Here is a 57,248-nt window from a genome sequence, read left to right as displayed (position 1 = left end):
GTGAAGTGGAGGCGCGGAGGTTATGCAGGGGGATGCGCGTGGTGCTCTCGACGGACGGGTGCGACGACGTGGGTCGTCCTCGGAGGCGGGGCTTCGGGAGCGCCGCGCGGCCCGTCCGGGGGCGTGTGATGGGGGTGCCGCAATTCCTGAACTCGGCCCTCAACCTGCGATGTTGTGGGCTTGGTGGGGGTCTGCGGCCGCGCTGACTCTGGCATATGTGACTCTCCACCGTCAAGATCTTCACACAATGAAGATGCTGTGATACTTCCTCAGGTATGGATGATCTGACAGTTGCTGTTCCGGATCCCGGTGGGGACGGGGCGTCGCCTCCGACCGGCTCGTCCGGCGTCCGCGCGGGCGGCTCTCCGGCCGGCGCGCCCGCCCGGGCGGGTCTTCCGTTCCGGGGGCGCGCGGGACCCGATCACCGGGGTTGGTCGGACCAGCTCTGAGGAGTCGTGGCGTGGGCATGGGGTCAGCCGGATGACGACGGGCCGCACCGTGAGAACGGAGGGCGGCCGAGGTGCTTGGGCTGGGTGGTGGGCGGGAGCGGGGCACCGCGGGTCGTGGTCAGTCGAACGGGGTGACCCCCGACGCCTGGCCGCCTCCGACGCCGAGCCGCCCTCGGCGGTCGCGCCTGCCCGTAGGTCGCGCTGCGGCGCCCGGACGCCGGAGTCCGGTGGCGGGATCACCGCGGCGCGGGAAGGCTGGGCCGGGGGGACGCGTGCCCGCGCCCAGGTCCCGTGCCTGCGGCGGATCCGGCGCCCCAAGCGTGCGCCGCCATCGACGTGCAGACCCTGGAGATCCCGATGCCCGAAGTCACGAGCCCCTACGAGCCCGGCACCCCGTGCTGGGTCGACCTGTTCGCCGACGACCAGCAGGCCGCCCTGGACTTCTACCGCAGGCTGTTCGGCTGGGAGGGCGAGCCCGGCCCGGCCGAGTTCGGGGGCTACGCGATCTGCTCGCTCAACGGCAAGGCGGTCGCCGGCATCGCCCCCAAGATGCCGATGGACGACCGGCCGCCACCCCCGACCGTGTGGACCACCTACCTCGCGGTGGGGGACGCCGACGCCACCCAACGGAAGATCATCGAGGCCGGCGGCACGATGATCGCCCCGACCATGACCGTCGGTTCGGTCGGCCGGGTGGGCATCGCCGCCGACCCGGTCGGTGCGGTGTTCGGCATCTGGCAGCCGCTGGACTTCTTCGGGGCGCAGGTGGTCGGCGAGCCCGGCGCGGTGGTCTGGAACGAGTGCAACACCTCGGACGTCGAGGCGTCCGGCCGGTTCTACCGGGACGCCATCGGCCTCGACCACGGCCCGATGGCGGACATGGAGCCGTACCACGGGCTGACTGTCGACGGCCGCACGGTCGGCGGGATGCAGAAGATCGGTGAGCAGTTCCCGCCCGGGACGCCGCCGCACTGGCTGGTGTACTTCGCGGTGGCGGACGTCGACGCGACTGCCGCCACCGCCGCGCAGGCGGGGGGAGCCGTGGTCAAGGGTCCGTTCGACACCCCGGTCGGCAAGATGGCCGTGCTCCGCGACCCGCAGGGCGCGATGATGATGATCATGGCGCCGGAGCCGCTCACCGGCGGGTGAGGCGGCGGCGCGCGGCCCCGGCAGCTGGTTCCGTACCACCTGCCGGGCCCGCCCCTCGGCGCGCCGTGGCCGACGGGTGGGAACGCGCGGCGGCGACGGCGGGAACGCGCGGCGGGCTCAGAGCGCGATGAGGGCCTTCAGGGCGCGTCGCTCGTCCATCGCCGCGTACGCCTGCGGGACCTCGGCCAGGCCCACGGTCAGGTCGAACACGGGGGAGGGGTCGAGCCGCCCGGCCAGTACGTCCGCGAGCAGCTCGGGGATGTACGCGCGGGCGGGCGCGACGCCGCCGCGCAGCGAGACGTTGCGGTCGAACATCTGGGCGATGTCGACGCCGGCGCTGCCACCGTGCGGGACGCCGACGAATCCGACCGCCCCGCCGTCGCGGGCCACCGATATCGCGGTGCTCATCGACTCCTCGGTGCCGACCGCTTCCAGTACGGCCGTGGCGCCCTGGCCACCCGTCAGCTCGCGGACGGCGGCGATCGCCTCCGCTCCCCGCTCCGCGACGACGTCGCTCGCGCCGAAGAGCCGGGCGACGGCCGTCCGGTCCTGGTGCCGGCCGAGGATGATGATCCGCTCGGCGCCCAGCCGGTGCGCGGCGAGCACCCCGCACAGGCCCACGGCGCCGTCCCCGACCACCGCCACGGTCGCGCCCGGGCGGGCCCCGGCGGACAGTGCGGCGTGGTGGCCGGTGGACATCACGTCCGACAGGGCGAGCACGGCGGGCAGCAGTGCCTCGTCGATGTCGGCGGGCAGCTTGACCAGGGTGCCGTCGGCGAACGGGACCCGGACGGCCTCGCCCTGGCCGCCGTCCGAGCCGACCTCGCCCCAGAACCCGCCCTGCGGGCAGGAGGTGTGCAGCCCCTCCAGGCAGTAGGCGCAGGTGCCGTCCGACCAGACGAAGGGCGCCAGTACCCGGTCCCCCGGGCGCAGGCCGGTCACCCCGGCGCCGACCTCCTCGACGACGCCCAGGAACTCGTGCCCGATCCGCTGGCCGGCCTGCCGGGCGGCGACCCCGCGGTACGCCCACAGGTCGCTGCCGCACACGCAGGCGTGCGTCACCCGTACCACCGCGTCGCCGGCGTGTACGACGCCCGGGTCGGCGACCTCCTCGACGCGGATGTCCTTGGGGCCATGGATGACGGTGGCGCGCACGAGATCTCCTCGGTCGGGAAGCGGGGCCGGGCGGGTCGGACGGGAAGGCCGACCCCAGCACTTTGACCTGCCCGCCACCCTGCCGTCCAGCTACATGTTCTACAGAACCGGTTAAGCTGGCCTTATGCTCGAACTCCGGCGCCTGATCCTGCTGCGCGACCTCGCGGAGCACGGCACCGTCACCGCCGTGGCCGAGCTGCACCGGGTCACCGCCTCCGCCGTCTCCCAGCAGCTCAAGCAGCTGGAGGAGGAGACGGGCGTACGCCTGCTGGACCGCGATGGCCGCAGTGTGCGACTGACCGCCGCCGGGCAGGTGCTGGCCGCCGACACCGAACCCGTGCTGGCCGCCCTCGAACAGGCCCGGGCCAGGATGCGCGCGCTGGCCGGCCACACCGCGGGACCGTTCCGCCTCACCAGCTTCGCCAGTGCCCTGGCATCCCTGGCCGTGCCGCTGTGCACCGCCCTGGAGAGCGCCCACCCCGAGCTGCGGGTGCACATCACCGAGGCCGAACCGGAGACCGCCCTGCCGCTGCTGCGCCGGCGCCGCAGCGACCTCGCGCTCGTCTACCGGTACACCAACCTCCCGGCGGACGCGCCGGCCGGCATCGAGACCCGCGTGCTGCGGCACGACCCGCTGCTCGCCGTGCTGCGCGAGGACCACCCGGCCGCCTCGGCCGGGGCCGCCGAGGGCGCGGTGGCGCTGCACGAGCTGGCCCGGATGCAGTGGGTCACCGCGGTGGAGGGCAGCGCCTGCCGGGAGGCCGTGCTGCACGCCTGCCGGGCCGCCGGCTTCACCCCCCAGGTGCGGCACGCCTGCACGGACTTCGGCGCGATGCTCGCCCTGGTCGCGGCGGGCGGGCGGGCCGCCCTCGTCCCCCGGCTCGCGCTCTCGGCGCTGCCGCCCGGCCTGATCGCGCTGCCCGTCGCCGGAGGCGGGCCGGCCCGCACGATCGAGGCGGCCGTACGCCAGGGCAGCGCCGACGAACCGGCCGTGGCAGCCTGCCTCGGCGCGCTGGACGCGCTCGCGCAGGCCTGATCCGCCGGGCGGCGGCCGCGGCCACCTGCACGGCGGACCATCGAGCAGCGGGCCGCCAGTCGGCGCTGGAGCTCCTCGACCTCGCCCGACCTGCACCGGTCCCGAGATCAAGTGACTTTGCATCAGTCCTGTCTCGGTGCAGGTCGGATGACGTGCGAGGTGAACAGTGAGCTCTGAAATTGACAGGGGGCTCTGCGATATGGCCCCGGCGACTCGGCGGAATCAGCAGCTCGTTGAAAGGAATTCAGAATTGACAGGAGGCCCGACGGCATGCCCTGGTAACTCGCCGAAATTGGCTGTGAGTTGACGGACATTCAGAACTGACAGGGGTGTGACGATTGCCTACGGTCCACTCGTCAGGTCTTGATCGATCGCACCGAGGGAATTCATGGCCGCGTCCCCAGCATTGCCGCAGTCCAGGCAGCAGTTGCGGGCCGGTGCAGGATCGGGCGCGGGTCTCCGCGGAACAGGCCCGGCACGTCGCCGACTCGATCCACCAACCCACTCTTGCGCACGCTGCCGATGCTGCGTTCGTTCACGCCATGCACGTCGGCGCGGCCTGGATCATGCTCGTCGCACTCCTGGGAGCAGCTGTGCCGGTGATTGCCCTGCGTCCGGCCGGAAAGCCCACGGGGCCGGTGCGGGAGCCGGACCACGATCGAGGAGGCAGCCGCTCCGTGACCGGGGCGACCCCCCGTTCCGGGGTCGACGGCCAACCCGCTCGTGAGGGGGATCACCGGTAGCGGCTGCACCGATGGTCCCCGAGGGCGCCTTGTCGCCCGCCCCTGAGGCCCTCGGATCGATTCCTCCGCCGACAACACGTCTTGACGATGCATCGGCTCAGTGGTTCAGTGGCTCAGCCACTGAACCACTCTCATTCAACGGACTCCGAACGGAGAGCCTCGTCGATGACGCAGTCGCCAAAGAGGGCCCGGGGCACGGCATTCAGTGAGACGATGCTCGGCACCGTCCGGCTCGCCGGAGAGCCCGACGTGCGTCCCGTCCGGCTGGACCTCGCGGCCCGGGCGGACACCCCGCTGCTGCCGCACCGCACCACCCTGGCCACGGTGAACGGCCGGGTCCGGATCCGGGGCCTGGCCGACGACCCAGCGGCCGTCGGGGAGTTGGAGATCTCCCCGCTGGCCGGGAGGCGGATCCGCTACCGGCTGGAGTTCACCGCCGCCGGCCGCCGACACACTCTCGACGGCTGGAAGTCGATCTCCCCGTGGCGCCCGCTGGCCTCGATGACGATCCTGCCGTACAGCATCTTCGAGGACGGCCGCGAGGCCGGGCGCGGCATGCTGCGCTTCCCGCTCGCGACCGGCCTCCTGCCCTTCCTGGCGAGCTGGCGCTTCCCGCGGCCCGACCGGCCCGACCGGCCCGACCGGCCCGGGAGCGGCCCGTCCCGGCGCGGACCGCGGCGCGGATCCCGGCTCGACGAGCCGCACACCCCCCGCTGGGACGGCACACCCGCCCGTACCGAGGTCTGGTACACCACGCTCACCGACCCGGTCGGGGGCACGGGCGTTTGGCTGCACCACGAACTGACCGCCCCCGCCGACGGATCACCCGCCCACACCCACGGCTGGATCGCGCTCTACCCGCCCGAGGGCCCCGTCGAGCACGCCCGGTACGGCCCGCAGCCCTGGCAGCCGCCCGCCCCCGGCGGCCCCGGCCCGCACCGGCTGCGCGGCGCCGCGGGCCCCTACACCTGGGACCTGACGGAGCACCCGACCGGCCGGCCGCTGTACACCATGCCCCGGTGGGCCTGGCGGTACGGCGTCCTGCCCGCCGCCCACCTGCTCCCGTCCGCGACCTCCCGTTACACCGGCACCATCATCCACCCCGGCGGCCGGTTGCGCCTGGACGGAGCGCCCGGCGCCGGCGCCCGCATCCACGGCCACGGCCACGCGCGCCGCTGGGCCTGGCTGCACGCCGACCTCGGCCACGGGGACGTCCTGGAACTGGTCGCCGCCGTCGCCGGCCGGCGCGGCCTGGACCGGCTGCCGCCGCTGGTCTTCCTGCGGCTGCGCCGAGGCGGCCGCACCTGGCCCCGCAGCGCGCTGCGCCCGGCCCTGGGCCTGGCCGGGGCAGGGCGGTTCAGGGCGCGCATCGGCCTTCCCACCTGGACGGTGACCGGCCGCACCGGCCTGCGCCGGATCCGGGTCACCGTCCACCAGCCGGCGGGGCGCACCCTCGCGCTCGACTACACCGACCCGGACGGCAGCCGGGCCGTCTGCCGCAACAGTGAGGCCGCCGACGCCGAGATCACCCTGGAACGCTGGTGGGGCCGCTGGCGCCCCGAGGCCCGCTGGGACCTGGCCGGCACCGCGCACGCGGAGGTGGGCGGCCGATGAGCCCCGAGCCCAGCTCCTCTCCCCGTTCCGGGCCCGGCCAGGGCTCCGACCTCCCGTCCGGCCTCTCGTCCGGCCGCGACGACCCACCCAGCTCGCCCAGCAGCGCAGGCCGCAGGAGGGGCCGCAGCCGCCGCGCGCTGGTCGCCGCCCTGCTCGCCGACGACGGCCACGAGCGCTGGCCGGCCGCCACGGCCGACCGCCTGGAGGCGCTCCTCGCCGTGATGCCCGGCCCGGCCCGCACCGGGATCCACGGCGCGGCCGCCGCGCTGGACGCGTACGCCCTGCTGAGCACCGGCGCCAGACTGGACCGCCTCACCCCGGCCGATCGCGAGGCCCTCCTCGGCTCGCTGGCCGCCCGGCCCGCCCTGCTTCCACTGCTGGACGTCCTGAAGGTCCCGGTCATCCTGGCCGCGGGCACCGAACGAATGCTCCACCGCAACCCGGCCGCCGCGTCCGCGCGGCCGCCGGCACCCGAGGACCCCTGGCTGGACTGCGTGCCCTCCCACGAGTGGCCCGACCGGGCCACCGCGGACGCCGTCGTCATCGGCTCCGGCGCCGGCGGTGCGATGGCCGCCCGCACCCTGGCCCGCGCCGGGATGCGCGTCCTCGTCCTGGAGGAGGGCCGACACCACACCACCGCCGAGTTCGGCCGCCGCGCCCCGCTCGACCGCTTCGCCGACCTCTACCGGGACGGCGGCGCCACCGTCATGGCCGGCCGCCCGCCCGTCCTGCTCCCGACCGGCCGGGCGGTCGGCGGCACCACGGTCGTCAACTCCGGCACCTGCTACCGGACCCCCGGGTGCGTGCTGGAGCGCTGGCGCAGCCGCCACGGCCTCCCGCTGGCCGACGCGGCCGCCTTCGGCGAACACCTCGACGAGGTCGAACGGACCCTGCGGGTCGCCACCCAGCCCCTGGACGTCCTCGGCCGCAACGGCCTGCTCGCCCTGCGCGGTGCCGAACGCCTCGGCTGGCGCGCCGGGCCGCTGCGCCGCAACGCCCCCGGCTGCAAGGGCTCCTGCCAGTGCGTCGTGGGTTGCCCGGCCGGCGCCAAGCAGAGCGTGCAGCTGTCCGTCCTGCCCGGCGCCTGCTCCGCCGGCGCCCGGATCGTCACCGCCGCGCGGGTGCTGCGCATCCTCGCCGACCCGGACCGGCCCGGCGGCCCCCGGGCCGCCGGGGTCGCCGCCCGGCGGCCCGACGGTACGCGGTTCGAGATCCTCGCCCCGCTGGTCGTCCTCGCCGCCGGCGCCCTGCAGTCCCCGGCGCTGCTGCGCCGCTCGGGGCTCGGCGGCCACCCGATGACCGGCCGCAACCTGGCCGTCCACCCGGCGACCAGCGTCGCCGGCCGCTTCGCCGAGCCCGTCGCCGCCGGCCCCGCCGTCCTGCAGAGCGCGGGCGTCGAGGAGCTGCACGACCGGGGCATCCTGATCGAGGCGACCGCGCCGCCGCCCGGCATGGGCTCCTTCGTCCTGCCCGGCGTCGGACGGGAGCTGCGGGCCGAGCTGGAGGACGCGGACCGGCTCGCCACCTTCGGCGCGATGATCGCCGACCGGCCGGGCGGCCGGGTCCTCGGCAGGACGGGCAAGCTGCTGCGCTACGACCTGGACCGGGGTGACGGGAGGACGCTGCTGCGCGCCGTCGCGGCCATGGGGGAGCTGCTGTTCGCGGCCGGGGCGCAGGAGGTGCTCACCGGGCTGGCCCGGCACCCCCGGGTGCGCTCCACCGCCGAGCTGCACCAGGTGCTCGACCGGACCGGGGTGAGCAGCCTGCACCTGTCCGCGTTCCACCCGAGCGGCACCGTCGCGCTGGGCGCGGACCCGCAGCGGGCCCCGGCGGACGAGCAGGGGTGGCTGCGCGGTGTCCGGGGCGTCCTGGTCGCCGACGGCTCGGCGCTGCCCGGTTGCCCCGAGGTGAATCCTCAACTGACCATCATGGCCCTCGCACTCGCCGTCTCCCTGAACGCCATCGAGAAGCCTTCGCATTGCTCTTGATGACGTGTCATGTCCGCGCTTCACTTGGCGCGGCGCGTCACCCGATGGCGTGTCACTCCGTCCGACCCCTGGAGGTCCGCATGTCCGGTGCCCGTAGGCGCCCCAGAGTCTTAGCCGTCGCCACGCTCGCCCTGCTCGCCCTCACGGCCGGCCAGGGCGTCGCGGCGTCGGCCGCCCCCGGCCGCGCGGCGGACGCCGCGGCTGCCACCGCCGGGCCGTCGGACCGGTCCGCCGAGTCCGCCCGGTCCGCCCGGTCCGCCCAAATAGTCTCGGCCGAGGTCGGCCGGGTCGAGGACCAGGTCGCCCGCAGCCTGGCCGCCTCGCTCACCGACTCCGGCTGGCGCGCCCAGGTACGCGACGGCGTCGGCTCCGAATCCGTCGACCTGCACGCCCTGACCGCCCGCTCCGCCACCGCCGCCGCCCGGCAGCTGGGCGGCGAGGTCGACCAGGCCGACCGGCGGATCGCGGGTGCCAAGGGCCTCGGCACCGACCTCGGCCCGCTGCTGCGGGTCCAGCTGGCCGACCCCTCGATGCGCGGCGCGCTCGACACCGGGGCGGAGCCGCTGGTCGCCGCCGCCGTGGCCGACGACCACGCCGCCACGATCACCGCCTACGACGCGGCCGGGCGGGCGCACACCCTGGACGCCCGGCGGGTGCCCGACCGCCCGGTCTACGTGGTGGATCTCGACACCGCCAAGACCACGGCCGCCGGAATGGACGTGCTGCGCCGGGAGCTCGCCCGGAACGGCGTCAACGCCCCGACGGCCGCTGCGGGCCGGCCGGCCGCCGGTCAGCCGTCCGCCGCCGCGGCGGGGTGGTGGGCCACCAAGATCAACGCGATCGAGGTCTCGGACGACCAGGAGCCCTGGTTCAAGGGCGCCGCCGAGATGTTCACCCTCGTCACCGGCTTCGGCCAGGACGGCAAGCCCCGCGTCGACTCCGTCGACATGCCCTACCTGGACTACGACGGCACGGTGTACCACCCGAACCAGATCCTGGTGAACTGGTCCAACTACAAGTACAACCTCGCCGACGCCGTGATGATGGAGGACGACGGCAACACCAACTACCTCGCGCTGGCCCAGGCCATCGCCGCCGTCCTGCTCACCATCGCCGACCAGGGCGCGTACATCCCACTGGTCAGCGCGGTGCTGGCGGCCATGCCGGCCTCCTGGTGGACGGACGACCCGGACTACGTCGAGTCCTGGTACACCCTCGCGAAGAACAGCACGGGCCGCCTGGGCGGCGCCGCGGGCAAGGGCTGGATGACGGTCGAGCCCTACTTCGTCCAGCAGTTCTAGCACTTCCGCCAGTTCCACCAGTTCCGGCAGGTCCGATGGTCCCCGTGGTCCCGGCGGGTGGCGCAGCGCGCGCCCGCCGGGCTCCGGCCGGCCGGAGCGGTTCTTGACGGCCCGTCCGGCTCGCGCTTGACTCCGCTGACCGGCGGCGCGGCCGCCGGCGCACCACGCCCGTGGCCGTACCCGCACGACACCGCGCCGCAGCACACACAGCACAGCCGAGGAGACCCGTCCGTGTCCGTCGAGATCATCCCCCGCCAGTCCGTCGTGGACGTCCTGGAACACCGGCTGCGTGACGACATCCTGGACGGCACCCACGGGCCCGGCGCGCTGCTGCCGCCCGAGCGGGAACTCGCCGCCGGCTACGGCGTCACCCGCACCACCCTCAAACACGCGCTCTCCCGGCTCGAACAGGCCGGCTTGCTCAGCACCCGGCACGGCATCGGCACCCGCGTCCGCGACTTCCTCCGGGTCGGTGGCGCCGACCTGCTCCCCATGCTCGCCGCCCGCGACAACGGCTGGCTGACCGAGGTGTTCGAGGTACGGCGCCACATCGGCGCCCTGATCGCCCGCCGTGCCGCCGGCCGCCGCACCGCCCGCCAGGCCCGCCGCCTGACCGAACTGCTCCGGGCGGTGGCGCAGGCCCCCGACGGGGACGCCGCCCAGCTCGCCGACGTCGAGGTCCACCGGGAACTCGCCCGGGCCACCGGGAACCGGGTCTACCTGCTGTTGACCAACACCCTCTTCAACGCCTACCTCCCCGTCCGGGCCGCTCTGCGCGCCCCGTTCGAGGACCCGGCGGCCGCCGCCGAGCGCCTGGCCCCCGTCGTCCGGGCGGTGGCGGACGGCCTGCCCGAGCAGGCGGAGCGGGCCGCCGAGCGGTACCTGCGGGCCACCGAGAAGATCATGCTCGGCTCGCTCAAGGCCGACCGCGCCGGGTAGCCCGCCGGCCATCCTCCGCGCGTCGCCCGTCACACGCACGCGCCCAGGCGTGTCATATCAGTGGCGGCGGATTTCCGCCGCTGACTCCCAGGACACCCACAAGGAGCGCCGCCATGACCGAGGGCATCAAGACGATCATCTACCCCGTCAAGGACCTCGCCCGTGCCAAGACCCTGTTCAACAGCCTGGCCGGCGTCAAGCCGGTGATGGACCAGCCCTACTACGTCGGCTACGCCGTCAACGGCCAGGACATCGGCCTGGACCCCAACGGCCATGCCAAGGGCATGACCGGTCCGGTCGCCTACTGGCACGTCGACGACATCAGGGCCACCGTGAAGACACTCCAGGCCGCCGGAGCGCAGACGCTCCAGGACCCTCAGGACGTCGGCGGCGGCAAGCTCACCGCTCTGCTGAAGGACGCGGACGGCAACGTCATCGGCCTCATCCAGGCGGCCTGAGCCGGGGCGCCTGAGTCCGGGCGCCTGCCGCCGCGCGGCCCTGAGCCGCGCAGTCCTGAGCACCCGGCCCGAGCGCGTCGTAACCGCCGAGCCGCCGTGGGCGGGCCCAGCCCCGGGCCCGCCCACGGCCGCCGTGGGCCTCAGTCGCCGAGGAGCTCCAGATCGAGCCGGGCGAGGTGCTCGGGGTCGGCGAGGAGGTCGATCGCCACGATCCGGCCGTCCGTGATGGTGAAGCCGAAGACCACCCGCGGCTCCCCGCCCGGCGCCCAGACCAGCCCGGCGGCGCCGTCGATGAGGGCCGGCGGTGCGGCCCTGGCCCGCCCCATGAAGGTCCTGGCGACCGCCGCCGCGCCGCGCGACCCGCCGGCGCCCGCCAGGACGGCGGCACCGTCGGCGCGCAGCACCACCTCCGGGTCGAGCAGCGTGAGCAGGGCGTCGAAGTCCCCGCCGCGCGCGGCCGCGAGGAAGGCGGCGACGACCTCGCGCCGGCGGGCCGCATCCGCCTCGGGCGCCGTCCCGGCCCCCCTCACCCGGCGCCGCGCACGGCTGGCGAGCTGCCGGGTCGCCGCCGGAGTGTCGCGCCGGCTGTCACCGTAGTGACCCACGAGACCGGGCCGATGTGACCGAACACCGGCCGACCGCCCGCCGGGGTCACCCGGGCGGACGGCACCGAGGCCGCTCACCGCTCACGCCGCTCACCGCTCAGAACAGCGCGGGGGCGTCGTGCTCGTGCGGTCGCCGGCGGGGCCGCAGCTCCAGGCCCGCGCAGTGCGAGCGGTCGGTCGCGGTCAGGGTCCAGCCGGTGAGCAGGCGGGCGTCGAGCAGCAGTGGCCGGCCGCCCTCGGCCGGGTCGAGGAAGAGGTAGCGGCCGATCGGCGCGCGCAGGGCACCGGCCAGGGCGGCCCCGGCGGCCAGACCGATGATCTCCTGGTAGGCGGCGGGCGCGCCGTCGCGCAGGCCGAACAGCTCGACCTGGTCGGTGACCGGCCCGCCCGGGAACTGCTCGACGTCGTGGCCGTCGAGCAGTCGCAGCGCCGCGGTCCGGGCCTGCTCGATCGTCTCGCGGCGGGCGTCGGCGTCGCCGAGGCTCCACCACTGGTCGGTCTTGGTACGGGTGGTGAGGCGCTCGCGGGCGAGGCCGGACTGGGCGATCGTCAGCTCGGCCCGCCGGACGGCGGGGAGCGGTCCGCGCGCCGCCACGGTGAAGACCGGCGCGGCCTGTTCGAGCAGCCGCCGGGTGCCGCGCTGCTCGGCGGTGATGCCGACCTTGAGCAGGCCGGGCCCGAACCAGGCCAGGTACAGCAGGTACGTCTGCCCGTTGTCGAGCACGTGGTCCCGGGCCAGGGCGAGCCCCGGGTCCACGCTCTGGCACGGCCCGCACTGGACCGCGCTGGACCCGGGGTCGAGCTCCGACCGGTGCGGGCAGTGCCGGCGCCGCCGCTGCGCAGTGCTCCACATCCCGGTACAGCGGCGCGGGCCGGCCAGCAGCCAGGCGACCGGGGTGCCGGGCGTCAGCAGCCGCTCGTGCTCCCGCCGCCCGTTGGTCGCCGCCAGGTGGGGAGCGCCGTCCCGCCAGCGCAGCCCGGTCGCGATCCACCCACTCACCGGTGCCTCCACGCTCCCGCCTCCGATCCGGCCCGCCAGGCCGATCCCGGCCTCCGCCCAGCTCGCTCGCCCGCCCGGTTCGCCCTCCGCCCGGCCCGCCCTTCGGCCGCCCCTGCCGGACGCCTGCGCGTCGGCGGGCCGAGCGGCACCGGGAGGTGACAGATGCCGAGGTCCGGGGCCTGCCGGGCCGGAACTCAGGGTACCGCGCCGCTGCCGGCCCCCGGCCGTCAAGCGAGCGGACGCCCGGGCCGAGGGCCGGTAGAGTGCACCGATGTCTTCGCTACTTCGCCTGGAACAGGTCACCGCCGAGAACGTCGACGCCGCGTGCGAACTGAGGGTCCGGGCGGACCAGGAGGGGCTGGTCGCTCCGGTCGTGCGCTCGCTCGCCGAGGCGTACGCACAGCCCGAGGTCGCCTGGCCGCGGTTGGTCTTCGACGGTGAGCAGCTGGTGGGCTTCGTGATGGCCTTCCTCGACGTGCGGTTCAACCCGGAGGTGCCGGGCGACCGGCCGCGCTCCGGAATCTGGCGGCTGAACATCGCCGCCGGCCGGCAGGGGCGGGGGTACGGCCGCTTCGCCGTGCAGTCCGTGTGCGAGGAGATCCGGCGGCGTGGGCAGAGCGTCGCCACCGTGACCTGGGTGCCGGGGGAGCACGGGCCGGAGAGGTTCTACCTGGGTCTCGGCTTCCGCCGGACCGGGGAGACGAGCGGCGATCAGGTCGTCGGGGAGATGTCCCTGGCCGGGGCGAGTCCTGAGGTGTCATCGGCCGTGGCGCTCGGTGGTCTGCGGGGCGGGAGTGCAGGCGCGGTAGGGGTGGGGTGATCTCCGCCGTTCGCGCACCGGCGTCGAGCTGCTGAGGTAGCGTCAAAAGCGTTCCACCGCCCCGCGATCCGGGGCCGGAGCAGCAGGCGCGCCCCCATGTCGTCATCGCACTCACCGGGAGCCTTCCGACGTGTCCCACGTACTCGATCTCGTACGCGCGCGGACGCGCGAGGAGCCGCTCGCTCCGGCGGTGGTGACGGCGGCCGGCACTCTCGGCCGGGAGGCGCTGTACCGGCAGGCCGGGGTGCTGGCCGAGCGGCTGGCCTGGGCCGGGCTGCGGCCGGGGCAGGTGGTGCTGGTCCACCTCGGGCGTACGGTCGAACTCCCGGTCGCCGTACTGGGGGTGCTGCTGGCCGGCGGTGCGTTCTGCATCGTCGACCCGGCTGACCCGGCTGGCCCGGAGTCCCGGGTGCACCGGCTGTGCGAGGAGAGCGGTGCCCGGATCGCAGTCACGGCGGGCCTGCGGCTGACCGTGCGGCGGGAGGTGCAGGGCGGGGCCGGCGGCCGGGCGGACCTGGCGTACGTCGTCCTCACCTCCGGCTCGACCGGTGCGCCCAAGGCCGTCGCCATGCCCCACCGCGGCCTGGACAACCTGGTGTCCTGGACGCTCGCCACCACCTCGGACCAGCCGCTGCGGACCCTGCAGTACGCGCCACCGGGCTTCGGCGTGTTCGTCCAGGAGGTGTTCACCGCCTGGTGCGGCGGCGGGGCGCTGTACCTGCCCACCGACCGGGAACGCGACGATCCGGGCCGGGTCGCCGAACTGCTCGACGAGTGGCGGATCGAGCGGCTCTTCCTCCCACCGGTCGCTCTCGCGCGGCTGGCCGAGCTCACCGAGCGCACCGGCCGTCGCCCGCACGCCCTGCGGGAGGTGGCCGTGGCCGGCGAGGCGCTGCGGATCACACCCGGGCTGCGCCGCTTCTTCGCCGCCCTGCCGGGCTGCCGGCTGCACAACCACTACCTGGCCGCCGAGACGCACGTGGCCACCGCGCACACGCTGCCGGGCCCGCCGGAGCGGTGGCCGGACTCCCCGCCGATCGGCCGGCCCGTCGCGGGGACGAAGGCCCGCGTGGTGGACGGTGAACTGTGGATCGCCGGGCCGGGGTTGGCGCACGGGTACCTGAACGATCGGGCGCTGACCGGGCGCCGGTTCGTCCCGGTGGCGTGGGCGGCCGACGGGCGGGCGTACCGGACCGGCGACCTGGCCGTCGAGCGCCCGGACGGGCAGCTGGAGTACCGCGGGCGGGCGGACGACCAGGTCAAGATCGACGGGCACCGGGTGGATCCGGGCGAGATCGAGGCGGTACTGGCCGGCCACCCGGCGGTGCGGGAGTGCGCCGTCGCGGTGCGGGAGGGCGAGGGCGAGCGGTACCTGGTGGCGTACGCGGCGGTCGCGGCCCGGGGGCTCGGCGGCCCGGCGAGCGGCGCCGCCGGCTTGCGGGAGTACCTGGCCGGGCTGCTGCCCGCCCACCTGGTGCCCCGGTTGGTGCTCACCCTGCCGCAGCTGCCGCTCTCGCCGAACGGGAGGATCGACCGGGCGCGACTGCCGGATCCGCCGCCCGCCGCGGGTTGAGGCGGAGCGGGGCGCCCGACCCGGCGCCGGCCCGGGCGGGGGTGCCGGGGCGGACGCCCGGGCCGACACCGGGTCAGGCTTCCCGCCGGGTCAGGCGCCCCGCCGGTCCAGCGGCTCCCGCGACGCCTCCACGGCGGCCAGCCGGGCGGCCAGGGTCGGCCCGGCCGTCCGCATCGCCCCGCTCCGCACGATGTCCTGGTGCGTCGCCGCGATCCGGTGGATCTCGACCTCGCCCGTCAGGAAGGGCGCCCAGGCCCGCGAGGCCGGGCCGAGCGGGCTCGGCTCGGCGCCCGCGTCGAAGAACAGCACCGGCCCGTCGAAGACGTCCGGCCGGTGCGCCGCCATCGCCCGGACGTTCTCCTCGGCCACCGTCACCAGCGTCTCGATCACCTGCTCCGGCAGCGACCCGAGCGAGCTCCCGGCCGCCCGCAGCACCCGGGCGATCTCCGCCGCCGGTGGCCGGCCGGGGCCGCGCCAGGCCGGATCGGTGTCCCCGCCGAGGGCCAGGTGCAGCACGTCCGCCACACCGTTCGCCACCTCCCGCCCGGTGACCTGCCCGGGGTAGGAGTCGAACAGGGCGAGCAACGCCACCTGCTCTCCGCCCGCCCGCAGCTCGGCCGCGATCTGCTGCGCGACCGTACCCCCGAACGACCAGCCCGCGAGGACGTACGGGCCGTGCGGCTGGAGCTCGCGCAGCTGCCCGAGGTGGTGTGCCGCGAGCTCGCGTACCGACAGCGCGCCCGGGCGCCCGGTGACCAGCCGCGGGTCCTGGAGCGCGTGGACGGGGTGGCCGGCCGGCAGGTGGGCCGGCAGGGCCGAGTAGCACCAGCCCAGGCCGTTGATCGCGGGCACCAGGAAGACCGGTGTCCGGTCGCCTCCGGCGCGGTAGGCAAGGACGTCGCCGACCTCGCCGACCTCGCCGGCCTGCTCGTCACCGGGCTCAGCGCCGGTCAGACGCTGCTCCAGCCGGGCGACGGTCGGGCTGTCGAAGACGGCGCGGACGCCGGTCTCCACCCCCAGCACCTCGCGGATCCGGTTCGTCAGCCGGACGGCCAGCATGGAGTGGCCGCCCAGGTCGAAGAATCCGTCGTCCGGGCCGACCGAGGGCACGCCCAGGACCTCGGCGAACAGCTCGGCGAGGACCTCCTGCCGGGGCGTCAGCGGCCGGCCGGGGGAGGGCACCGGGGCGTGCTCGGGGGCGGGCAGCGCGGCCCGGTCGAGCTTGCCGTTGGGCGTCAGCGGCAGTGCCGGTAGCACCATCAGGGCGGAGGGCACCATGTACTCGGGCAGCCGCCGGGCAAGCCGGGCCCTGATCGCCACGGTGTCGGGAGCGGCCCCGGGCCGGGGGACGAGGTAGCCGACCAGGCGCGTCCCGCCTCCGCCCGTCCCGCCTCCGCCAGGACCGTCCCCGCCCGTCCCGCCTCCGCCAGGACCGTCCCCGCGGGCCAGCACCACGGCTCGCGCGACCTCGGGCTCCTCGCCCAGCGCCGCCTCGATCTCGCCGGGTTCGATCCGGAAGCCGCGGATCTTCACCTGGTGGTCGGTGCGTCCGAGGAAGGTGAGCTGCCCGTCCCGGGCCTGGCGCACCACGTCGCCGGTCCGGTACATCCGGCTCCCCGGCGGGCCGAACGGGTCCGCGAGGAAGCGCTCGGCCGTCAGCGCGGGCCGTCCCAGGTAGCCCCGGGCGACGCCGGTGCCGGCGATGTACAGCTCGCCCGGTGTGCCGGTCGGGACGGGCCGCAGCCGTGCGTCCAGTACGTAGACCCGGGTGCCCGCCACCGGCCGCCCGATCGGTGGCGGGCCGGGACGCCGGCCGGGGCCCGCGTCGAGCGTGGCGCAGAGCGAGTAGACCGTCGTCTCGGTCGGCCCGTACCCGTTGGTGACCTCGGCGCCGTGCTCGGCCAGCGCTTCGGCGAGCGCGGCGGGCAGCGCCTCCCCGCCGATCACGATCCGCAGGCCCCGGACCGCCTCCGGGTCCGTCATCCGCAGCAGCTCCCAGAGGCCGGGCGTGCCCTGGGCGAGGGTGATCCGGTGCCGGCGGATCAGCGCGGCCAGCGCGGCGGGGTCGCGCACGGCCGCGCCGGGAGCGATGACCACGGCGGCGCCGGTGAGCAGCGGGAGGTACATCTCCAGCCCGGCGATGTCGAAGGCGATGGTGGTGACGGCGAGCATCCGCTGCCCGGGCGCGAGCGGGAACCGCTCGCGCATGTCCGTGAGCAGGTTCAGCAGGTTCCCGCGGGTGACCACGACCCCCTTGGGCCGGCCGGTCGAGCCCGAGGTGTAGATGACGTAGGCGGCCGTGTCCGGCCCGGGGGGCGCGGGCAGTTCCGCGGGGTGCGGGTCCTGGGCGGGCCGGGCGGCGATGAGCGCCGCGGTGGCCGGATCGTCGAGGACGATCCGGGTGGCGCCCTCGGCCCCGCCGGGCGGCAGCGCCCGTTCACCGTCCCGGTCGGTCAGCAGCAGGACGGGCCGGGTGTCGCCGAGGATGAAGGCGAGCCGCTCGGGCGGGCTGTCGGGGGCCAGCGGCAGGTAGGCGGCGCCGGTCTTGAGCACCGCGAGCAGCGCCACCGGCAGCTGCTCGGAGCGCCCCAGCACCAGCGCCACGAAGCGCTCGGGCCCGGCGCCCAGCTCCAGCAGGTGCCGGGCCAGCCGGTTGGCGCGGGCGTTGAGCTGGGCGTACGTGGTCGCGGCGCCGTCGAACAGGACGGCGGGCAGGTCGGGTGTACGCCGGGCCTGGCCCTCGATCAGCTCGGTGAGGCTCTGCTGCGGCAGCGGCCGGGCGGTGCCGTTCCACTCGACCAGCTGCCGGTGCCGCTCCCGCTCGCTCAGCAGGTCGATCTCCTCGATCGGCTGCCCGGGGTCGGCCGCGACCGCCTCCAGCAGCCGGGTCAGCCGGCCGGCGAGGTCCGCCGCGCCCTCCCGGTCGAACAGGTCGGCGCTGTACTCCAGGGTGCCGGCGATGCCCGCCGGGGTGCCCTCGGCGGCGAAGCGCTCGCTCAGGTACCAGGTCAGGTCGAACTTGGCGGTGCCGGTGGAGGCGGTGCCGGGCCGGCTCTGCAGGCCCTCCAGCCGCAGATCGGGGGCGCCGCCGGTGGCCAGCGAGAGGAACACCTGGAACAGCGGGTGGCGGGAGAGCGAGCGGGCCGGCTGGAGGTGTTCCACCAGCAGCTCGAAGGGCAGACCCTGGTGCTCGTAGGCGGCCAGGTCCGCGTCCCGTACCCGCTCCAGCAGTTCGGTGAAGGTCGGCTCGCCCGAGGTGTCGGCGCGCAGCACCAGGGTGTTGACGAAGAAGCCGACCAGGTCGTCCAGCGCCTCGTCCTCGCGGCCGGCCACGGCGGTGCCGAGCGGGATGTCCGTCCCGCAGCCCAGCCTGGTCAGCAGCGCGGCCAGGGCGGCGTGCAGCACCATGAACACGGTGGCGCCGTGCCGGCGGGCCAGCTCCTGGAGGTCGGCGTGGGTCCAGGCGTCCAGGCGCAGCGGGACGGCGGCGCCGCGGTAGGAGGCGCGGGCGGGCCTGGGCCGGTCCGCGGGCAGCGGCAACTCCTCCGGGATTCCGGCCAGTGCCCGGCGCCAGTAGGCGAGTTGGGTGGAGAGCGGGCTGTCCTGGTCCTGTTCGGTGCCGAGCGTCTCGCGCTGCCAGAGCGCGTACTCCGGGTACTGCACCGGCAGTGGCTGCCAGTCGGGTGCCAGTCCGGCCCGGCGGGCGCGGTACGCGCGGGAGAGGTCGGCGGCGAGCGGGCCCATCGACCAGCCGTCACCGGCGATGTGATGGATCACCAGGACGAGGATCTGCTCGGCCGGTCCGGTGCGTAGCACGGTGGCCCGCAGCGGGAGTTCGGCCGAGATGTCGATGGGCCGGCCGAGCAGCCGGGCCACCTCCGGTTCGGTGTCGGCCGCGTCGCAGTCGCTGAACTCCACCGGCACCCGGGCGAGTTCGGGGGCGGTCACGCGCTGGGCGGGCTCGCCGTCCTGCTCGAAGTAGCTGGTGCGCAGGGCGTCGTGCCGGGCGGCCAGGTCCTGCACGGCGGCGCCGAACGCCTTCTCGTCCAGCTCGCCGTGCAGCCGGACCACCAGCGGGAGGTTGTAGGTGGCGCTCGGCCCCTCCAGCCGGTGCAGGAACCAGAGTCTGCGCTGGGCGAACGACAGGGGCGGCGCCGCCGGGCGCGGCCGCTCGGCCGTGAGGTCCCTCGCAACGCCTGCCACATCTGCCCCCTGAATCTCGGTCGGCTCGTAAGGATCCTGTGCTCATGTCATTTCGGCTGTCAACAGCCCCTGTGACAGGGCCGCGTCAGCGATTGGCCGGTTCGCGCCGGTCCGCCGCCGTGGGTCTGGTGGGGCTGCGGATGCCGGAGGTAGCGTCGGCCCGGTCTCGTACCATCGCGCGCTGGGAGGGAAGTCGTGCCGGTGAGGTACCGAAACCTGGGTGGGGCCGGCGTGCAGGTCAGCCGCCTGGCGCTGGGCACCATGAACTTCGGCCCCAGGACGCCGGAGGACGAGGCCCACGCCGTCATGAGCCGGGCGCTGGAGCTGGGCGTCAACTTCTTCGACACCGCCGACATCTACGGCGGGAGGATCGGCGAGGGCATCACCGAGCAGATCATCGGCCGCTGGCTCGCCGCCGACCCGGCCCGCCGCGAGCAGATCGTGCTGGCCACCAAGGTGTACGGCCCGATGGGCCGCACCCCCAACTCCGCCCGGCTCTCCGCCCTGCACATCCGCCGGGCCTGCGAGGCCTCGCTGCGGCGGCTGCGCACCGACCATCTCGACCTCTTCCAGCTCCACCACATCGACCGCACCACCCCGTGGGAGGAGATCTGGACGGCGCTGGAACTCCTGGTCGCCCAGGGCAAGGTGATCTACGTCGGCTCCTCCAACTTCGCCGGCTGGCACCTCGCCCGGGCCCAGGAGGTGGCCCGCCGGCGCGGCTCCCAGGGGCTGGTCAGCGAGCAGTCGGTCTACAACCTGCTGGAGCGCAGCGTCGAGCGGGAGGTGCTGCCGGCCTGCGCCGAGTACGGCATCGGGCTGCTCCCGTACAGCCCGTTGCAGGGCGGCCTGCTGGCCGGTGTGCTCCGGCGCGGTGACGAGGCCGGCCGCAGCACCGAGCCCAAGGCCCGCCGGCAGCTGGAGCGGCACCGCGAGCGGATCGCGGCGTACGAGAGCTGGTGCGCCGAGCTGGGCGAGGACCCGGCCTCGGTGGGCCTGGCCTGGCTGCTGCACCGGCCGGGGGTGACGGCGCCGGTCGTCGGGCCGCGCACGGTCGGCCAGTTGGAGGGCGCGATGCGGGCGCTGAGGGTCTCGCTCGACGACACGCAGCTGAAGGAACTGGACGCCATCTTCCCGGGCCCCGGCGGCCCGGCCCCGGAGGCGTACGCCTGGTGACGGCGCGGCCCGCGCCTCGCCGAGGGCACCCCGCGCCCCGCTGAGCGCACCCCGCCGCCGCCTCACGGGCCCGCCAGCAGGGCCAGGTGCTCGTCGCGGACCACGCCGAACCGCAGCGCGGTGGAGACCACCGCCTCACGCTGCCAGTTCACCCGCGGGCCGGTGCCGGGCAGTTGCTCGGTCCGGACCCGCAGCTTGCGCCGGGCCAGGTAGTCGATGTGGAAGTTGACGGCGGCCTGGGTGATGGACCGGCAGGACTCCAGTCCGCGCAGGCGCTGGACGATCTCGCGGGTGCCGGGGATGGCCGGGTTGGAGGCGTCCCCGAGCCTGGGCTCGCACAGCGCGACCAGCACCAGGAAGTACTTGGCCGTGCAGTCCAGCGAGAAGGCCGCCGCCATCTGGTCCGGCGGGTGGCCCGGCGGGGCGGGTACGTCCAGGTACGCGGGGGCCGGCGCGGTGACCGTCAGCGACAGCAGGCCGTCCGCCGAGGGCAGCATGACCCGGGCGTGGGTGAACGGGACGGGCATGTCGAGGCGGCCGGGTGGTACCCGCAGGTACTCTCCGCCGCCCTCGGCGTTCTCCACCACGTAGCTGCGCAGCCGGCTGAGGTTGGTGATCAGCCAGAATCCGTCCGCGGCTCTGATCCGGCCGGCCACCGGCTCCCCGGCGGGGTCGTCCAGCGGGACGTCCACCGACTGGCCGGCCACGCCCCGGCCGAACGTCACCGCGTGGCCGGGCCGGACCTCGACCGGGCCGCCGGCGCCCTCGCCGGGCACCGCGACGAACAGCGCGGATGTGCCTGCACCCATGGCTGCCTCCCCTCCCTCGTTCAGCTCCCCGCCCCGGGTGAGCTCCGCGCCCGTGTTCAGGTCTTCGCCCGGTGGCCGCCCGGCTCGGGTATGAGGCTGACCTCCAGCCGGTCGAGACCGCGCAGGAAGTTGGACGCGCGGCGCGGCGCCTCGCCGCTCACCTCGAACGACTCCACCCGCCGCAGCAGGGCCTCCAGCAGGCAGCGCACCTCCGTGCGGGCCAGGGCCGCGCCGATGCAGTAGTGCGGGCCGCCGCCGAAGCCCAGGTGCGGGTTGGGCCGGCGGTCGATCAGGAACTCGTCCGGGTCGGTGAAGACCGTGTCGTCGTGGTTGCAGGACGGCAGCCAGACCACCACCCTGTCCCCCGCGCGGATCCGGGCCGCGCCGATGAGGGTGTCCTCGGTGGCGGTGCGCATGGCGTGCATGGCGGGGGAGGTCCAGCGCAGGACCTCCTCCACGGCGGTGTCCAGCAGCCCCGGGTCCTGCTTCAGCCGCCGCCAGGCGTCCGGCCGCCGGGCGAGGGCGAGCACCGCCCCGGAGACGGCGTGCGGGGTGGTCTCCAGCCCGCCGTTCATCAACCCGTCGCAGTTCAGCAGGACTTCGTCGTCGGAGAAGGGCCGCCCGGCCGCCCGGGCCTGCGCGAGCGAGCTGACGATGTCGTGCCCCGGGCACTCCCGGCGCTCGTCCAGCAGGTCGGCGAAGTACCCGAAGATCTCGGTGTGCGCGGCGGTCCTGGCGACCGCGCCGGCCGGGCTCTCGTCGGCGTCGTCGAACGCGCCGGCCATGATCCGCTCCAGTGCGGGCCGGTCGGCCTCGGGGATCTCCATCATCTGGAACAGCACCCAGGTGGGGATCTGCACGGCCAGCTCGCCGACCAGGTCGAACGCCCCGCCGCGGTCGACGAGTTCGGCGATCCGCGCGTCCATCCGCCGTTGCAGCACGGGGGTGAGCGCCGCGACGGCCCGGCTGTTGAACCAGGACTGGTGGGCGCCGCGCAGCCGTCGGTGGTCCGTGCCGTCGGAGACCACCAGCATCCGCCCCGCGGCGGCCTGCACCCCGAGCGGGTTGCTGCCCAGCCGCATGCCGCGGGCGGACACGAAGGTACCCGCGTCCTTGATCACCCGGTTGCCCTCGGCGTGCGCGGTGACGGACCAGAACCCGCCCGTGCGCCGCGACTCGCACCAGGCGACGGGGTGCAGCCGGCGTGCCTCGCGCCACACCTCGTGATGGTGCTCGTCGGTGTAGAGGTGCGGGTCGGCGAGATCGAGGTCTGCCGCGCCGGCGCTCCAGCGGGGGTTGCGGTCGTTCACTGTTTCCTCTCCTGGGCCGGGTACGGGGGAATTCCGGCACAAATCCCGGCGGTCGGTATTGCCCGAACCTGTATTGTTCGAGGATGACGCCCCATGGTCGGGTGGCTATCATTTCTGCGTATGGTCGTCGGGGGTCGCCCCGAGGGGGACCGCGAGAATTCCGGGGGAATGTCCGGATCGCCGCAGCGGCGACGGCATTTTCACGCAGTGATGAGAGGAACCTCTGATGTTCGAAGAAGCGACCCTCTACTCCCCGGTCATCAAGAACGACCGCGGAGCCGTTTCCGTGGTGTTCTCCAAGGACCATCCCGGATATCACGACCGGGACTACCAGGAGCACCGCGCCAAGATAGCCGACGCCGCGCTGCGGTACGTCCCGGGCCGGCCCGTGCCGGATATCGAGTACACCGAGCAGGAGCACGCCACCTGGCGGCTGATCAGTGCGGAGCTGGCCGAGAAGCACCGGCGGCACGCCTGCCGCGAGTTCCTGGCCGGCAGCGAGCGGCTGGCGCTGCCGACCGACCGGCTGCCGCAGCTGAGCGAGGCCTCCGCCACCGTCCAGCGGGCGACCGGCTTCCGGTTCAGCCCGGCCGCGGGCCTGGTGGGGGTGCGGGACTTCTACGGCTCGCTGGCCGACCACACCTTCCAGGCCACCCAGTACATCCGGCACTCCTCGATGCCGCGCTTCTCGCCGGAGCCCGACATGATCCACGAGGTGGTGGGCCACGGCAGTCACCTGTGCAACCGGCGGCTGGCCGCCATCTACGAGCTGCTCGGGCGGACGGTGCGCCGGCTGGCCTCCCGTGAGGCGGTGCTGGCCGTCTCCAGCGTGTTCTGGTTCGCGCTGGAGTACGGGCTGGTCCGCGAGGACGGCCGGCTCAAGGCCTGCGGGGCCAGCCTGCTGTCCTCCTGTGCCGAGCTGGAACAGTTCCAGGACGCCGAGATCCGGCCGTTGGACGTGGCGCAGATGGCGAGCCTCGGGTACCTGGTGGAGACGTACCAGCCGGTGCTGTTCTGCGCCGACTCCTTCGCCCACCTGGAGGACTTCCTGGGGACGTTCCTCACCGAGGTGACGGACGACAGCCCGCTGCTCGCGGCTTGAGCCGCGGCCCGGGGGCCGGCGGGCTGTCACCCCCCGCCCCCGGGCCGGCTGGCCGGGGCGAGCACCCGCAGCAGGTTGCCGTGCATGATCAGGTCCTGGTCCCGGCGGCCGACGCCGGCGAAGACGGTGGGCCCGTGCACCACCTCCCCGACCGAGCGCCTGAGCCCGCCGGAGAGGCGGCCCAGTGGCCAGTCGGTACCGAAGATGATCTTGTGGTTGAGGCCCAGCCGGAACAGCCGGTTCAGGTGCTCCGGCCAGCGCGGGATCGTCGGGGTACTGGCGAACCCCCCGATGTCCAGGTAGACGTTCGGGCGGTGCGCCGCCAGGTAGCCCGCGGTCTCGGCGTGCGTCAGCCCGGCGTGCCCGAGCACGAAGTCCACCGAGGGGAAGTCCCGGGCCGCCCGGTCGATCCGCAGCGGGTGCGCCGGGCCGTAGTCCAGGCTGCCGCCGGTCGGGCCGGTGTGCACGAACACCGGCAGCTCCCGGGCCGCGCACACCTCGTAGTACGGGTAGAGCCCCGGATCGCTCGGCGAGTACCCGCACGGCGGGTAGAGCTTCAGGCCGTCGAAGCCGTAGTCGTCGACCATCCGCTCGAACGCCGCCACGCCGGCCTCTCCGCGCCGCGGGTCGGCCCCGAGGTAGACCCAGAACCGGCCCGGGTGGCGCTGCCTGATGCCGTGGTGCAGCCGGGCCATCTCCGCCATCGGCAGCGGGCAGTCCATCCGCAGCCCGAAGTCCGGCACCAGCAGCACCGCGCGGTCCACGCCGGCCGCGTCCATCTCGGCCACCAGCTGGTCGCCGGTGTGGTCGTCGTGCTGCGCCGCGTAGTTCTCGGTCAGCCGGGCGGGCGCCGGGGCCGGGCCCCGGGCGTCCAGCCGGCGGTGCACGTTCCTGACCACGTCCTCGATGAATTCCCGCGGGATGAAATGCGTGGACGCGATGTGGCAGTGGCCGTCGTAGACCGTCATCCGGCGCAGTGCCCGACAATGCCGCGGATGGTCACACCGCCGGCCGGGTCGAACGAGCCGAAATCGAAGGAGACGTCCGCCCGCTCCTCCAGATAGGCGACCAGGCCGACTAGGGCCATGGAATCGAGAAGTCCCGATCCGCTGAGCTCGGTCTGCGCGTCGACGGTGCCGTCCGCCTCCGTCCCGTTCCATTTCACGACCCAGTCGACGAGGTCGTTCTCCAGCTCGGTGGTGTCCTGCGTCATTCGCCGTTCCCGTCCTTTGCGTGAGAGATGAGATCGCCCCCGACCAGTCGGAGGCCGTTGCCGCCCATGATCATCCGACGGGCCGGATCCCTGATCCCGTCGAACACCGCCGAGCCCGGTGCGAACTCCCTGAGCAGGCCCGCCAGCGAGTGCGACATCCGGTACGAGGGCCAGCACGACCCGAAGAGGATCTTGTGCTCGATGCCCATCCGGAACAGCCGGTTCAGGTGCGCCTGCCAGCCGTCCGCGCTGAGCACGGCGTGGAACTGGCTGATGTCCAGGTACACGTTGGGCCGGTGCGCGCACAGGTACGTCGCCTCGTCCACGTGGGTGACCCCGCCGTGACCGAGGACGAAGTTCACCGAGGGGAAGTCCCGGGCCGCCTTGTCGATCAGCAGGGGCTCGCCGTACCCGAAGTCCAGCGGACCCCAGCCGGGGCCGGTGTGGCTGATCACCGGCAGCCCGCGCTGCGCGCACAGCTCGAAGTACGGGTAGAGCCCGGGGTCGCTCGGCGAGTAGCCGCAGAGCGGGTACAGCTTCAGGCCGGCGAAGCCGTACTCGGTGACACACCGCTCGAAGAGGTCGACGCCGTCCTGGCCGGCCCGGGGGTCCACGCCCCAGAACACCCGGAACCGGCCGGGGTGGCGCAGGCTCACCCGGTGGTGCAGCAGGGCGAGTTCCGGCGGTGACAGGGCGCACTTCGCCGCGTGCGAGAAGTCGGCCGCGAGCAGGAAGGCCTGCTCGACCCCGGCCGCGTCCAGCTCCCGGACCAGCCGGTCGCCGTCGTCGTCCTGGTAGAGCGCCAGGGTCTGTTCGGTCAGCTTCTCCCGCCGTACGGCGTGCCCGTAGGCCGCCATCCGGTGATGGGCGTTGGCCGCCTGGTGCTCGATGAAGCTGCGCGGGATGGCCAGCTCGCTCGCCAGGTTGGCCTGGGCGTCGATGATCCGCAGCGCCGGCGCGCCGGCCTCTGGAGCCACGGCCGCCCGGCCCGTCACGCGGCCCGTCACGCGCTCTGCCCGGGGGCCTGGTCCTTTGCCGCGACCGCCCGGGCGAAGTGCGCCGCGGCGAGCGGGCGACTGAGCTTCAGGTTGCCGGTCATGAACTTCGGGTCGGAGCGCAGCGGTTGAGCGGAGAAGACCAGCGACATCACCCGCTGGTGCGCCTCCAGGCCCTGGTTGACCTCCTCGATCCGCTTGCGGATGCCGGCCTGGAGGCTGTCGTCGTCCGGGGTGGTCGGCGTGACGATCGCCCCGAGCCGGTTGGACTGCGGGGTCGCCACCACGACCAGCTCGGCGACGCCCTCGACACCGGCGAAGAAGGACTCGATCTCGGCGGGGTGCACCTTGCGCCCGCTGCCGAGGGCGATCACGTCCTTCTTGCGGCCGAGCAGGGTCAGGTAGCCGTCGGCGTCCAGGACCCCGTAGTCGCCGGTGACGATGGTGCCGTCGGGCCGGTACGTGTCGTCGCCGGCGCCGTCGGTGTCGAAGTACCCGCTGCTGAGCGGGGCCGGGCGGTGGATCAGCAGCTCGCCGTCCGGCAGGAAGGTCACCACGTCGGGGTCGATCAGCTTGCCGACGCTGCCCAGGCGGTACTCCTGGAGCGTGTTCCAGGCGATCATCCCGGACTCGGTCATCCCGTAGGCCTCCAGCAGCCGGACGTCATCGGCCCAGAAGGCCTCCAGGGTCTCTTGCCGGATCGGCGCCATCCCCGTGATCATGAACCGGATCCGGCCGCCGAGCAGCTCGGAGAGCGAGCCCTCGCCGCTCTTGCGGTGCAGCTGGAGGACGGTGTCGTAGAACACCGGCGGGGCGATCAGGAAGGTCGGCCGCTCTGTCCGGACCGCGCCGAACACCCGCTGGTAGGGGGCCAGCACCAGATCGGCACCCGTCCAGAGGCAGCAGTAGACGGACAGTCGCTGCTGGTAGTTGGCGAGCGGCAGGAAGATCAGGTGCCGGTCCTCGGAGCTGATGCCGAAGCACTCGATGAAGCGGTTGATGACGTACTCGGTGCCCCTGCGGCTGACGTTCAGGCCCTTGAGCCGCCCGGACGTGCCCGAGGAGAAGACCAGACTGTGCAGGTCGCCCGGCTCGCCGCGCTCGGCGTCGGCCGCGACCACGCCGGCGCCCGGCGCGGCGTCCGGGGCGATGACGGCCGGGTGGGCGGCCACCCCCTCGGCGTCCGTGATCAGCAGCGCCAGGCCGTGCCGGGCCAGGAACGCGCCGGGCTCCCCGACCGGGGTGTCGTCCGCGAACGCCTTCAGGACGGCGCCGGTGCGCACCGCCGCGAGGTCCCAGGCCACCCAGTCGATGCTGTTCCTGGCCCGGATGCCGATCACCTGGCCCGCCCGGATCCCGGCGGCGGCCAGCTGCCGCGCGCGCTCCTGCGCCAGCGCGTGCAGCGCGCTCTGGGTGAGCTCCCGCCGGTTGCCGCCCGCGTCGATCTCGATGACCAGCGCGGAGGTGTGCTCGCGGTAGCGGTCGGTCAGTTCCTCGAAGTTCATCCCTGCTCCCTTTCCAAGCTCTTCTCCAGGTCCGCGATGAGTTCGGTGAGCCGCTGGGTGACGAAGAAGCCGATCCGCCCGCCGAGCATCGCCTCGTACCCGCCGCTGCCGGTGTCCCAGGTGATCTCGACGTCCAGCTCGCAGGCCGTGCCACCCTCGGCGGGCCGCAGCCGCACCGCGCGCTCCAGCGACGCCCAGAGCCAGCACGGGTCGGCCCGCAGCACCACGCCGTCCTCGCCCAGCTGCGCGCGGTCGGCCCAGATCACCACGTCCTCGCCCAGCGTCCCCCGGAAGTGCGGCTCGACCGGCGCCGCCACCGCGGCCCCGGGTCGCACCGCGAACGGGTCCAGCAGGTGCGGCCGGGCATGCAGCAACCGCCGTACCGCTGACGGCGGGTGGGCCAGCCGGACGGTCCGCGTCAGCGGCGACCTGGCGGCCTCGCCGGTCTGCCGCAGGCCCCGGCGGTGCTCCTCGGCCTCGGCCAGGACACTGTCCAGCAGGTCGAGTCCCTGGTCGAGGTCGGCGTCCGGGATCACCATCGGCGGCTGGATGCGCAGCACCCGGGTGTTGTACAGCGAGTAGGTGGAGGTGACGCCCGCCGCGAGCAGCCCGCCGAGCACCAGGCCGGCGAGCGAGTCGTCGTGGAACTCCAGGCCGTACATCATGCCCAGGCCCCGGTGGGCGGCGATCAGTTCGGGGAAGCGCGTCGCCGCCCGGGCGAGCCGCGCCTCGATCAGCTCGGACTTCTTCGCCACCCCGGCGAGGAACTCCGGGTCCGAGGCGATCGCGATCGACTCCAGGCCCACCCGGCAGGAGAGCGGATTGCCGCCCAGGCTGGAGCCGAAGGTGGAGGGCAGGGCCCGCAGGGTCTCCCAGACGGCCTCGGTGCCGAGCACCGCGGAGATCGGCAGCATGCCGCCGCCGAAGGCCTTGCCGATGCAGATGATGTCCGGGGTGACGCCGAAGCGCTCGTGGGCGAAGAAGGTGCCGCAGCGGCCGAACGCGGTCTGCATCTCGTCCAGGATCAGCAGCGCGCCGCTCTCGTCGCACAGCCGCCGCACCTCGCGCAGGTACTCCGGGGCCGGCACGATGACCCCGGCCTCGGCCTGGACGGGCTCCAGCAGGACGGCGGCGGTGTCGCCGTCGATCGCCGCGGCCAGCTGCTCGATGTCGCCGAAGTCCACCAGCTCGAAGCGGTCCAGCATCGGGCCGAACATCGCGGTGTGCTCCGGGCGGGCCGAGGCGCTCAGGGTGGCGAAGGTCTTGCCGTGGAAGCAGCCGCGGGCGCTGATGAACTTGGGGCGCCCGGTGGTGGCGCGGGCCAGCTTGAGCGCGTTGTCGATCGTCTCGCCGCCGCCGTTGGCGAGGTAGGCGAACGGCAGCCGGTTGCCGGTGAGTTCGGCGAGCCGTTCGGTGAGGCGGATCTGCACCTCCTCGAACATGATCTTGGTGCTGTTGAGCACCCCGGAGTCCAACTGGTCGCGCAGTGCGGCGATGATCCGCTCGTTGGAGTACCCGAAGGACTGATTGCCGTACTGGTCGAACATGGCGAGGAAGGAGCGCCCGCTCTCGTCCAGCACATTGCTGCCGGAGCCCACCCCCTGCACCCCGCACCCCATGACGAACGCCATCTTGGCGTAGGTGGGGTGGTTGTGCGCGGCCTTGGACTCAGCGAGTTCCTGACGGCGTGTCAACAACCTGGCGCCCCTTCGCATAGTCGTCGTAGTCGTGGAAGAAGTACTGCAACAGCCGGTTGTCCGCGCCCGCCGCGGTCCCGGCCAGGGCGGCGGCCGCCCGCACGTCGAGCATCCCGACCAGGCTCAGCGGGGCGCCCTGGAACCTGACGTCCTCGTACGGCTCGTGCATCGCCACGAAGCCGATCGCGCGGTAGAAGCCGCGCAGCCCGCCGCCGTCGTCGACGAAGAAGTCGCCCAGCACGTGGGTGGCGCCGTGCACGGCCACGCTGTGCACCAGCCCCTGGCGCATCAGCGACATCCCGATCTCCTGGCCGCGGACCTGCGGCAGGGTCATCAGGTGGCCGAACTCCACCAGGCGCCCGCGGGCCCGCAGCGCGGTGAGGTCCACCACGTCGTCGCAGGGCAGGCCGGCCGCCGAGTCCGGCACGATCTTGACCGTCCCGAGCGCCTGGTCACCGTCGTACGCGAGGATGTACTCCGCGTGGGCGTCGAAGCGGTCGAAGGTCTCGGCGGTATCGGTGGCGTCGGCGAGCCGGCCCTGGTCCTGGACGTACACCGCGTCGCGCAGCCTCAGGACGTCGGCTCGTTCGGCCGGCGTCCTCGCCACGCGGAAGTTGACTGTGCTCACCCTCGGCTCCCGTCCATGCGGTTCGGTGTTGCGGTTCGGTGGGTTCCCGCTCACGGGCGCGCCGCCGGCCGGGCCGGCCGCCGGGCCCGTCCGCGGATCACCCGGAGAGCAGCTTGCGGAAGTAGTCGAGGTACCCGGTGTGGAAGTACCGCAGCCGGCCCCGGATCTCGGCGTGCAGGTCGGGCAGCCGCTCGATCGGCAGGTTGGGCATCACATGGTGCTCGACGTGGAAGTTGTTGCCGTTGGTGAACCACATCATCAGCCGGTTGGACCTGATGGTGCGGGTGTTGGCGAACGGGTCTTCGTTGAGCGTCTCGCAGCGGTGGTGCTCGGGCAGCTCGATCAGCGCGTGCACCGGCGCCGCGACCAGCAGCAGCGGCAGCAGCCAGGCCCACACGATCACCGCCTGCCCGAGCAGCAGCGAGAGCCCCGCCAGGGCGGCGCCGCCGAGCAGGATGAGCAGGTGGTCGCGCCGGATGCGCCGCGAGACGGTGGCCGTCTCGCCGCTGAACTCCCGTCCGCGCAGCGCCCGGAGGAGGTTCGCCAGGAACAGCTGGTAGTGGTGGAACATGGTGAACCTGGTGAGCCAGTCCAGCGCCGTCGCGGCTCTGGAGCGCTCGCCCTCGCGCCCGTACTGGTCCCCGTAGTCGAAGAACTCGCGGTTCGACGGCGTACCGAGGTACCGGTGGTGGCGCAGATGGGCGGTCCGGTACGCGGCGAAGGAGATGAGCATCGGCATGCCCAGGACCGTCCCCGCGACGGTGTTGGCCCGCCGGCTGCGGAAGGCCAGGTTGTGCAGGGTCTCGTGCTGGAGTTCCGCGGCGTGCGCGAACATGCAGCCGATCAGGACGACGCCCGGGATCCTCGCCCACGGCGTGCCCTGGCACGCCAGCAGCACGCCGCCGGCCGTGATCGTCGCGCAGAGCAGCAGCTTGACGACGAACACCGCCCCGCGCACCTCGGTCCGCAGGTGCTTCAGCGAGGCCCGGAGTTCCGCCGCCCCCACCACCGGCTTCGGATCGGGCACGGTCGTCTCACCCGGACGCGATTCCATCGCTCCCCCCTTCTCGTCGGATTCCAGAGGCTCAGGTCGTGCTCAGGGAGTCGTCCACGAGCTTGGCCAGGCCGGCCACGGTGGGAGCGGCGAACAGCTCCCGCACCGTCAGCTCCACCCCGGTCAGCTTGCGGATCCGCCCCAGCAGCCGGGTCGCGGAGAGCGAGTGGCCGCCCAGGTCGAAGAAGCTGTCGTCCACGCCCGGCGGTTCGATGCCGAGGATCCCCGCGAACAGTTCGGCGAGCTCCCGCTCCCGCTCGGTGCCCGGCGGGCGGCGCTGCGCGGTGGTGGCCGGCCGGGGCGCGGGCAGCGCCTTGCGGTCGAGCTTGCCGTTGGCCGTCCTGGGCAGGTCCTCGACCGCCACGATCAGGCTCGGGACGAAGTGCGCGGGCAGCCCGGCGGCCAGCCGGGTGCGCAGCCGGGCCGGGTCGAGCCCGGCCCCGGGCGCGGGCACCACGTACGCCACCAGCTGCCGGTTGCCCGGCTGGTCCTCCCGGACGGTGGCGGCCGCCCTGGCCACGCCGGGGGAGCGGACCAGCGCCGCCTCCACCTCGCCCAGCTCGATCCGGAAGCCGCGGATCTTGACCTGGTCGTCATTGCGCCCGACGAAGGTCAGCTCGCCGTCGCCGGCCCAGCGCACCAGGTCGCCGGTACGGTACATCCGCTCACCCGGCGCCCCGAACGGGTCCTCGACGAAGCGCTCGGCGGTCAGCTCCTCCCGGCCCAGGTACCCGAGGGTGACCCCGGCGCCCGCGACGTACAGCTCGCCCACCGCCCCGGCCGGCACCCGGCGCAGCCCGGCGTCCAGGACGTACACCCGGACGTTGCGCAGCGGCCGGCCGATCGGCGGGGCGCCGGCCTGGGAGGGGGAGAGGCGGGTGCTCATCGCGGTGGAGACGGTCGCCTCGGTCGGCCCGTACCCGTTGATCAGCCGGCATACCGGTGCCCACCGTTCGATCACGGTCGGCGAACTGGCCTCCCCGACCACCGACACCGTGGTGCCGGCCGGCCACTCCTCGGGGGCCATCACCTCCAGTGCGGACGGCGGCAGCACCAGGTCGTTGATCTGCTTCTCCACGACCAGCCGCAGCAGCTCCGGGCCCGGGGCCAGCCGCTCGGCGGGGGCGCAGACCGCGGTGCCGCCGTTCAGCACGCACTGCGTCATCTCGCCCACGAACGCGTCGAAGCTGGAGGAGGCGAACTGGAGGGTCCGGGTGCCCGGCCCCGAGCCGAGGCGGTCCACCATCGCGGCCGTCAGGTTGACCACCCCGCTGTGGCGGACCACCACGCCCTTGGGGACACCGGTCGAGCCCGAGGTGTAGATGACGTAGGCCGGCGCTCCGGGGGAGTGGGCGCCGCCGCGCTCCTGTGCCCCGAGGTCGTCGCCCGGCAGCTGTGCCAGTGCCCGGGCGACCTCCCCGTGGTCCAGTACCAGGCAGGGCGCGTCCAGCTCCTCCGCCAGGGCGGCGGTGTCGGAGTGCAGCAGTACCAGCGCGGGCGCGGCGTCGCCCACCATGAAGGAGAGCCGGGCGAGCGGGTAGGACGGATCCAGCGGCAGGAACGCGGCGCCGGCCTTGAGCACGCCGAGGGCGGCGATGTGCAGCTCGGGGGAGCGCGGCAGCGCGAAGGCCACCACCTGGCCGGGCCGCACGCCCTGGGCCAGCAGGTGCCGGGCCAGCCGGTTGGCCCGCTCGTTGAGCTGCGCGAAGCTGAGCACCTGCTGCTCGAACTCGACGGCCGGCGCCTGCGGGGAGCGCCGCGCCCAGGCCTCGACGAGCCCGTGCACGGTGGTGTCCTCGATCTCGTGGACCGGGCCGGATCCCCAGGCCCGCAGCCGCTCCCGCTCGGTGTCGCCGACCAGGGGGAGTTCCTCGACGGGCGTGCCCGGGTCCGCCGCGGTGACGGAGTCGATGAAGAAGAGCAGTCGCTCCAGGTGCGCCTCGGTCTCGCGCGGGCCGTGCAGTTCGGGGTGCGCGTCGACGATGAGCTCGATGTCCTCGTCCGCGGACGTCCGGTAGAACGTCATCGCCAGGTCGTCGGCGGGGGCGAGCGAGATGGTGCGCACGCTCGCGGGGGAGCCGGCGAAGTCCAGCTCGTAGTCGAAGGTCATGACGTTGACGACCTGGCCCCAGAGCCGGCGGCCGGTGCCCAGCAGCCCCAGTTCCCGGGCGAGTTCGGCCGACGGGTAGCGCGAGTGCAGCTGTGTGCGGCGCAGCTCCAGGGACACCTGCCGGGCGAAGTCCGCCAGGCTCGTCCCGGGCGTCATCGGCACCCGGACGGGCAGCCCGTTGGTCGTCATCCCGGGCACGCCGCGTACCTGGGGGCTCAGCCGGGCCGGGGTCGGCGTGCCGAGCACCACCTCGGCGGCGTTGGTCATCCGCCCGACGTACGCGGCGGCGATCCCGGTGGCCAGGTCCGACCAGCTGACGCCGAGCCGATCGGCCGTGCTCCGCAGCCGGGCCACCCGGTCCGGGCCGAGCTCCGCGCGCCGGCGGTGGGCGATCCGGGCGGTCGTCGACCACCGGCCGGTCAGCTGCGCGGGCTCGGGGCGGTCCTCGAATCTGGCGAGCCAGTAGTCGCGGTCGGCGGCGTAGCGCTTCGACCCCGCGTACTGCTCCTCGCTCTCCAGCAGTACCCGGAAGCCGGGCAGCGCGCCCTCGGCGGGGGAGCGGCCCTCGGCCAGTGCGGTGTAGACGGCGGCGGTGCGGTTGTGCACGAGCGCCAGGCTCCAGCCGTCCAGCACGGCGTGGTGCACCCGGCGGTAGAGCGTGAAGCGGTCGGCGGCGGTCCTGAGCAGCGCAGTGGTGCACAGCCGGGCGGGATCGGCCGGCCGCTCCATGTCGGCCCGCATCCAGGCGTCGGCGGCGGCCTGCGGGTCGGGCTCGGCGCTGACGTCGACGTGGTGCAGCGGTGAGTCGCCGACCGGCGCGAGGTACTGGCGGTACCCGTCCTCGGTGCTGACCAGGCGCAGCCGCAGGGCCTCGGCCTCCTGTTCGACACGCTCGTGCGCGGCCCGCATGAGGTCCGGGTCGACCGGCCCCCGGATATCGAGGCGGTCGCTGATGCAGAACGTCGGGTCCGTCAGGTCGGATGACTGGGCCATCCACGTACGCAGCTGCGCGGAAAGCAATGGCCATTCCGCTACTCCGGGCTCGAGCAACGTTCATCCTTCCGATACGGAGAACCGAAACGGACAATCACCGGCAATGCGATTCCAGGATTTCTGGATTCTGTACTCCGGGCCGGCCCGGCGGGCTCGTCGGTGAGTCCGGCGAGAAGGCGCGGGAGAGCGGGGCCCGGGTGGCGCGCACCCGGTGGGAAGGGTGGCGCTCGCAGATAGGAGGAAACCTCGAAGGGCCTGCCGGCCCGTCGCGGAGGGTCGTCAACGTCGAACACACGACCGTTGCGATACTTCCCTCGCGCGGCAGGACATGTCAAGAGTTGCCCGTGGGTGGTCCCGAGTCGGTGGGAGTATGCCCAGCTCAGGGTGGGTGGGAGGTCGGATTGGTGGCCCGGGGGGCCGCTGTCTTGGGGTTCTCTCGCACCGTGCCTGTCAAGTGACTGACCGTCACGGCCCGGTGGGGGCGGGCGACTCCGGCGAGATCGGGCCGCCGGCCTCCCGGGGCGCGCGAACCCAGCGTGACTACGCCATGTCACGTGGGTCCGGTGCGAGGCGCCTTGATCCTCCATCAGGTGATCTTGGGTGTGGCGAGGAGCCCCAGCGCAACGCCGTGATCTCCGTCCACGGAGAACCGGGCCGGACGTGTTCGGCGCGGGAATTCGGTGACTGCGCAGCGTTGCCGCCGGGCGGCGGGGCCGTATCGGACCTCGCCGAAAACCGGCCAAGTTCCGGACGGTCGGTCACACGCGATCGAACGACGCGTATATTCCGAGGAGGTGGCCTCCGAAAGGCGGCCGCCGGGGAATGGGCCCGGGCCGGCGGAAATCGGGCCGACCCGCCCGGAATTGCCCCCCCTCGGCTCCCGTGACGGCCCACCGGCCCCGGCGGCCGGCGAACGCGCGGCCCACCGGCCGGGCGCCCGAAGCCCGGAATTCACCGGCCTGAGCAGCCGGCCCCGATTCCCGGGTGGCTAGCGAGAGGACGGCTGACGTTCGTGCGTTCCGACACCTGGCGGAGGGTCACCGTGGTCGCGGGGCTGATCCTCGCCGCCTTCGCCTTCAACACCACCGAGAACCTGCCCATCGGCCTGCTCGGGCTGATCTCGTCGGACCTGCACGTGTCGCTGCCCTCCGTCGGCTACCTGGTCACCGGCTACGGCCTCACGGTCGCGGTGGTCTCCGTACCGCTGGCCCACGCGACCCGGCAGATCCCGCGCCGCCACGTGCTCTCCGGTCTGCTGCTGGTGCTCTGCCTGGCGACCTGGATCTCCGTACTCGGCTCCTCCTACTGGCTGTTGCTCGGCGCCCGGGTCGCCACCGCGCTGTGCCAGGCGCTGTTCTGGGCGGTCCAGGCGCCGGTGGCGGTCGGGCTGTTCTCCAAGCAGGTCCGCGGCCGGGTGATCGCCGCGATGTCCGTCGGCGGAGCGCTCGCCACCGTGCTGGGCGTACCCGCCGGGACGTGGCTGGGCCAGCAGAGCGGCTGGCGGCTGCCGTTCGTGGTGCTGAGCGGGTTCGGGCTCTTCGCCCTGGTCGCGATCGCCGTCCTGCTGCCGACCACCCGCCCCGAGGAGAGTCACGGCGCCTTCGGCACGGCGCCGGACGCGCGGCGCTTCCTCATCGTGCTGGCCTCCACCGCCCTGTCGGTCACCGGGATGTTCGTCGGCTTCACCTACATCGTCAAGTTCCTCGGCGACGTCAGCGGCTTCTCCGACAGCTCGGTCAGCGCCATACTGATGGTCTTCGGGCTCGCCGGCGTCGCCGGGGTGAGCCTGGTCGGTCCGCTGCTGGACAGCAGGCCGCGCACCGCGCTGGCGGTCCCCGTCGGCGTCCAGGCCGCGGCTCTGCTCGGGCTCTACCTCGGCGGCCGGAACCAGGGCGTGACGATCGCCATGCTGGCGCTGCTGGGCGTCTCGGCCGCCCCGGTCTTCATGGCCGGTCAGAGCCGGGTCCTGAACGTCGCCCCCGGCCGTACCGAGGTCGCGCTCGCGGCGAACTCGGCCGCCTTCAACGTCGGGGTGGCCTGCGGTGCCCTGATCGGCGGGGTCGCGCTGCCCTCGCTGGAGGTGCGCGGGACCTTCGGCGTCGGCGGGCTGCTGACGGTCGTCGCACTGCTCGTCCTGTTCGGCGAGTCCGTGCTGAAGCCCCTGCCGGGGGTTGACCGGGATGCGCCGCAGCGGAGCAACGGGATGATCTTGAAGCCCTGAGATCCCGGCCTGTCACCCCTGCGGCTCAAGGTCGTTGGCGGTGTTGTCCTCGGCCCGAGCCGATCAGCCCGTCGGCCGCGTCGCATCGGCCGCCCGGCCGGCCGATCCGGCCTGCCCGCCGCAGAACACCTCCTTGACGAGCCGCTGCTTCACCTTCTCGAACGCCTCGGCCAGGGCGGCCCAGTCGAGCTCGGCCGGCCCGCAGGTCAGCGAGCCGGTCAGGGTCCTGCTGCCGTCGGGCGTGCTGTACATCAGGGCCGCCCAGCCCCAGAAGCCGCCGTTGTGCTGGATGATGGTGCCGCCGCCGTCCAGCTCCTCCACGAACACCCCCAGGCCGTAGCCCATCTTGGGGTGCGGCGTGCGCATCTCGGCCAGCAGCCAGGCCGGCAGGAGCTTGCCGCTCATCAGCGCGGAGAAGAATGTGCGGAGATCCTGGCTGGTCGAGATCATGTCACCGGCGGCGGAGATCCAGGAGGGATTGAAGCGGGTGGTGTCGGCCACCGTCCAGCGGCCGGCGTCCTCGTACCCGTAGTAGCCGTGGGCGTGCGGCTCGGGGATCTCCGGCGAGGCGCCCGGCACCACGGTGCCCGACAGCCCGAGCGGCCCCAGGATCCGCCGCCGCATCTCCTCGCCATAGGAACGGCCGGTGACCTTCTCGACCAGCAGCGCGGCCAGCACGTAGTTGGTGTTGGAGTAGCTCCAGTCCGTTCCCGGCTCGAACCGCGCCGGCTCGGACAGAGCCGGCCGGACCAGCTCCTCCGGCCGGTAGGTCCTGAACTGATTGCCCATCCACTCCTTGCCCACCCCGGGAACCCCACCGGGTACGACCGTCCCGTCGCCGTGGACCTCGCCGGTGAAGCTGAACAACCCGCTGGTGTGCTGCAGCAGCATCCGCACCGTGATCCGTCGGTCCAGGCCGAACTCGGGCAGGTGGTCGTCCGCCGGGGCGTCCAGCCCGATCTTGCCCTCGGCCACCAGTTGCAGCACCAGGGTCGCGGTGAAGGTCTTGGTGACGCTGCCGATCCGGAAGTGTCCGTCGGTCGGCGGCTTGGCGGCCTCGCCCAGCTTGCGCACCCCGGCGCTGCCGACCCACTCGCCGAGCTCATCGTGCACTCGCAGCTGCATCCCGGCGAAACCGGAATCGACGATCTCCTGAATGGCCTTCTGCAGCCCGGGGCGGTCCTGCCCGGGAGTGGTGTTCTTGACGGTGTGCGGGTACTCGCCCATGGTCATTCCTCATCTCGCGAAACCAGGTGTTCGGCGCGGTTCGACGGCACCACGGCGGCCCTGGTGGCTACCGGCCCTTCGAGGCGGCCATGCGATGAGCTTGCACCCTGACCCAAGGTCAAGGTCAATCCCTGTCGCGGCCATGGGCCGACCGGCACCGATCGCAGGCGTCCCGGCCCGGTACGTCGCTGCCTCGGGCGCCGGCCTCGGCGACAAGGGTGACGAGCTGGAACAACTGCGCGCTACTCTCGCCCCTGTGATCACCCGCAACCCCTACCTCAAGGTGAGCGCGAAGGTCGCCGGCGACCACGGCTCGATCCGGCGCAAGGACTTCCGTGCCGTCGCCGTCGCCGTCGCGGTTCGCGAAACCGCAGCCGGCCGCGAACCGGCCGCCCACGATCCGGAGGTGTGCTGAGCCGATGGCGGACGGACTCACGATCGGTCAGGCCGCGGCGTTCGTCGGCGTCACGATCAAGACCGTGCGGCACTATCACCGGCTCGGCCTGATCGCCGAGCCGGAACGTGACGGTTCGGGCTACCGGCGTTACGGGTCGGCCGATCTGCTCCGGCTGATCCAGGCCCGGACCCTGGCCGCCGCCGGCGTGCCGCTGGCCGAGATCGGCGAGCTGCTCGACGCCGACCCCGAGCGGTTCGCCGCCGCCCTGGACGACGTCAGTCATCGGCTCACCGAACGGATCGAGGACCTGGTCACGCGCCGTGACACGCTGAACCGGCTCACCCATGGCGATCGGCTCCTGCTGCCCGACCGGGCCTGCGTGATCTTGGACCGACTCGCCGGTCTCGGCTTCGGTGCCGACTACGTGGCCGGTCAACGGGAGGCTCTGGTGCTGGCCCGGGCGCTGATTCCGGAGATCTTCGACAGCTTCCTGACCCAGCTCGAACACTGGCTCGACGACCCCGAGTTCGTCGAGCTGACCAAACGCGGCTGGGATGCCGGGTCCTGGGATCCCGACGACCCGCGGATCGAGAAGCTGGCGTCCGCGCTGGCCGACAAGCTGCTGACCAACCGCGCGCTGCTGGCGATGCCGACCGGGTTTCAGAACCGGTCCGACGCCGCCGCCAGGTACGGGCTGGTCAACCACCACCTGGAGGACCAGGGACCGTCCATCGCCCGGTTGAACGCGCTGGTCGAGGCGAACCTACGCGCGGCCGGCATCGACGTCCCGCATCAGTGACGGCTGTCCGGCAGGCCCGGCGCTGCGGTGGGACGCCCGCCTCATCCCGCCGCGTCCGGGCCGGGCCGGCGAGGACCCGGCGCTACGACCGCCCCGCCCGTGGGCCGGCGCGAGGAGTCATGGCCCGCGCTGCCGCCGGCGCGGCGGCGCTCAGCCCCTGAACACGCTCCGGCACAGCGCGGCCTGCGCGGAGCCGGCCGGCCACTGGCCGAGGCGTTCAGCCTGCTCACAGAGCGAGGGTGCGCCCGACCGGGTGGGCCGAGCCTGGGCGGCGGGCGGTTGCGGCTTCGGCTGCGAGGATGGCGCCGGAGCCGCGCTCGCCGCCGCCGGTGGCGAGGCCGGCCGGGTCCGGACCGGGCGCTTGGGGCTCGGCCTGACCCGCCCGCCGCCGCGCTCCGCCTGGCCCGGACCTGCTCCGGCACCGGTGCTGGTGCCGGTGCCGGAGCCCGCGCTCTCGTCCGGGCCTGCATTGCCGCTCTCGCCGGCGGATTCGGGCGCCGCCGCGCCGGACTCCGCCGCGGACGGTGAGGAGGAGGGGGCGGCCGGCTCCGCCGAGCTCGGCGCGGGGGAGGGCGAGGCCGGCGGGGGCTGCGGTACGGGCGAGGCGGGCGGGGTGGCCGTCGGCGCCGGCTCCGGCAGCGGGACCAGTGCGGACAGCTCGGGGCCGGCGGCGCCCGGTCCGCACATGACCAGGACGGAGGCGAGCAGGGCGGCCGTAGCGCCCGCCGCGAGCACCCACCTCCAGCGCCGCGGGGGAGCCGCGGGTAGCGGTGCCCACCCGCTCGCCGACTCGGCCACCGACTCCGCGGGGGGTTGCTGTTCCCACGGTGGAGCCTGCCGATCCCACGGCGGCTGCTGTTGCCACTGCCACTGCCCGTCCATCGTCCTCGTCCTTCCGTGCCGGCTGGTTCGGATGCTCAACGAGCACGTCGCCGCTCGGACATGACCCGGTCGCCGCGGCCACCCCGGCGGCGGGGCCGGCACGGATACCTGCGGCCGGCGATCGGCTCGGCGGCCGGGGCGGATGGCGGGTGCCGGGTGCAGGGGTCCGGCAGTCGGGTGCCGGGCAGACGGGTGACCGTCGCCGGGCGTGCGGCAGGGCCGCGTGCGGCACCCCGTACCCCGGCACATCCTGAAGCCATGAACAGCAACAGCACCAAGAAGCCACTGGTCGAGATCGCCGAGTTCCGCACCGACAGCCGTTACCGGCTGGTCCGCTTCGAGGGCCACGGGTGGGAGCCGCTGGCCCCGGAGGAACTGGAGCCACGGATCCGGCAGCTCTTCCCTGATCTGGACCCGCGCGATCCCGAGCTGGTGCACTGGGAGGACCGCCCGTGGGAGTGGCCTGCCTGGCACCCGGGCGAGGCCTGACGGCCGAGGGCCGCTCGGCCTCGGAGGCGGGGCGGAGCGGCCGGGGTGCGAGTGGTCGGGGGCAAGCCCGAGGCCGCCGCCACCGACCGATGGGTCGGTGGCGGCGGCCTCGGGCTGTCGACGTGCTGTCCGATCAGCTACAGGTGATGTTGAGCGAGTTGACGATACGGCAGGTCCGGGTGGCCTTGTCGTTGGCCGCGGCCGGGTCGACGGGGGCGCTGGCGGTCCGGGTGGCCGTGATCGTATAGGTCTGGTTGAACGTCAGCAGGCCGACCGGGAGTGAGAAGTGGCGCACGGCGTTGCCGCCCTTGGCCAGCGCTCCCAGCGTGCAGGTGACCTTGCTCCCGCCCACGGTGCAGTCCGAGGAGCTGGCGAACGCGGTCGCGGCGGTCAGCGGCACCGTGATGGTGGCCGAAGTTGAGGGCGAGGGGCCCTGGTTGGTGACCGTCACCGTGTAATCGATACGGCCGCTGAACAGCCCGCGGACCGGGGTGGCGGTCATCGCCACGGCGAGGTCGGCGCTGGCGGTGTAGGTGAACCGGTCGCCGGCGACCGCCGCGCTGACCCCGTCCGGGGTGGTGACCTGGACGTCGACGGCACCCGCCGTGGTGGTGGCCGGCGCGGTGGCCGTGCAGCTGGTGGCGGTGCAGCCGAACGCCGTCGCGTTGCCCGCCGCCCCGAACCGGACGGCCGTCGCCCCCGCCAGGTTGGTGCCGGTCACGGTGACGCTGGTGCCGCCCACGACGGAGCCGGAGTTGGGACTCACCGAGGTGACGGTCGGCACCGGCGCCGGGAAGAGCAGCACGCTCACCGAGTCGCCGGTGAAGTCGGCCACGTACCCGTGCCGGTTGTCCGGCGTGACGGCCAGCTCGTAGGGGCTGCTGCCGACCGGGACGGTGGCGGCGACGGTGTTGTCCGCCGTCGAGATCACGCTGACCGTGTTGTCGTTGTAGTTGCTGACGTAGGCCTGCCGGCCGTCCGGCGCGACCTTGACGGCGAAGGGGGCCGCGCCGACCGTCACCGCGGCGGACACCGTGTTGTCGGCGGTGTTCAGGACGCTCACCGTGTTGTCGTCGGCGTTGGTCACGTAGGCGCGCCGGCCGTCGGGCGTCACCGCGACGCCGAACGGGGCGTGCGCCAGGGCGACCGTACCGGTCACGGTGTTGGTCGCGGTGTCCAGCACGCTCACGACCTTGTCGGCGGAGTCCGCGACATAGGCGCGCCGGCCGTCCGGGGAGAGCGCCACACCGTGCGGCTCGGCGCCGACCGGGATGGTGGCGGCGACGGTGTTGCCGGCGGTGTCGATCACGCTGACGGTGTTGTCGCCGGTGTTGGTGACGTACGCGTGTCTGCCGTCGGGGGCCAGCGCGACCCCGAAGGGCGCCGCGCCGACGGGGATGGTGGCGGCGACGGTGTTGCCGGCGGTGTCGATCACGCTGACGCTGTTGTCCGCGTAGTGGGTCAGGTACGCGTGCCGGCCGTCGGGCGCGACGGCGGCCGCGTACGAGCCGGAGCCGGCGTTGAGCGTCGCGGTGACGGTGTTGCTCGCGGTGTTGATCACATTCACCGCGCCGGTGCTCTGGCTGGTGACATACGCCCTGCTGCCGTCGGGCAGTAGCGCGACCCCGGCCGGGTACGGGCCGACGGGCACGGTGGCCGTCACGGTGGGGAGGGCGTCCGCGGCCGCGATCGCGGCCGGGCACGTCACCGACGCACCCACGGTCAGACCCGTCACCATCAGGGCTGTCCATGATCTGCGCAATGTACGACGTGTCCTCACAGAAGCCTCCTGGCTGTCTCACTCGACGGGGACGGCTGCGGGCGGGCGAGGGGCCCGGCCGGAGCCGGTCCACAGCGTAGGAGGTGATCTGACGATCAGTGAGAGATTCAAGCTGATTGTCGGTAAATGATCGAATTCGAAGGCCGGCACCCATTGGCCCGACCGCGTCGTCGAGGCCATCGCGTCCGGAGACCTCGTCGAGGGCGGCCCACTGCCCTCGACCAGACAGCTCGCCGGCGACCTCGGCATCAACTTCCACCCCGTCAACAAGGCCTACGACCTGCTCCGCCGGGAGGGGCTGCTGCGCCTCAACCGCAAGAGCGGCGCCGTCGTCCAGCGGGACGCCCGCTCCGGCCCGCCGGCCCCGGGCTGCACCGACGACTGGGCGGCCCGCCTGCGCACGCTGCTCGCCGAGGCGGCCGCCCACGGCGTCGGCCCGCCGGCCGTCCTGGCCGCCTGCGGCTCGGTGCTCGACACCTTCCCGGTGCCGTGCCCGCATCCACTGAACGTCACAGACGAGGGAGATCCGGCATGACGACCGGAGCGTTACTGTCCGGCAGCCCGGGCACCGCCGTCGCGGCGTCCGCAGTCGGTGCCCCCGTCAACGGCCAGCCCCTGGCCCCCGCCGCCGTCGAGGCCCTGCACGGGTTCACCCGCCCCTGGCACTGCCCGCCCCTCGCCGACTCGGCTTCCCGGCGTCGCCGGACCGGGCTCCACGCCGGGCTCAACGCCAGGCTCAGGGCCGGCGCGGGCCGAGCAGGTGCGCCCGGTGCTGCCAGGCCAGGTGGAGCAGGGCGGCGCCCGCCGGCTGCATCGCGGCCTCGGTGGTGAGTCTGCCGATCTGATCGGCGCGGAACGGCACCCCCGCGGCCCGGCCGGTGCCGTCCTCCAGGACGACGCGGTGGCCCTCGTCGTTGCTGGTCACCAGCTCCCGGAAGACGGCGTCGAAGAGCGCCGCGTCGAACACCGCGACGGTCAGCAGATCGGTGACATGCGTCAGCGGATCCATGCCGAGCCCCAGCCAGTGCACCCGCAGAGTGCCCTCGGCGCGGGCCTGCCGGAGCGTGGTGTGCAACTCCCAGGCGTCGTAGTCGATCGGCGCCGCCGCGCTGCCGTAGTCCTCGCTGCCGCCGAGCAGTTCCTCGCTGAGCTCCCGGACGGTCGAACGCCACAGGTCGAAGTCGTTGGCCTCGTTCCACGGCGCGTCGTGCGACGGCTGGAACATCCCCACCGGCATGACCTGATGGAGGTTGCCGCCGCTGGCGACCTTCGCCGGGTCGCGCCAGTGCAGGACGAACTCCGCCGTTCCGGCCGACCTGTCGTGACGGATCGTCAGTGTGCTGACGGCGGTGAGCACCGGCCGCCGGCGCAGATCGGTGGGATCGCCGACCGCGGCCCGGAACGGCAGGGCCGCCCGCGGCGCCGCCAGATCGGGGTGGGCCCCGGCGAACTCGTGGGCCGAGGCCTCGCAGACGTCGACGACGTCGAAGTAGTGCCCGGGGCCGAAGGTGAGTTCGGGCCGGCCGCTGTCCGGTCCCACGCCCAGCAGCCGGTAGCAGCTCCGGTCCTCGAACAGCCGGGGGCGGGCGAGGTCCGCGACTGCCTCGGAGTAGCGCAGGTACGGGCGGCCGTCGTCCCGCAAGGGGCGCAGCCGGTCCAGTGCGGGGTCGGTCCCGTCCAGTTCGGGCGGGGCCGGCTCCGCGTCCCAGCGCAGCGTCACGTCCTCCAGCGGAACGGGCCGAGGCGGCACCCAGTGCGGGCGCGCGAGCAACGGCGTCCCGGGGACGAACCTGTCCCGGGGGTAGGTGCGCGCGGCCAGCCGGGTCAGCTCGAACCGGTGCCGGTTCAGATGGGCGCGCGTACCACGCCAGAGTTCCCGCGATGCGGCGGGCGAGGGTCCGATGTCCACGGCAGTCCTTCCGGCGGGCAGCCCGCCGGGCTCGACGGGCCGGTGGCCCCTTCCAGGCCGCCCTCAAGCATGCCGCACCCCCCCCCGGCTCCAGGCCCCGCGGCCCTCTCGTCAGGGGAATTGTCAGTGGTACGTGTGACGCTGACGCCGACAACTCCACTCGCATTGATCAACGGGGGATCCCATGACCGGTGAGCAGACCGGGGCAGACCTGCCCTCGACCGACTTCGACGCTTCGTGGTGCGCGACGGACCTCGGTGGGTACCGGCCCTGCCGCTACACCTACGAGCGCTACCCCTACGCGAGTCTGCCGCCGCTCGACCCCGCCCGGTTCACGGCGGCCTTCGAATGGCTCGGCGGTGTCGGCGAGCCTGTTCCCGGCAAGGTCACGAAGCTGGGCGGCCTGGCCGGGGATCTGGCGGTCAGCGGCCTCACGCTGCCGCGGGACTTCGTCGTGTTCCAGACCGGCGCCGATCTGTCCGGCGCGCTCGACAAGGTCTCGGTGACGGGCTGCTGGACCGACATCTCCGATCCGCTGCCCAGCCCGGTCGAGCCGGGTGCCTTCCTCGTGCGGTTCCTGCGGGACCAGCAGGACTGCGTCATCTGGTACCTCTACCTCCGGCCTTCGGGGGAGGCGTTCGTGGTGCACTCCCACATCGACTACGAGCACGAGTACCGGGCGCGACGTGCGGGCGAGGAGACCTGGACCGATCTCGACGACCGGGCTGAGCAACTGGCCGCCATCAACTGGTGTGCGCCGTCGTTCGAGGAGTTCGCCCACCGCTTCTGGATCGAGAACCGTCTCTGGCACGAGGTCAACGGCGGTGACGTGGCCCGGCTCGAACCGCAGTTGCGCGACTACCTGCGCCACTACGAGTCACCGGTCGCGCGGTGACCTCGATGGCGCGCCGTCGGCCGGTCGTCCGGCGGCTACCGCTGTGGCTGGGCCGGCTTGCGGGCCAGCAGGTGGGCCTGCCGGAACCGCTCGCTCTCGCCGGGCTCGCGTACCAACCGGGCCACCTCGACCAGCCCGGCCCCGCGCATCAGCTCGGCGTAGCGGACGGCGAGGCCGTCGTAGGCCAGGCGGGTGGTGTCCAGGTAGGAAGGTTCGGTCATGGTCGAGACGGTGATCGTTGCCGCTCCGTCCTCGCCGGCGGTCAGGACGGATCGCCGGTGCGAACGGGCGCACGGCATCTGCGGGACCGAACCCTTCGATGGCCCGTGGCCCGTGGCCCGTGCCCGCCGGGCGGCCGGCCCGGAGGGACCCCTCGCCGCTACACGGCCGTGCCCCGGTGAACGGCGTCCAGCGCGGCCAGCTCCTCCTCGGACAGGCGCAGGGCGCCGGCGGCCACGTTGTCGACCAGGTGGTCCGGGTTGCCGGTGCCGGGGATGGCCAGCACGTGCGGGCCGCGGTGCAGCGTCCACGCCAGCCGGACCTGCGCCGCGCTCACCCCGTGTGCCCGCGCGACGGCGAGCAGCTCGTCGCTGTCGGCGCCGCTCGCGCCCGTCTCCCGGCCGGCGGCCGCGATCGCGTAGAACGGCACGAACGCGACCCCCTGCTCACCGCAGCTGCGCACGAAGTCGTCGTGCTCGGGCCGCATGCCGATGCCGTACGGGTTCTGGACGCAGACCACCGGTGCGATGGCCCGGGCCTCGGCGAGGTGCTCCGGCGTGACGTTGGAGATGCCCAGGTGGCGGATCAGCCCGGCGGCACGGAGGTCGGCCAGTGCGCCGAACCGCTCGGCGATCGAACCGGTGCCGAGGATGCGCAGGTTCACCACGTCCAGGTGGTCGCGGCCGAGTTGGCGCAGATTCTCCTCGACCTGGCCGCGCAACTGCTCCGGGGTGGCGGCGTGGGGCAGCCAGTCGCCCGCCGGGCCACGCCCGGGCCCGACCTTGGTGGTGATGACGAGATCGTCGGGATAGGGGGCCAGGGCGTGGTTGATCAGCTCGTTGGCCGAGCGCAGCGGTGAGAAGTAGAACGCGGCGGTGTCGATGTGGTTCACGCCGAGCTCGACCGCGCGGCGCAGCACGCTGATCGCCCGGCCGCGGTCGCTCGCGGCGGCGCCGGGCGCGAAAGCGGCGCCGTTCTGGGTCAGGCGCATCGCGCCGAATCCGATCCGGTTGATCGTCAGGTCGCCGAGCTTCCAGGTGCCCGACGCTGCCGCGGTGATCGTCTCTGAGGTCATACCGGAAGGATCGTCCACGAGGTAGGTTGGCCGCCAGAGATTAAGGCATACCTGAATCCTGGGGGATCTCATGCTGGCGGAGCTGGCGTTCTCGGCGAGCGACCTGGCGCAGATGCGGTTCGCCGTCTCGCCGATGTGGCAGGTCGGGCCGAGCTTTCGGCTGCTCACCTCCGGCTCCGCGAACCCGGTGCACCGGCCCTGGGTCGAGCAGGTACGGCCACGGGTGGCGGCCGCGGGGCTGGACCGGGGCTGGCTCGCCGAGCTGATCCCGCCCTCGGGCTACGTTCCCGACTTCGTCAATCCGGCGCCCACCGGCCCGGCCCCCACGCTCGCGACGGAGCTGGCCGCGATCCTGGCGGCGCCCGACGAGCAGGTCCGCGCGGACCTCGACCGTCTGGGGCGGCAACTGGGCATGCTCGGACCGCGGTTGCGCTCGCTGTACGCCGAGCCGCAGGCCGCCCTTCCGGGGCCGCCGGGCGGGGGGAGCCCGATGGCCCGGCTCGCGGAGGAGATCGAGCTCTACTGGGAGCTGGCGCTCGCTCCCTACTGGGCGAGGATCCGGGCTGTGCTGGACGCCGACGTCTTCCACCGGGCCCGGCAGGTCGCCGAGCACGGCGCGGCCTATCTCTTCAACGACCTGCATGCCTCGGTGAGTTGGGGTGACAACGCGCTCAGGTTACGGCGGCAGCGGACGCTCTCCAGGACGACGGCGGGCGCGGGGCTGGTGCTGGTTCCGTCGGCCTTCACCGGGCCGGACCTGTTCACCCGGGTGACGCCGCCCGAGCCGCCGCAACTCGCCTACCCGGCGCGCGGCATCGGCTCGCTCTGGGAACCCCGGCCCGTCACCGGCGCCGCCGCCATCGCCGCCGTCCTGGGCCGCTCGCGGACCAGGTTGCTGAGTGAACTGGAGTCCCCGGCCTCCACCACCGAACTGGCCCACCGCACCGGGATCTCCGCGGCAGGCGTCTCCCAGCACCTGACCGCCCTGCGCGCCGCGGGTCTGGTCAGCGCCCACCGAGCCGGCCGCTCGGTGCTCTACGCCCGCACCGCCGTCGCCGAGTCCGTCCTCGCCGCGGCGGGCCCGTAGGGGCGCGGCACGGTACGCCCCTTGGTACGCCGGGCGGGCGCGGTCAGGGCACACGAACGACCGGGGGCTCTCCACCGGGCGGCCTGCCACGCATGTGGCGGGAGTGGAAAGTCGGCGCTGGTTCAGCCTGGTCAGGGTGAACCGGTGGTCGGTGTAGTACGTCCAGGCCTGGTCGATGACCGGCTGGAGGTACCCGGCCTGTGCGCCGCCGGGGCGGAACGAGGCGGCGCTGCGGGGCGCGGTGATCCGGTAGCTGCTCGTGAGCGGGCGGAAGGCCGCGCCGGCGGCGCCGGAGTACTGGGCCAGGACCTGGTCGCGGGTCAGCGCGATGCCGACGCTCTGGTCGTAGCCGGTGCCGCTCTGCTCCAGCCGGGCGGTGAGCGGCAGGCCGAACATGTCGACCTGGGTGGTGTTGCCGCCGAACGGGACCACGCCGTACCGGTACGTGAACTCGTACCAGTCGAAGTGGACGTCGGTGTTGGGGTCGGCCGGGTTGAGCAGGTCGGGGCCGCCCCAGCCGGCGTCGTCGGGCGAGATCGGGATGTACATCGGCGAGCCGACCGAGATGTACATCCGCGCGCCCTCCAGCCTGGTCGGGACGGTCACGGTCGCGGCCCGGGCCAGCGAGAAGGACATCGCGGCGTAGTTGCGGCCGTTCTTGGTGAGGTGGCCGGGCGCGCTCTCCTCCAGGTGGTTGATGTGCGCCAGGGTGCCGTCCGGCTTCAGGTAGGACCACTGGCCGGGCGTGGCCATGCCGAGGACGAGTACGTAGACCAGGCTGTTCGGCCAGATGCCGCGGGTGTTGTTCCGGAACACCACGGGGAAGCTGCCGGCGCCGTCCGGCGGGGGCGTGCCACCGCCACCGGGCGGCGGGGTGCCGCCGTCGGCGCCGACGGTGTACCCGAAGTGCGGGCTGTCGAAGAGCGGGCTCGCCCTTCTCGTACGTGAACCAGTAGTCGAGCGCGGCGCCGGTGGGCAGGTTCGCGACGGTCCTGGACCACGTCCCGGCGGCGTCGTCCATCCGGAGGTTCTGCTGGCCGGAGCCGTTGACCAGGTAGTGGACGTCGACCAGGGCGGCGGGGGTGGTGGGCCTGAACCAGAACTGGACCTGACCGGTGCCGGCCGCGGTCACGCCCTGGGTGTGGTCGGTGGCGGCGTCGGCGGGAGCGGCCCCCGCGAAGGCCGCGCAGGCCGGCCCCGCCCTGGAGGCCTGCACCGAGGGCGGCCAGGACCTGGGCACGCTGGCCAACGGTGACTGGGCGCTCTAACGGGGCGTCAACTTCGGTACCACCGAGGCCCGCCAGTTCAACGCCCGGGTGGCGAGCGGTGCCGCCGGCGGCGTCAGCGGCCTGGTCGAGGTCCGCCTCGACAGCCGTACCAGCGCGCCGATCGGCTCCGTCGCCGTCGCCGTCGCCGTCGCCGACACCGGCGGCTGGCAGAGCTGGCGGAGCATCCCCGCCAACATCAGCGGCGCCACGGGCACCCACGACGTCTACCTGACCTTCACCAGTGGCCAGCCGGCGGACTTCGTCAACCTCAACTGGTTCACCTTCGGGCACTGACCAGCCGGCTCACCGAGCACGGGGGTGGGAGACCGCGCACACCGGTCTCCCACCCCCGCCGCGCGCGCCGCCGGTGGGCGCCGCGCCGTGCCTCGGCCGCGCGCGGTCGGGGGCAGCCGGCGCCCCGGGCCCGCCGTCGGCTGCCTCCGGCCCTGCTGCGATCATCTACCGGGCGGAGAGCGCCCGAGACCCGGGTCGCCCCGTGATCGTCCGACCCGAGGTGGCCGTGCAGTCCCTTCTCTCCAGCTTCGTGCCGATCTGGGCCCTCACCGCGGTCGGCTACCTGGTCGGCCGATCCGGACTGCTCGGGCCGGAGGCCGAGTCGGTGCTCGGCCGCTTCGTCTTCCACGTGGCCATGCCGGCGGCGCTCTTCAACATGATCGCCAGAGCGCCGCTGGGTGGCTTCGCGAACCTGTCGATGCTCGCCTTCGCGGCCGGTACCGCCCTGGCCACGGTGCTCGGCTTCGTGGTCTCCCGCCGCCTCTTCGGCCGTAAGCTCGCCGAACGGGCGATCGGCGGCATGGCGGCGGGGTACGTCAACTCGGCCAACCTGGGTATCCCGGTGGCAATCCAGGTGCTCGGCGACGCGTCGTTCCTCGCTCAGGTGCTCCTGTTCCAGGTGCTGCTGGTGTCGCCGGTGATCCTCACGCTGCTCGACGCGGGCACCGACGCGGCCACGGCCACGGCTGCGAACACGGCTGCGGGCACGGGCCGGCGGTGGGGGGCCGTCGGGAGGATGCTGCTGATGCCGGTCCGCAACCCGATCATCATGGCCTCGGCCCTCGGCGTCCTGGTCTCCGCCGTGGGCTGGCAGCTGCCGGCCGCCCTCGGCCGCTCCTGCGAGCTGCTCGGCGGCGCCGGTGTCCCCACCGCTCTGCTGACCTTGGGCATGTCGCTGCACGGCCGCCGCCCAGCGCCGGGCTCGGAGCCGGCCGTGGAGGTCGGCGCGCTGGTCGCCCTCAAGACGCTCGTGCAGCCCGCGTTCGCCCTGCTGGTCGGCGGCCCGCTCCTGCACCTGCCCGCGCACCAACTCCTCACCGTGGTCCTCTGCTCCGCGTTGCCGACCGCCCAGAACGCCTTTGTGTACGCCCGCCAGTACGGACTGGACACCGGGATCGCCCGCAACTCGGTGATGTACTCGACCCTGGTGTCGATGGTCACACTCACCGGTATCTACTGGCTGCTCGGCCCCGGGCACTCGTAACCCGCCGGCCCGCCGCCGGCTCAACACGGTTGCGGGCGCGCGGCCGCCCTGCCAGCATCGGACCATGATCGAACTCGCCGACGACCTCGGCCACCTCGCCTGCACCGTCACCGGAGAGGGAGCGCCCGTCGTGCTCCTGCACGCCGGTGTCGCCGACCATCACATGTGGGACCCGGTGGTGCCCGCGCTCGCCGCACGCCACACCGTCATCCAGTACGACCTTCGCGGCTTCGGTCAGTCCGCGCCCCCCACCGGGCCGTTCAGCGACACCGACGACCTCCGCCGCCTCCTGGACCGGCTCGGGCACCGGAGTGTCCGGCTGGTCGGCTCATCCTGGGGCGGGCGAGTGGCGCTGGACTTCACCCTGGCCCACCCCGCCCGGGTGCACTCGCTGGCGCTGCTCGCCGCGCCCTGGCCCGGCTACGAGTGGTCGGCGGACATGCACGCGTACGACGAGGCCGAGACGGCGGCCCTGGCCGCGGGCGACCTGGACACCGCCGTCGACGTCAACCTGGACATGTGGCTGCGCGGACCGGCGCGGGCCTGGGAGGACGTCGACGCGGGGCTGGCCGAACGGCTCCGCGGCCCGATCCGGACATCGCTGGTGCACCAGGACGCCCGGGAGCGGTACTCCGAGGGCGCCACGGGAGGCGACCTCGCCACGATCGCCGTCCCCACCCTGGTCGGGATCGGACGGCTCGACGTCCCCGACTTCCAGGACATCGCCCGCCGGTACGTTGCCGGCATCCCCGGCGCCACCCTGGTCGAGTTCGCCACCGCGGCCCACCTCGTCCCGCTGGACGCACCCGCCGAACTCGCCGCCGCGCTGGGCCCGTTCCTGGCCCGCTGAGGCACGGCCCGCCGGCCGGCACCTGTGGCGGCACATCGCCGCTTGACCTCAAGTGAACTTGAGGTTCTAGGTTCGTTGCAGAGCCGCAGGAACCGACCGGCGGTGCCTTCCGAGGAGGTTCGGCATGACCGAGCGCAGCACGCACACCGAGATCCCCGACCGATACCGCTACGCCGTGATCCCGCACATCATGGTCGACGACGCCGCCGCGGCGATCGACTTCTACCGGCGGGCGTTCGGGGCCCGTGAGGACTTCAGGATCGACGCTCCGGGCGGTGGGGTGCTGCATGCCGAGATCACCATCGGGCAGTCGGTCCTGATGCTGGGCGACGCCAGCGTGGACGAGGCGGAGGCCGGCTCGTTCGCCGCGCCGGCCGCGCTCGGCGGAGGCACGTCCGTCACGCTGCATGTCTTCGTACCGGACGTCGACAGCCTGGCGGAGCGCGCCGAGGCCGCCGGCGCGGAGATCCTCCAGCCGCCGACGGACATGTTCCACGGCGACCGCACCGTCATACTCAAGGACCCGTCGGGCCACATGTGGGTGTTCCTTACCCACCTGGAGGACGTCTCGGACGAGGAGCTCCGACGCCGCCTGGCCGCCGTCGGGTGACCGTGCCCGTCAGGGCCAGCGGTCGATCGCGTCCAAGTGGGCCTCCAGCGCGGCCAGGTCGGGCTGGTCGAACACCGCCTGGGTACGCGCCCACTCGGTGTTGTCCGCCTTGTAGGCAGCCACGACCTCGTCGGCGGTGGTGCCGGTCATCGCCGCGATGAGGTCGGCCACGTCCCCGCTGAGGCCACAGGTGCGGGCGAGGACCCCGAAGACCTCGATGCTGCCGTCCCGGTCCGCCGGGTCCGCCCGCTGCTCGATCCAGCGGGTGAACCCACTGCGGAACTCGCGGCCGTAGTGCTCCATGCCGTACTGCTCCATGGCTCTGGCCCCCCTGTGCGGCGGACAGCGGCCCCTCGGGGGCGGTCGCGGACGTCCGGCAGTGGTGCGGACGAGCCTAGCGGTGGGTGGCCCGCCCGCGCCGGTCCGTGGGTTGCCCGTCGGCGGCCCGGTAGCCCGGCGGTCGGCGTGACCGGCCGGCCACCTGGCTGTTCCACGGATTCGCCGGGTCCGCGAGTCCGTCCACCGGTACCTTTCGGCTGGGTTGTTGATCTACTGCTGAGACCCCTGGTAACGAAGGAATGTGACACGGTGGACGAACGCGAGTCGCTGATAGAGCGCTTCGAGGAACACCGGCCGCATCTGCGGGCGGTGGCGTACCGGATGCTCGGCTCGGCCGGTGAGGCCGACGACGCACTTCAGGACGCCTGGCTGCGCGTCAGCCGCGCCGACACCGACGAGGTGGAGAACATCGGCGGGTGGCTGACCACCGTGGTGGCGCGGGTGTGCCTGAACATGCTGCGCTCGCGCCAGTACCGGCGCGAGGACCCGCTCGACGTGCAGGAGTCGGACCCGGCCATCGGCCAGGAGTCCGGGGGCGACCCCGAACAGGAGGCGCTGACGGCCGACTCGGTCGGCCTGGCGATGCTGGTGGTGCTCGACACGCTCGCGCCGGCCGAACGGCTCGCCTTCGTGCTGCACGACATGTTCGCCGTGCCGTTCGACGAGATCGCCCTGATGATCGAGAAGACCCCGGCCGCGACGAGGCAGCTGGCCAGCCGCGCCCGACGCCGCGTCAAGGGGGGCGCCCAGCCGCCCGTCGCCGACCTCGCCCGCCGGCGTGAGGTCGTCGAGGCCTTCCTGGCCGCCACCCGCGGCGGGGACTTCGACGCGCTGGTCAAACTGCTCCACCCGGGCGTGGTGCTGCGCGCCGACAAGGCGGTCGTTCCCACCCCCGAACCCATCGTCGTCAACGGCGCCGAGACGGTGGCCAGGGGCGCGATGGCCGCCATGGAGCGGGCCCGGGCCACCGCGGTGGTGTTGGTCGACGGCGCGGTCGGACTGGCGATGGCGCCCCTCGGGCGGCTGTTCCTGGTGCTCAACTTCTCGATCACGGACGGCCTGATCACCGAGATCGACATCGTCGCGGAGCCGGAGCGCCTGCACGAGGTCGAGCTTTCCGTGCTCGACGACTGATCCGGCGCCGGGGCGCGGCGGTGGACGATGCACGCCCACCGCCGTCTCCCGGGCCTTGCCACCCCCGCTGCGTGGGACCGGACGGCGGCGCCGGGTGGACACCGGGCCAGGTGGACCCGGGACCGGGCCAGGACGCCGACGCGTACCGCCCCGGCCTCGGCTCGCGGCTGCCCGCCCGGCCTCAGGTCCACCGAGCGGACCGAACGCATTCCCGCGCGCTCGATCCGCGAGACGGGGCGACTCCCGGCCAGCCAGGCCGTAGGCTCGCGGGATGGGGACGGGACAGGCCGGGGGCGGTTGGCGGGCGGCATGGACGGGCGGGCGCCCGGCGGTGCACCTGGGCAATGTGGCGGACTTCAACGCCCAGTTCTTCGACCGGGCCATGGACGTGCCGCAGCGCCGGCGCCGCCTTGGGCAGGGCCATCACTACGCCTGCATGGCCGCCTGCTACAGCCCGGAGCCCGCGGTCGTCGTCCTGCCCCACCACCTGGAGGACGCCTGGGTACGGCTGCTGACACACGAGTTGGAGTGGGGCGCGGTCGAGCTCCACAGCGGCGTGGCACCCGAGCAGCCGCTGGTGCGGGCGCTCGCCGGGCGGCCCGCCCTGCTGGAGCGGATCACCGGCTCCGGGCTGCCCGTCCTGCCATGGGGGCGGACGGCGGCGCTCGACACCCTGCTCGGGGCCGGCGTCGCACCCGCGGGGCCGGACGTGCTGGAGGCCACCCGGCGGTACGAGTCCAAGGCGGCCTCGCACGAGCTGTTCGCGGCGATCGCGCCCGGCCACGACCTGATCGCCGTCCCGCGCCAGGAGCGGCCGGACACCCTGCGCCGGGCGGCCCGGCTGCTCGCCGCCCGGGCCGCGCGCGGCGGGACGACGGTGCTCAAGACCCCGCACGGCGTCGGGGGCTTCGGGACGGTCGTGGTGACACCCCGTGAGCTGGCCGCGGCCGGCGGCGCGCGGGCACTGCTGCGCCGGCTGGCGGCCGAGGAGGTGCTGACCCTCGGCGGTGGCCTGCTGCTGGAGGAGTACGTCGACGGTGGCGGGCGGCTGCGCAACCCGACCTTCGACGCGGTGATCGGCCCGGACGGCGCCGTCCACCCGGTCGGGGTCGGCGCGATGGACGTGGACGGCACGCACTACCAGGGCGTGACGGTGGGCCCCGGCGTCGTCCCCGGCACCCTGGCGCGGGCCGCCGACCGCTTCGGCCGGGAGGTCGGCCGGGCGCTCGCCGCCGGGGGGTACCGGGGCTGGTTCGACATCGACTTCGTCACCGACCGGGCGCACCGCCTGGCGCCGACCGAGATCAACCTGCGGCTGACCGGGCCGGCCGTCGCCTTCGTGATCCAGGCGCGGCTGGACGAGGTCCGCGGGCCGGGCCACCTCGTACGGACGATCGACGGGCTGCCGCTGGGCGCCCGGCTCCCGCAGGAGGCGCTGTTCGAGCACCTGGAACGGCTGCGGCTGCGGTGCGCGCCGCTCGGTGCGAGCCTGCTGCCGCTGATACCGACGGCGGGCTTCGAGGAGCTGCCGTCGGTCGGGCTCGCGCTCGCGGCCCGCAGTGCGGAGACGCTGGACGCGGCGGAGTCGCTGGTCCGCGCCGGGAACCACGCCCTCGGGGGGTTGTTCGAGACGCTCGTGGACGCCGACGGTGCGTCAGAACCACGGTCACGGATGGCCTGGTGAACGAAGCCGGGCCCGGTGGGCCCGGCACCGGGGGCGCGGCCCGGTCGGGCCGCCGCCGCGTCAGAGGACCCGCTTCGGCCGCCAGACGACGAACCGCGCGGCCACGACGGCCGCGGCCATCAGCGCGACGTTGAAGATGTAGACCAGCAGCGTCTGCCGGGGCCAGTCGGTCGCGGAGCTGGTGCGGTACAGGTTGTCCTGCGGCCACCAGGCTGCCAGCAGCCAGACGATCGCCAGGTGCGCGGCGCCGGTGAGGCCCGGCGGTCGGCCCTGGCGGCGGACCAGCGGAAGCCCGAGGAGGAGGAAGGTCACCCCCGCACCGAAGGACATGCACTCGCAGGCGTAGAGCACCTGGAACAGGCCGGACCAGGGGGCCGGCACCAGGCGCAGATCGGTCGAGGTGGGGAAGAAGGCGTCCGTCAGGACGCCGGCCAGGAAGCCGATCGTCAGGGTGAACAGCACCCACGTCGTTCGGCTGACCTGCGCGTCCGACCCGGCGCCCGCGCGGGACCGGCCGCCCGGGCCGCCCGCCTTCCCGCCGGAGTACCGGCGGCCTGCCTTCGCGCCCCCGGCCCGCATGCTTGCGCCCGAAGTGGCGCCCGTACCGCCGCCCGCACCTTCGCCCGCTCCCGCGCGCCCTGCCGGAGCGGCGTGGCCGCGCGGCGCGGGCAGCGGCAGGGCCCGCCGGTCGATCTTGCCTGCCCGGGTGCGGGGCAGGGAATGCAGCGGTACCACGGCCTCCGGGGCGGACCCCCGGGGCAGCCGGTCGGCCAGGTGCTCGACGAGCGTCCAGCTGTCGGGGGCGCCGGCGCCGGCCGCCACCACGTACGCGACCAAGGCCCTTCGCTGGGAGGGAAGTTCCACCTCCGTCACCACGCACTCGCGGACTGCGGGGTGCGCCCGCAGCACCCCCTCCGCCTGGGCGGCGGCCCCGGCCAGTACGACACCGCGCGCGGCGGCGTCCTTGGACAGGCCGCCCGCCGGGCCACCGGACCAGCCGTCCGCCGAGGAGCCCGGCGCGCCGTCGAGGGTGGCATCCGCGCGCCCGATGAACTCCAGCAGCCCGTCCTCCCGCAGCCGCCCGGCATCCCCCGTCAGATGCACGCGGCCGTCGGGGTCGAAGGCCGCGGACGGGAAGCGCTCCGCCGTCAGTTCGGGTCTGCCCAGGTAGCCCCGGCCCACGCCGGCGCCGCCGATGGCGATCCGGCCGGCCTCCCCGGGCGGCGCGGGTCTGCCGTCCGCGCCGAGCACGTACACCCGCACGCCCGGGAACGGCGCCCCGATGAGCGAGACGCGCTCCGGGCGGGCGAGGGCGCCGTACCGGGGCTCGACCTCGAAGTACGCGCTGTCCACGCACGCCTCCGCGACGCCGTAGACGTTGACCACCCGGAGATCCACGCCGAGCAGTTCCGTCAGCGCCAACTGCTCGTCGAGGTACCACTTCTCGGCGCCCACCGTCAGCAGCCGCACCCCCGCCAGGTCCTGGACCGCACCCTCGGTGGAGCGCAGGTGCTCCGCCAGGCGTTTGGCGGTGTGGAGGTTCAGCTCAAGCACGCTGACACCCTCCCCGGCGACCAGGCGCGGCAGTTCGGCGAGGTCGGCGGTGCGGTCCAGGGTGAAGTTGGGTCTGGCCATCACCAGCGTGGCACCCGAGCAGAGCGCCCGCACCCAGTCGGCCGTGAACACGTCGAACTCCAGGCTCGCCGTCTGGAGCAGCCGGTCGGCGGGGGAGAGCTCGTAGACCTGCCGCCACGCGCGGTGCGCGGCGACCAGGTTGCGGTGCTCGATCACCGCGCCCTTGGGCAGGCCGGTGGAGCCGGAGGTGTAGAAGACGCAGGCCGGATCGCCCGGGGCGGTCTCGCGCCGGAGCGGCACGGCGGGGCGGGCGGCGATCGCCGCGGCCGCCGAGTCCGGACAGACCACGGCCCGCCGGGTCGCGTCGGCCAGCCGGACCCGGTGGCTCTCGTGCGTCACCACGACCGCCGGATCGGCGTCGGTGAGGATGTGCCGCAGCAGCGGATCGGGGGCGCTCGGCTCCACCGGCACGTACGCGCCACCGGCCTTGAGCACCGCCAGCATCGCGACGAACACGTCCGGGCCGCGGCCCAGCGACACCGCCGCCAGCCCGCCCGCGCCCAGCCCGGCCTCCGCCAGGTGCCCGGCCAGCCGGTCGGCCCGGGCGTCCAGTTCGCCGTACGTGATGCCGAGGCCGTCGAACCGCACGGCCACCGCATCGGGTGCGCGCCGGGCCCAGTCCTCGAACAGCCGGTGGACCGTGCCGTTCCCCGCCGCTTCGTCGCCTGTCATGGACAACCCCCATCGTCAGCGCGCAGCCGGCACACCGCTCGGCCTCGCTCCGGTGTCCCCCGAGACAGTCTGCTCCGCCGCCGGTCCTTCGACGCCCCAACAGCGGACGGTAGTTGCAGCTCTGTTACCGGTGGGCCGGAGCGAGGGGCTGCCTACCCGTGACAGATTCGGCCGCCCAGGGCATCGCCGTACGTTCGTGCTGCGGGGAACACCGCGAGCCGACCACCCGAGAGCCCTGGAGGAACCGTGCCCGCCTACGCCATCGCCCACATCCGCCACGTCGCCTTCGGCACGGACATCGTCGAGTACCTGCTCCGGATCGACGCCACCTGGCGGACTTCGAGGGACGGTTCGTGGTGCACGGGGAGGAGGCCGAGGTGGTGGAGGGCCACTGGCCGGGCAACGTCGTGGTGATCGGCTTCCCGGACCGCGAGCGGGCCGGCACCTGGTACGACTCCCCGGCCTACCAGACGATCCTGCCGCCGCGCACGGACAACCCCGTCGCAGACGTGATCTTCGTGAACGGCGTCGCGGACGGCTACCGCGCGGCGGACCGGATGGCGGACCCGGCAGCGGGCCCGGGGACAGGCAGGGCGGCGGACGAGGCGGCCGAGAGGCGGCGAGGTCCTGCCGACGGCGTGAGGGCGGGGGCGGGACGGCCCGTACCCCGGTGTAGACGGCCAAATCCGAATTCCATAAGGTATGCCTTAGCTAAGTGGGTGGGGGATCCGGTAGCTCCGGTTCCGCCACCCACGCGCAGTCCTGCCCAGATTCAGTCGCCGTCCCGTGGAGCTCTCATGTCCGCTCGTCGTTCCGCCGCAGCCACGCTGCTCACCCTCGCTGTGGCGAGCGCCGCTCTGGCGGGCTGTTCGAAGAAGAGTGAGGTGGCGTCGTCGGATGCCGTGTTGGTGAATGCCTCCGACAGTGCGTGTGAGGTGTCGCGGACCTCGTTC

Annotated in this window: 45 protein-coding genes and 4 pseudogenes; 25 read left to right on the top strand and 24 right to left on the bottom strand. The window is 73.9% G+C overall.

Translation table 11 applies throughout. From position 1 onward, the window contains the following. Positions 1-806 precede the first annotated feature (806 nt). Complete coding sequence (locus ACIBH3_RS28160; RefSeq protein ID WP_396314896.1) at positions 807-1,598, top strand: VOC family protein; 792 nt, start codon at positions 807-809, stop codon at positions 1,596-1,598. Positions 1,599-1,715: 117 nt separating this feature from the next. Here ACIBH3_RS28160 and ACIBH3_RS28155 read toward each other — a convergent pair whose 3' ends face one another. Further along, positions 1,716-2,753 (bottom strand): zinc-dependent alcohol dehydrogenase family protein, encoded by a 1,038-nt coding sequence (locus ACIBH3_RS28155; RefSeq protein ID WP_396314895.1) that lies wholly within the window; start codon positions 2,751-2,753, stop codon positions 1,716-1,718. 124 nt (positions 2,754-2,877) lie between these two features. On the opposite strand from ACIBH3_RS28155, the gene ACIBH3_RS28150 reads away from it, so the two are divergent. The 6 genes from ACIBH3_RS28150 to ACIBH3_RS28125 all read left to right on the top strand — a co-directional run bounded on the left by ACIBH3_RS28150 (position 2,878) and on the right by ACIBH3_RS28125 (position 10,832). Further along, positions 2,878-3,789, top strand: a complete 912-nt coding sequence (locus tag ACIBH3_RS28150; protein ID WP_396314894.1) for a LysR family transcriptional regulator — start codon at positions 2,878-2,880, stop codon at positions 3,787-3,789. Positions 3,790-4,697: 908 nt separating this feature from the next. After that, positions 4,698-6,146 (top strand): hypothetical protein, encoded by a 1,449-nt coding sequence (locus ACIBH3_RS28145; protein ID WP_396314893.1) that lies wholly within the window; start codon positions 4,698-4,700, stop codon positions 6,144-6,146. Then, positions 6,143-8,134, top strand: coding sequence for a GMC family oxidoreductase N-terminal domain-containing protein (locus ACIBH3_RS28140; protein WP_396314892.1), 1,992 nt, complete (start codon positions 6,143-6,145; stop codon positions 8,132-8,134). The genes ACIBH3_RS28145 and ACIBH3_RS28140 overlap by 4 nt, the downstream gene beginning before the upstream one ends. An 80-nt stretch (positions 8,135-8,214) precedes the next feature. After that, positions 8,215-9,435 carry a DUF3103 family protein gene (locus ACIBH3_RS28135; protein WP_396314891.1) on the top strand — a complete coding sequence of 407 codons (1,221 nt, stop codon included), beginning with the start codon at positions 8,215-8,217 and terminating at the stop codon, positions 9,433-9,435. Positions 9,436-9,666: 231 nt separating this feature from the next. Then, complete coding sequence (locus ACIBH3_RS28130; RefSeq protein ID WP_396314890.1) at positions 9,667-10,374, top strand: FadR/GntR family transcriptional regulator; 708 nt, start codon at positions 9,667-9,669, stop codon at positions 10,372-10,374. A gap of 113 nt (positions 10,375-10,487) precedes the next feature. Continuing rightward, the gene (locus ACIBH3_RS28125) at positions 10,488-10,832 is read left to right on the top strand and encodes a VOC family protein (RefSeq protein ID WP_396314889.1); all 345 of its coding nucleotides are present in this window, start codon (positions 10,488-10,490) and stop codon (positions 10,830-10,832) included. A 140-nt stretch (positions 10,833-10,972) separates the two neighbouring features. Here the strand turns inward: ACIBH3_RS28125 and ACIBH3_RS28120 are convergent, their stop codons facing one another. Then, a complete protein-coding gene (locus ACIBH3_RS28120; RefSeq protein WP_396314888.1) occupies positions 10,973-11,437 on the bottom strand; it encodes a hypothetical protein in 465 nt (154 codons plus the stop codon). Between the two features lie 97 nt (positions 11,438-11,534). Further along, a complete protein-coding gene (locus ACIBH3_RS28115; RefSeq protein ID WP_396314887.1) occupies positions 11,535-12,437 on the bottom strand; it encodes a DUF2797 domain-containing protein in 903 nt (300 codons plus the stop codon). 271 nt (positions 12,438-12,708) lie between these two features. Here ACIBH3_RS28115 and ACIBH3_RS28110 point away from each other — a divergent pair, with 271 nt between their 5' ends. Continuing rightward, positions 12,709-13,257 (top strand): GNAT family N-acetyltransferase, encoded by a 549-nt coding sequence (locus ACIBH3_RS28110; protein WP_396314886.1) that lies wholly within the window; start codon positions 12,709-12,711, stop codon positions 13,255-13,257. Positions 13,258-13,387: 130 nt separating this feature from the next. Then, entirely contained in the window at positions 13,388-14,830 is a 1,443-nt protein-coding gene (locus ACIBH3_RS28105; RefSeq protein ID WP_396314885.1) for an AMP-binding protein, read from the top strand. 90 nt (positions 14,831-14,920) lie between these two features. Here ACIBH3_RS28105 and ACIBH3_RS28100 read toward each other — a convergent pair whose 3' ends face one another. Further along, positions 14,921-19,033: an amino acid adenylation domain-containing protein gene (locus tag ACIBH3_RS28100; RefSeq protein ID WP_396314884.1), complete on the bottom strand. Its 4,113-nt coding sequence runs from the start codon at positions 19,031-19,033 to the stop codon at positions 14,921-14,923. 201 nt (positions 19,034-19,234) lie between these two features. On the opposite strand from ACIBH3_RS28100, the gene ACIBH3_RS28095 reads away from it, so the two are divergent. Beyond that, positions 19,235-20,209: an aldo/keto reductase gene (locus tag ACIBH3_RS28095; RefSeq protein ID WP_396314883.1), complete on the top strand. Its 975-nt coding sequence runs from the start codon at positions 19,235-19,237 to the stop codon at positions 20,207-20,209. 62 nt (positions 20,210-20,271) lie between these two features. Here ACIBH3_RS28095 and ACIBH3_RS28090 read toward each other — a convergent pair whose 3' ends face one another. Then, on the bottom strand, positions 20,272-21,018 hold the full coding sequence (locus tag ACIBH3_RS28090) for a serine/threonine protein kinase (RefSeq protein ID WP_396314882.1): 747 nt from the start codon (positions 21,016-21,018) through the stop codon (positions 20,272-20,274). A gap of 56 nt (positions 21,019-21,074) precedes the next feature. After that, positions 21,075-22,328, bottom strand: coding sequence for a cytochrome P450 (locus ACIBH3_RS28085; protein WP_396314881.1), 1,254 nt, complete (start codon positions 22,326-22,328; stop codon positions 21,075-21,077). Between the two features lie 226 nt (positions 22,329-22,554). On the opposite strand from ACIBH3_RS28085, the gene ACIBH3_RS28080 reads away from it, so the two are divergent. Further along, positions 22,555-23,430: a phenylalanine 4-monooxygenase gene (locus ACIBH3_RS28080; protein WP_396314880.1), complete on the top strand. Its 876-nt coding sequence runs from the start codon at positions 22,555-22,557 to the stop codon at positions 23,428-23,430. A gap of 26 nt (positions 23,431-23,456) precedes the next feature. Here ACIBH3_RS28080 and ACIBH3_RS28075 read toward each other — a convergent pair whose 3' ends face one another. The 8 genes from ACIBH3_RS28075 to ACIBH3_RS28040 form a co-directional block, all read right to left on the bottom strand. After that, positions 23,457-24,398, bottom strand: a complete 942-nt coding sequence (locus ACIBH3_RS28075; protein WP_396314879.1) for an amidohydrolase family protein — start codon at positions 24,396-24,398, stop codon at positions 23,457-23,459. Beyond that, the gene (locus ACIBH3_RS28070) at positions 24,395-24,643 is read right to left on the bottom strand and encodes a hypothetical protein (RefSeq protein WP_396314878.1); all 249 of its coding nucleotides are present in this window, start codon (positions 24,641-24,643) and stop codon (positions 24,395-24,397) included. Before ACIBH3_RS28070 ends, ACIBH3_RS28075 begins: the two co-directional genes overlap by 4 nt. Next, positions 24,640-25,620: an amidohydrolase family protein gene (locus tag ACIBH3_RS28065; RefSeq protein ID WP_396314877.1), complete on the bottom strand. Its 981-nt coding sequence runs from the start codon at positions 25,618-25,620 to the stop codon at positions 24,640-24,642. Before ACIBH3_RS28065 ends, ACIBH3_RS28070 begins: the two co-directional genes overlap by 4 nt. Before the next feature lie 26 nt (positions 25,621-25,646). After that, complete coding sequence (locus ACIBH3_RS28060) at positions 25,647-27,143, bottom strand: AMP-binding protein (RefSeq protein ID WP_396314876.1); 1,497 nt, start codon at positions 27,141-27,143, stop codon at positions 25,647-25,649. After that, positions 27,140-28,837: an aspartate aminotransferase family protein gene (locus tag ACIBH3_RS28055; RefSeq protein ID WP_396314875.1), complete on the bottom strand. Its 1,698-nt coding sequence runs from the start codon at positions 28,835-28,837 to the stop codon at positions 27,140-27,142. The genes ACIBH3_RS28060 and ACIBH3_RS28055 overlap by 4 nt, the downstream gene beginning before the upstream one ends. After that, on the bottom strand, positions 28,812-29,468 hold the full coding sequence (locus tag ACIBH3_RS28050) for an N-acyl amino acid synthase FeeM domain-containing protein (RefSeq protein WP_396314874.1): 657 nt from the start codon (positions 29,466-29,468) through the stop codon (positions 28,812-28,814). The genes ACIBH3_RS28055 and ACIBH3_RS28050 overlap by 26 nt, the downstream gene beginning before the upstream one ends. Positions 29,469-29,565: 97 nt before the next feature. Continuing rightward, entirely contained in the window at positions 29,566-30,522 is a 957-nt protein-coding gene (locus ACIBH3_RS28045) for a fatty acid desaturase family protein (RefSeq protein ID WP_396314873.1), read from the bottom strand. Between the two features lie 31 nt (positions 30,523-30,553). Next, positions 30,554-33,652 (bottom strand): amino acid adenylation domain-containing protein, encoded by a 3,099-nt coding sequence (locus ACIBH3_RS28040; protein ID WP_396314872.1) that lies wholly within the window; start codon positions 33,650-33,652, stop codon positions 30,554-30,556. A 976-nt stretch (positions 33,653-34,628) separates the two neighbouring features. Here ACIBH3_RS28040 and ACIBH3_RS28035 point away from each other — a divergent pair. Further along, positions 34,629-35,846, top strand: coding sequence for an MFS transporter (locus ACIBH3_RS28035; protein ID WP_396314920.1), 1,218 nt, complete (start codon positions 34,629-34,631; stop codon positions 35,844-35,846). A gap of 63 nt (positions 35,847-35,909) precedes the next feature. Here ACIBH3_RS28035 and ACIBH3_RS28030 read toward each other — a convergent pair whose 3' ends face one another. Next, the gene (locus ACIBH3_RS28030) at positions 35,910-37,073 is read right to left on the bottom strand and encodes a serine hydrolase domain-containing protein (protein ID WP_396314871.1); all 1,164 of its coding nucleotides are present in this window, start codon (positions 37,071-37,073) and stop codon (positions 35,910-35,912) included. Between the two features lie 142 nt (positions 37,074-37,215). On the opposite strand from ACIBH3_RS28030, the gene ACIBH3_RS28025 reads away from it, so the two are divergent. Then, positions 37,216-37,488, top strand: coding sequence for a hypothetical protein (locus ACIBH3_RS28025; RefSeq protein WP_396314870.1), 273 nt, complete (start codon positions 37,216-37,218; stop codon positions 37,486-37,488). A 4-nt stretch (positions 37,489-37,492) separates the two neighbouring features. Continuing rightward, on the top strand, positions 37,493-38,269 hold the full coding sequence (locus tag ACIBH3_RS28020; protein ID WP_396314869.1) for a MerR family transcriptional regulator: 777 nt from the start codon (positions 37,493-37,495) through the stop codon (positions 38,267-38,269). A 150-nt stretch (positions 38,270-38,419) separates the two neighbouring features. On the opposite strand, the gene ACIBH3_RS28015 is transcribed toward ACIBH3_RS28020, so the two are convergent. Continuing rightward, positions 38,420-39,004 carry a hypothetical protein gene (locus ACIBH3_RS28015; protein ID WP_396314868.1) on the bottom strand — a complete coding sequence of 195 codons (585 nt, stop codon included), beginning with the start codon at positions 39,002-39,004 and terminating at the stop codon, positions 38,420-38,422. A 405-nt stretch (positions 39,005-39,409) separates the two neighbouring features. Between ACIBH3_RS28015 and ACIBH3_RS28010 the strand changes: the two genes are divergently transcribed. Next, a complete protein-coding gene (locus ACIBH3_RS28010) occupies positions 39,410-39,640 on the top strand; it encodes a hypothetical protein (protein ID WP_396314867.1) in 231 nt (76 codons plus the stop codon). Positions 39,641-39,773: 133 nt separating this feature from the next. On the opposite strand, the gene ACIBH3_RS28005 is transcribed toward ACIBH3_RS28010, so the two are convergent. Beyond that, positions 39,774-41,378 (bottom strand): beta-propeller fold lactonase family protein, encoded by a 1,605-nt coding sequence (locus ACIBH3_RS28005; protein WP_396314866.1) that lies wholly within the window; start codon positions 41,376-41,378, stop codon positions 39,774-39,776. Between the two features lie 214 nt (positions 41,379-41,592). On the opposite strand from ACIBH3_RS28005, the pseudogene ACIBH3_RS28000 reads away from it, so the two are divergent. Next, positions 41,593-41,955: pseudogene (locus ACIBH3_RS28000) on the top strand (GntR family transcriptional regulator); the annotation flags it as partial. Positions 41,956-42,156: 201 nt separating this feature from the next. On the opposite strand, the gene ACIBH3_RS27995 reads toward ACIBH3_RS28000, so the two are convergent. Further along, complete coding sequence (locus ACIBH3_RS27995; RefSeq protein ID WP_396314865.1) at positions 42,157-43,329, bottom strand: XRE family transcriptional regulator; 1,173 nt, start codon at positions 43,327-43,329, stop codon at positions 42,157-42,159. Positions 43,330-43,513: 184 nt separating this feature from the next. Here ACIBH3_RS27995 and ACIBH3_RS27990 point away from each other — a divergent pair, with 184 nt between their 5' ends. Further along, the gene (locus ACIBH3_RS27990) at positions 43,514-44,224 is read left to right on the top strand and encodes a hypothetical protein (protein ID WP_396314864.1); all 711 of its coding nucleotides are present in this window, start codon (positions 43,514-43,516) and stop codon (positions 44,222-44,224) included. Between the two features lie 35 nt (positions 44,225-44,259). On the opposite strand, the gene ACIBH3_RS27985 is transcribed toward ACIBH3_RS27990, so the two are convergent. Both ACIBH3_RS27985 and ACIBH3_RS27980 read right to left on the bottom strand, forming a co-directional pair. Next, positions 44,260-44,445: a hypothetical protein gene (locus ACIBH3_RS27985; RefSeq protein WP_396314863.1), complete on the bottom strand. Its 186-nt coding sequence runs from the start codon at positions 44,443-44,445 to the stop codon at positions 44,260-44,262. A gap of 158 nt (positions 44,446-44,603) precedes the next feature. Continuing rightward, complete coding sequence (locus ACIBH3_RS27980) at positions 44,604-45,518, bottom strand: oxidoreductase (protein WP_396314862.1); 915 nt, start codon at positions 45,516-45,518, stop codon at positions 44,604-44,606. Between the two features lie 70 nt (positions 45,519-45,588). On the opposite strand from ACIBH3_RS27980, the gene ACIBH3_RS27975 reads away from it, so the two are divergent. Beyond that, positions 45,589-46,605, top strand: coding sequence for a DUF5937 family protein (locus ACIBH3_RS27975; RefSeq protein ID WP_396314861.1), 1,017 nt, complete (start codon positions 45,589-45,591; stop codon positions 46,603-46,605). 186 nt (positions 46,606-46,791) lie between these two features. On the opposite strand, the pseudogene ACIBH3_RS27970 reads toward ACIBH3_RS27975, so the two are convergent. Then, a pseudogene (locus ACIBH3_RS27970) lies at positions 46,792-47,421 on the bottom strand (beta-1,3-glucanase family protein); the annotation flags it as partial. Positions 47,422-47,587: 166 nt separating this feature from the next. Next, positions 47,588-47,737: pseudogene (locus ACIBH3_RS27965) on the bottom strand (hypothetical protein); the annotation flags it as partial. Positions 47,738-47,825: 88 nt separating this feature from the next. Here ACIBH3_RS27965 and ACIBH3_RS27960 point away from each other — a divergent pair. The 4 genes and pseudogenes from ACIBH3_RS27960 to ACIBH3_RS27945 all read left to right on the top strand — a co-directional run. Next, positions 47,826-48,167, top strand: a pseudogene (locus ACIBH3_RS27960) (carbohydrate-binding protein); the annotation flags it as partial. 202 nt (positions 48,168-48,369) lie between these two features. Then, positions 48,370-49,371, top strand: a complete 1,002-nt coding sequence (locus tag ACIBH3_RS27955; protein ID WP_396314860.1) for an AEC family transporter — start codon at positions 48,370-48,372, stop codon at positions 49,369-49,371. A 64-nt stretch (positions 49,372-49,435) separates the two neighbouring features. Then, positions 49,436-50,221: an alpha/beta fold hydrolase gene (locus ACIBH3_RS27950; RefSeq protein WP_396314859.1), complete on the top strand. Its 786-nt coding sequence runs from the start codon at positions 49,436-49,438 to the stop codon at positions 50,219-50,221. A gap of 124 nt (positions 50,222-50,345) precedes the next feature. Then, positions 50,346-50,831 carry a VOC family protein gene (locus ACIBH3_RS27945; RefSeq protein WP_396314858.1) on the top strand — a complete coding sequence of 162 codons (486 nt, stop codon included), beginning with the start codon at positions 50,346-50,348 and terminating at the stop codon, positions 50,829-50,831. Positions 50,832-50,840: 9 nt separating this feature from the next. On the opposite strand, the gene ACIBH3_RS27940 is transcribed toward ACIBH3_RS27945, so the two are convergent. Then, positions 50,841-51,149: a hypothetical protein gene (locus tag ACIBH3_RS27940; protein WP_396314857.1), complete on the bottom strand. Its 309-nt coding sequence runs from the start codon at positions 51,147-51,149 to the stop codon at positions 50,841-50,843. A 270-nt stretch (positions 51,150-51,419) separates the two neighbouring features. On the opposite strand from ACIBH3_RS27940, the gene ACIBH3_RS27935 reads away from it, so the two are divergent. Both ACIBH3_RS27935 and ACIBH3_RS27930 read left to right on the top strand, forming a co-directional pair. Next, complete coding sequence (locus ACIBH3_RS27935) at positions 51,420-52,304, top strand: sigma-70 family RNA polymerase sigma factor (RefSeq protein WP_396314856.1); 885 nt, start codon at positions 51,420-51,422, stop codon at positions 52,302-52,304. 271 nt (positions 52,305-52,575) lie between these two features. After that, the gene (locus ACIBH3_RS27930; protein ID WP_396314855.1) at positions 52,576-53,988 is read left to right on the top strand and encodes a hypothetical protein; all 1,413 of its coding nucleotides are present in this window, start codon (positions 52,576-52,578) and stop codon (positions 53,986-53,988) included. A gap of 60 nt (positions 53,989-54,048) precedes the next feature. Here the strand turns inward: ACIBH3_RS27930 and ACIBH3_RS27925 are convergent, their stop codons facing one another. Continuing rightward, positions 54,049-56,295, bottom strand: a complete 2,247-nt coding sequence (locus tag ACIBH3_RS27925; RefSeq protein ID WP_396314854.1) for an AMP-binding protein — start codon at positions 56,293-56,295, stop codon at positions 54,049-54,051. A 158-nt stretch (positions 56,296-56,453) separates the two neighbouring features. On the opposite strand from ACIBH3_RS27925, the gene ACIBH3_RS27920 reads away from it, so the two are divergent. Further along, on the top strand, positions 56,454-57,248 hold a 795-nt coding region (locus ACIBH3_RS27920; RefSeq protein WP_396314853.1), incomplete at its 3' end, for a DUF1330 domain-containing protein.

This window comes from Kitasatospora sp. NPDC050543 (genome assembly GCF_044457565.1).
Lineage (GTDB): Bacteria > Actinomycetota > Actinomycetes > Streptomycetales > Streptomycetaceae > Kitasatospora.
The sequence above is the reverse complement of the archived record's forward strand: the minus strand, read 5'-3'. Positions and strand labels throughout refer to the sequence as shown.

Excerpts from the sequence above, each read along its gene's own strand:
- ACIBH3_RS28160 (WP_396314896.1), top strand. The coding sequence starts at position 807 with ATGCCCGAAGTCACGAGCCCCTACGAGCCCGGCACCCCGTGCTGGGTC.
- ACIBH3_RS28150 (WP_396314894.1), top strand. The coding sequence starts at position 2,878 with ATGCTCGAACTCCGGCGCCTGATCCTGCTGCGCGACCTCGCGGAGCAC.
- ACIBH3_RS28145 (WP_396314893.1), top strand. The coding sequence starts at position 4,698 with ATGACGCAGTCGCCAAAGAGGGCCCGGGGCACGGCATTCAGTGAGACG.
- ACIBH3_RS28140 (WP_396314892.1), top strand. The coding sequence starts at position 6,143 with ATGAGCCCCGAGCCCAGCTCCTCTCCCCGTTCCGGGCCCGGCCAGGGC.
- ACIBH3_RS28135 (WP_396314891.1), top strand. The coding sequence starts at position 8,215 with ATGTCCGGTGCCCGTAGGCGCCCCAGAGTCTTAGCCGTCGCCACGCTC.
- ACIBH3_RS28125 (WP_396314889.1), top strand. The coding sequence starts at position 10,488 with ATGACCGAGGGCATCAAGACGATCATCTACCCCGTCAAGGACCTCGCC.
- ACIBH3_RS28110 (WP_396314886.1), top strand. The coding sequence starts at position 12,709 with ATGTCTTCGCTACTTCGCCTGGAACAGGTCACCGCCGAGAACGTCGAC.
- ACIBH3_RS28090 (WP_396314882.1), bottom strand. The coding sequence starts at position 21,018 with ATGGGTGCAGGCACATCCGCGCTGTTCGTCGCGGTGCCCGGCGAGGGC.
- ACIBH3_RS28080 (WP_396314880.1), top strand. The coding sequence starts at position 22,555 with ATGTTCGAAGAAGCGACCCTCTACTCCCCGGTCATCAAGAACGACCGC.
- ACIBH3_RS28075 (WP_396314879.1), bottom strand. The coding sequence starts at position 24,398 with ATGACGGTCTACGACGGCCACTGCCACATCGCGTCCACGCATTTCATC.
- ACIBH3_RS28070 (WP_396314878.1), bottom strand. The coding sequence starts at position 24,643 with ATGACGCAGGACACCACCGAGCTGGAGAACGACCTCGTCGACTGGGTC.
- ACIBH3_RS28060 (WP_396314876.1), bottom strand. The coding sequence starts at position 27,143 with ATGAACTTCGAGGAACTGACCGACCGCTACCGCGAGCACACCTCCGCG.
- ACIBH3_RS28045 (WP_396314873.1), bottom strand. The coding sequence starts at position 30,522 with ATGGAATCGCGTCCGGGTGAGACGACCGTGCCCGATCCGAAGCCGGTG.
- ACIBH3_RS28030 (WP_396314871.1), bottom strand. The coding sequence starts at position 37,073 with ATGGGCGAGTACCCGCACACCGTCAAGAACACCACTCCCGGGCAGGAC.
- ACIBH3_RS28025 (WP_396314870.1), top strand. The coding sequence starts at position 37,216 with ATGGGCCGACCGGCACCGATCGCAGGCGTCCCGGCCCGGTACGTCGCT.
- ACIBH3_RS28020 (WP_396314869.1), top strand. The coding sequence starts at position 37,493 with ATGGCGGACGGACTCACGATCGGTCAGGCCGCGGCGTTCGTCGGCGTC.
- ACIBH3_RS28010 (WP_396314867.1), top strand. The coding sequence starts at position 39,410 with ATGAACAGCAACAGCACCAAGAAGCCACTGGTCGAGATCGCCGAGTTC.
- ACIBH3_RS28005 (WP_396314866.1), bottom strand. The coding sequence starts at position 41,378 with ATGGTGACGGGTCTGACCGTGGGTGCGTCGGTGACGTGCCCGGCCGCG.
- ACIBH3_RS27990 (WP_396314864.1), top strand. The coding sequence starts at position 43,514 with ATGACCGGTGAGCAGACCGGGGCAGACCTGCCCTCGACCGACTTCGAC.
- ACIBH3_RS27985 (WP_396314863.1), bottom strand. The coding sequence starts at position 44,445 with ATGACCGAACCTTCCTACCTGGACACCACCCGCCTGGCCTACGACGGC.
- ACIBH3_RS27980 (WP_396314862.1), bottom strand. The coding sequence starts at position 45,518 with ATGACCTCAGAGACGATCACCGCGGCAGCGTCGGGCACCTGGAAGCTC.
- ACIBH3_RS27975 (WP_396314861.1), top strand. The coding sequence starts at position 45,589 with ATGCTGGCGGAGCTGGCGTTCTCGGCGAGCGACCTGGCGCAGATGCGG.
- ACIBH3_RS27950 (WP_396314859.1), top strand. The coding sequence starts at position 49,436 with ATGATCGAACTCGCCGACGACCTCGGCCACCTCGCCTGCACCGTCACC.
- ACIBH3_RS27945 (WP_396314858.1), top strand. The coding sequence starts at position 50,346 with ATGACCGAGCGCAGCACGCACACCGAGATCCCCGACCGATACCGCTAC.
- ACIBH3_RS27940 (WP_396314857.1), bottom strand. The coding sequence starts at position 51,149 with ATGGAGCAGTACGGCATGGAGCACTACGGCCGCGAGTTCCGCAGTGGG.
- ACIBH3_RS27930 (WP_396314855.1), top strand. The coding sequence starts at position 52,576 with ATGGGGACGGGACAGGCCGGGGGCGGTTGGCGGGCGGCATGGACGGGC.
- ACIBH3_RS27925 (WP_396314854.1), bottom strand. The coding sequence starts at position 56,295 with ATGACAGGCGACGAAGCGGCGGGGAACGGCACGGTCCACCGGCTGTTC.